Annotated in this window: 45 protein-coding genes and 4 pseudogenes (1 of these 49 running past the window's edge); 24 read left to right on the top strand and 25 right to left on the bottom strand. The window is 44.4% G+C overall.

All coding sequences use genetic code 11. The annotated features are described in order from the left end of the window. The 4 genes from BLO31_RS14070 to BLO31_RS14055 all read right to left on the bottom strand — a co-directional run. Positions 1-131, bottom strand: the 5' end (the start) of a protein-coding gene (locus BLO31_RS14070) for a cyclic di-GMP phosphodiesterase (protein WP_070967927.1). The gene continues 1084 nt to the left of window position 1, outside the view; the window shows 131 of its 1215 coding nt (coding positions 1-131); it begins with the start codon at positions 129-131; the stop codon falls past the left edge of the window. A gap of 240 nt (positions 132-371) precedes the next feature. Next, on the bottom strand, positions 372-848 hold the full coding sequence (locus tag BLO31_RS14065; protein WP_070967803.1) for a response regulator: 477 nt from the start codon (positions 846-848) through the stop codon (positions 372-374). Continuing rightward, positions 841-2172 carry an ATP-binding protein gene (locus tag BLO31_RS14060; protein WP_070967798.1) on the bottom strand — a complete coding sequence of 444 codons (1332 nt, stop codon included), beginning with the start codon at positions 2170-2172 and terminating at the stop codon, positions 841-843. The genes BLO31_RS14065 and BLO31_RS14060 overlap by 8 nt, the downstream gene beginning before the upstream one ends. 4 nt (positions 2173-2176) lie before the next feature. Beyond that, positions 2177-3538 (bottom strand): SLC13 family permease, encoded by a 1362-nt coding sequence (locus BLO31_RS14055; RefSeq protein WP_070967924.1) that lies wholly within the window; start codon positions 3536-3538, stop codon positions 2177-2179. Between the two features lie 351 nt (positions 3539-3889). Between BLO31_RS14055 and purT the strand changes: the two genes are divergently transcribed. Both purT and BLO31_RS14045 read left to right on the top strand, forming a co-directional pair. Beyond that, positions 3890-5065 (top strand): formate-dependent phosphoribosylglycinamide formyltransferase, encoded by a 1176-nt coding sequence (purT, locus tag BLO31_RS14050; protein ID WP_070967795.1) that lies wholly within the window; start codon positions 3890-3892, stop codon positions 5063-5065. A 413-nt stretch (positions 5066-5478) separates the two neighbouring features. Then, positions 5479-7119 (top strand): S1 family peptidase, encoded by a 1641-nt coding sequence (locus tag BLO31_RS14045; protein ID WP_070967792.1) that lies wholly within the window; start codon positions 5479-5481, stop codon positions 7117-7119. A 46-nt stretch (positions 7120-7165) separates the two neighbouring features. Here the strand turns inward: BLO31_RS14045 and BLO31_RS14040 are convergent, their stop codons facing one another. The 4 genes and pseudogenes from BLO31_RS14040 to ydiJ all read right to left on the bottom strand — a co-directional run bounded on the left by BLO31_RS14040 (position 7166) and on the right by ydiJ (position 14589). Next, positions 7166-8962, bottom strand: coding sequence for a S1 family peptidase (locus BLO31_RS14040; RefSeq protein WP_070967789.1), 1797 nt, complete (start codon positions 8960-8962; stop codon positions 7166-7168). A 213-nt stretch (positions 8963-9175) separates the two neighbouring features. Further along, entirely contained in the window at positions 9176-10882 is a 1707-nt protein-coding gene (locus BLO31_RS14035) for a serine protease (protein ID WP_070967786.1), read from the bottom strand. Between the two features lie 180 nt (positions 10883-11062). Continuing rightward, positions 11063-11524: a methyltransferase family protein gene (locus BLO31_RS14030; protein WP_070967782.1), complete on the bottom strand. Its 462-nt coding sequence runs from the start codon at positions 11522-11524 to the stop codon at positions 11063-11065. A gap of 37 nt (positions 11525-11561) precedes the next feature. Beyond that, positions 11562-14589 (bottom strand): annotated as a pseudogene (ydiJ, locus tag BLO31_RS14025) (D-2-hydroxyglutarate dehydrogenase YdiJ). 196 nt (positions 14590-14785) lie between these two features. Here ydiJ and BLO31_RS14020 point away from each other — a divergent pair. Then, positions 14786-15463: a DUF3334 family protein gene (locus tag BLO31_RS14020; RefSeq protein ID WP_070967778.1), complete on the top strand. Its 678-nt coding sequence runs from the start codon at positions 14786-14788 to the stop codon at positions 15461-15463. A gap of 68 nt (positions 15464-15531) precedes the next feature. On the opposite strand, the gene BLO31_RS14015 is transcribed toward BLO31_RS14020, so the two are convergent. The 4 genes from BLO31_RS14015 to BLO31_RS14000 all read right to left on the bottom strand — a co-directional run bounded on the left by BLO31_RS14015 (position 15532) and on the right by BLO31_RS14000 (position 18137). After that, complete coding sequence (locus BLO31_RS14015) at positions 15532-15909, bottom strand: hypothetical protein (protein WP_070967775.1); 378 nt, start codon at positions 15907-15909, stop codon at positions 15532-15534. 166 nt (positions 15910-16075) lie between these two features. Beyond that, positions 16076-16414 (bottom strand): zinc ribbon domain-containing protein YjdM, encoded by a 339-nt coding sequence (locus tag BLO31_RS14010; protein ID WP_070967772.1) that lies wholly within the window; start codon positions 16412-16414, stop codon positions 16076-16078. 226 nt (positions 16415-16640) lie between these two features. Continuing rightward, a complete protein-coding gene (locus BLO31_RS14005; RefSeq protein WP_084659823.1) occupies positions 16641-17297 on the bottom strand; it encodes a class I SAM-dependent methyltransferase in 657 nt (218 codons plus the stop codon). 162 nt (positions 17298-17459) lie between these two features. Continuing rightward, entirely contained in the window at positions 17460-18137 is a 678-nt protein-coding gene (locus tag BLO31_RS14000) for a DUF1826 domain-containing protein (protein ID WP_070967764.1), read from the bottom strand. 354 nt (positions 18138-18491) lie between these two features. Between BLO31_RS14000 and BLO31_RS13995 the strand changes: the two genes are divergently transcribed. The 10 genes from BLO31_RS13995 (at position 18492) to BLO31_RS13955 (ending at position 25560) form a co-directional block, all read left to right on the top strand. Continuing rightward, positions 18492-18875 carry a phosphoribosyltransferase gene (locus BLO31_RS13995; protein ID WP_342668986.1) on the top strand — a complete coding sequence of 128 codons (384 nt, stop codon included), beginning with the start codon at positions 18492-18494 and terminating at the stop codon, positions 18873-18875. Between the two features lie 210 nt (positions 18876-19085). Next, a complete protein-coding gene (locus BLO31_RS13990) occupies positions 19086-19445 on the top strand; it encodes a hypothetical protein (protein WP_070967761.1) in 360 nt (119 codons plus the stop codon). A gap of 117 nt (positions 19446-19562) precedes the next feature. Next, positions 19563-19787, top strand: coding sequence for a hypothetical protein (locus BLO31_RS24070; RefSeq protein WP_070967758.1), 225 nt, complete (start codon positions 19563-19565; stop codon positions 19785-19787). Further along, positions 19754-20341, top strand: coding sequence for a class I SAM-dependent methyltransferase (locus BLO31_RS23175; protein ID WP_217495128.1), 588 nt, complete (start codon positions 19754-19756; stop codon positions 20339-20341). The genes BLO31_RS24070 and BLO31_RS23175 overlap by 34 nt, the downstream gene beginning before the upstream one ends. Positions 20342-20463: 122 nt before the next feature. Next, positions 20464-21147, top strand: coding sequence for a DUF2786 domain-containing protein (locus BLO31_RS13975; protein ID WP_070967752.1), 684 nt, complete (start codon positions 20464-20466; stop codon positions 21145-21147). Positions 21148-21265: 118 nt separating this feature from the next. Continuing rightward, complete coding sequence (locus tag BLO31_RS13970) at positions 21266-21934, top strand: YiaD family glycine zipper/OmpA-like lipoprotein (RefSeq protein WP_070967750.1); 669 nt, start codon at positions 21266-21268, stop codon at positions 21932-21934. A gap of 161 nt (positions 21935-22095) precedes the next feature. Beyond that, a complete protein-coding gene (locus BLO31_RS13965) occupies positions 22096-23133 on the top strand; it encodes a tetratricopeptide repeat protein (protein ID WP_070967747.1) in 1038 nt (345 codons plus the stop codon). A 169-nt stretch (positions 23134-23302) separates the two neighbouring features. Further along, positions 23303-23488: a hypothetical protein gene (locus tag BLO31_RS23170; RefSeq protein ID WP_084659821.1), complete on the top strand. Its 186-nt coding sequence runs from the start codon at positions 23303-23305 to the stop codon at positions 23486-23488. Positions 23489-23848: 360 nt separating this feature from the next. After that, positions 23849-24244 (top strand): SulA-like leucine-rich domain-containing protein, encoded by a 396-nt coding sequence (locus BLO31_RS13960; RefSeq protein WP_070967744.1) that lies wholly within the window; start codon positions 23849-23851, stop codon positions 24242-24244. A gap of 212 nt (positions 24245-24456) precedes the next feature. Further along, the gene (locus BLO31_RS13955) at positions 24457-25560 is read left to right on the top strand and encodes a phosphoribosylaminoimidazolesuccinocarboxamide synthase (RefSeq protein ID WP_070967741.1); all 1104 of its coding nucleotides are present in this window, start codon (positions 24457-24459) and stop codon (positions 25558-25560) included. A gap of 61 nt (positions 25561-25621) precedes the next feature. On the opposite strand, the gene BLO31_RS13950 is transcribed toward BLO31_RS13955, so the two are convergent. Beyond that, a complete protein-coding gene (locus BLO31_RS13950) occupies positions 25622-27499 on the bottom strand; it encodes a methyl-accepting chemotaxis protein (protein WP_070967738.1) in 1878 nt (625 codons plus the stop codon). A gap of 211 nt (positions 27500-27710) precedes the next feature. Here BLO31_RS13950 and BLO31_RS13945 point away from each other — a divergent pair, with 211 nt between their 5' ends. Both BLO31_RS13945 and BLO31_RS13940 read left to right on the top strand, forming a co-directional pair. Continuing rightward, positions 27711-29597 (top strand): DUF294 nucleotidyltransferase-like domain-containing protein, encoded by a 1887-nt coding sequence (locus tag BLO31_RS13945; RefSeq protein ID WP_070967735.1) that lies wholly within the window; start codon positions 27711-27713, stop codon positions 29595-29597. A gap of 4 nt (positions 29598-29601) precedes the next feature. Continuing rightward, the gene (locus BLO31_RS13940) at positions 29602-30321 is read left to right on the top strand and encodes a 3'-5' exonuclease (RefSeq protein WP_070967732.1); all 720 of its coding nucleotides are present in this window, start codon (positions 29602-29604) and stop codon (positions 30319-30321) included. 44 nt (positions 30322-30365) lie between these two features. On the opposite strand, the pseudogene BLO31_RS13935 reads toward BLO31_RS13940, so the two are convergent. Then, positions 30366-31942, bottom strand: a pseudogene (locus BLO31_RS13935) (BCCT family transporter). Positions 31943-32319: 377 nt separating this feature from the next. Between BLO31_RS13935 and BLO31_RS13930 the strand changes: the two are divergent. After that, positions 32320-32796, top strand: a complete 477-nt coding sequence (locus BLO31_RS13930; RefSeq protein WP_070967730.1) for a MarR family winged helix-turn-helix transcriptional regulator — start codon at positions 32320-32322, stop codon at positions 32794-32796. A 46-nt stretch (positions 32797-32842) separates the two neighbouring features. On the opposite strand, the gene BLO31_RS13925 is transcribed toward BLO31_RS13930, so the two are convergent. The 3 genes and pseudogenes from BLO31_RS13925 to gyrA form a co-directional block, all read right to left on the bottom strand. Further along, positions 32843-33100: a hypothetical protein gene (locus tag BLO31_RS13925; protein WP_070967727.1), complete on the bottom strand. Its 258-nt coding sequence runs from the start codon at positions 33098-33100 to the stop codon at positions 32843-32845. A gap of 210 nt (positions 33101-33310) precedes the next feature. Then, a pseudogene (locus tag BLO31_RS13920) lies at positions 33311-33936 on the bottom strand (LysE family translocator). Between the two features lie 322 nt (positions 33937-34258). After that, the gene (gene gyrA, locus BLO31_RS13915) at positions 34259-36913 is read right to left on the bottom strand and encodes a DNA topoisomerase (ATP-hydrolyzing) subunit A (protein WP_070967723.1); all 2655 of its coding nucleotides are present in this window, start codon (positions 36911-36913) and stop codon (positions 34259-34261) included. Between the two features lie 275 nt (positions 36914-37188). On the opposite strand from gyrA, the gene ubiG reads away from it, so the two are divergent. The 6 genes and pseudogenes from ubiG (at position 37189) to BLO31_RS13885 (ending at position 43857) form a co-directional block, all read left to right on the top strand. Continuing rightward, positions 37189-37908: a bifunctional 2-polyprenyl-6-hydroxyphenol methylase/3-demethylubiquinol 3-O-methyltransferase UbiG gene (gene ubiG, locus BLO31_RS13910; protein ID WP_070967718.1), complete on the top strand. Its 720-nt coding sequence runs from the start codon at positions 37189-37191 to the stop codon at positions 37906-37908. A gap of 458 nt (positions 37909-38366) precedes the next feature. Beyond that, positions 38367-40649, top strand: coding sequence for a class 1a ribonucleoside-diphosphate reductase subunit alpha (gene nrdA, locus BLO31_RS13905; protein ID WP_070967715.1), 2283 nt, complete (start codon positions 38367-38369; stop codon positions 40647-40649). 65 nt (positions 40650-40714) lie between these two features. Further along, positions 40715-41846: pseudogene (gene nrdB / locus BLO31_RS13900) on the top strand (class Ia ribonucleoside-diphosphate reductase subunit beta). Then, a complete protein-coding gene (gene yfaE / locus BLO31_RS13895) occupies positions 41846-42124 on the top strand; it encodes a class I ribonucleotide reductase maintenance protein YfaE (protein WP_070967712.1) in 279 nt (92 codons plus the stop codon). Before nrdB ends, yfaE begins: the two are co-directional and overlap by 1 nt. A gap of 161 nt (positions 42125-42285) precedes the next feature. Next, the gene (locus BLO31_RS13890; RefSeq protein WP_342668985.1) at positions 42286-43173 is read left to right on the top strand and encodes a DMT family transporter; all 888 of its coding nucleotides are present in this window, start codon (positions 42286-42288) and stop codon (positions 43171-43173) included. 129 nt (positions 43174-43302) lie between these two features. Next, positions 43303-43857: a hypothetical protein gene (locus BLO31_RS13885; RefSeq protein ID WP_070967709.1), complete on the top strand. Its 555-nt coding sequence runs from the start codon at positions 43303-43305 to the stop codon at positions 43855-43857. A gap of 50 nt (positions 43858-43907) precedes the next feature. Here the strand turns inward: BLO31_RS13885 and BLO31_RS13880 are convergent, their stop codons facing one another. The 4 genes from BLO31_RS13880 to BLO31_RS13865 form a co-directional block, all read right to left on the bottom strand. Next, positions 43908-44858 carry an endonuclease/exonuclease/phosphatase family protein gene (locus tag BLO31_RS13880; protein WP_070967706.1) on the bottom strand — a complete coding sequence of 317 codons (951 nt, stop codon included), beginning with the start codon at positions 44856-44858 and terminating at the stop codon, positions 43908-43910. Between the two features lie 31 nt (positions 44859-44889). Continuing rightward, positions 44890-45924 carry a metal-dependent hydrolase gene (locus tag BLO31_RS13875; protein WP_070967703.1) on the bottom strand — a complete coding sequence of 345 codons (1035 nt, stop codon included), beginning with the start codon at positions 45922-45924 and terminating at the stop codon, positions 44890-44892. Positions 45925-46312: 388 nt separating this feature from the next. Then, on the bottom strand, positions 46313-46564 hold the full coding sequence (locus BLO31_RS13870) for a 30S ribosomal protein S6 modification protein (protein WP_070967699.1): 252 nt from the start codon (positions 46562-46564) through the stop codon (positions 46313-46315). Between the two features lie 282 nt (positions 46565-46846). Next, on the bottom strand, positions 46847-48091 hold the full coding sequence (locus tag BLO31_RS13865) for a CinA family nicotinamide mononucleotide deamidase-related protein (protein ID WP_070967696.1): 1245 nt from the start codon (positions 48089-48091) through the stop codon (positions 46847-46849). Positions 48092-48284: 193 nt separating this feature from the next. On the opposite strand from BLO31_RS13865, the gene BLO31_RS13860 reads away from it, so the two are divergent. Both BLO31_RS13860 and BLO31_RS13855 read left to right on the top strand, forming a co-directional pair. Then, positions 48285-49187 (top strand): DUF3943 domain-containing protein, encoded by a 903-nt coding sequence (locus BLO31_RS13860; RefSeq protein ID WP_070967693.1) that lies wholly within the window; start codon positions 48285-48287, stop codon positions 49185-49187. A gap of 235 nt (positions 49188-49422) precedes the next feature. Then, positions 49423-49935: a glycine cleavage system transcriptional repressor gene (locus BLO31_RS13855; protein WP_070967691.1), complete on the top strand. Its 513-nt coding sequence runs from the start codon at positions 49423-49425 to the stop codon at positions 49933-49935. Positions 49936-49987: 52 nt separating this feature from the next. Here the strand turns inward: BLO31_RS13855 and nspC are convergent, their stop codons facing one another. The 4 genes from nspC to BLO31_RS23855 all read right to left on the bottom strand — a co-directional run. Next, positions 49988-51121: a carboxynorspermidine decarboxylase gene (gene nspC, locus BLO31_RS13850; protein ID WP_070967687.1), complete on the bottom strand. Its 1134-nt coding sequence runs from the start codon at positions 51119-51121 to the stop codon at positions 49988-49990. Between the two features lie 86 nt (positions 51122-51207). Then, positions 51208-52452 (bottom strand): carboxynorspermidine synthase, encoded by a 1245-nt coding sequence (locus BLO31_RS13845; protein WP_070967683.1) that lies wholly within the window; start codon positions 52450-52452, stop codon positions 51208-51210. A 15-nt stretch (positions 52453-52467) separates the two neighbouring features. Then, positions 52468-55356, bottom strand: a complete 2889-nt coding sequence (locus BLO31_RS13840; protein ID WP_070967680.1) for a pyridoxal phosphate-dependent class III aminotransferase — start codon at positions 55354-55356, stop codon at positions 52468-52470. Positions 55357-55860: 504 nt separating this feature from the next. Then, the coding region (locus BLO31_RS23855) for a cadherin repeat domain-containing protein (protein WP_175443221.1) at positions 55861-57671 on the bottom strand (1811 nt) is incomplete at its 5' end.

Genomic DNA, 57671 nt, shown 5'->3' with positions numbered 1-57671 from the left:
GCTTTGTCAGAAGACACTCTTCCTGCATTTGCAAGATTGACTCGCTCGTTATGCTGAATAGCGGTAACGAACATCCCTATACTCAAGGTATCAATAGGAATTTTGATTGAGTCATTAGGATCGTACTGCATAGGCTTCACAGTGTTTCTCAGTTAAAAGAAGATTCTAACAAAAGTATACGAAGTAAACCTGCTATCTGCCCGTAAAACCATTCGTTCGACCAATATTTAATCGAATAGAAAACTGTATAGAAGTAAGGTGCCTACCAATATGTGAAAATAGCGGCTACTATCAATAAAATGAACAATGGAGACGCAATCCAGTTGCCATGTTAGCCCCTAGATTGCTAATTTCCGTTGCTTAAAGTCAGTCTATGCTTTTAGTCGATTAAGCATCACTTCGGGATCTAAATGCAGTTGATAACTTCGATAGTCTAAACCGTGGTCAAACACATATTCAGTCACTAAAGCCCTTACCACTGCGAGAATGTCATCTGATTTCCACGGCTTTTCGAAGTAGTGATCGATACCGGCAGTATTGATAGCCGTGATGGTATCAGCATGGGTCGCCTGTCCGGTTAGCAGAATTTTCCTTGTGTGGGTATAACGTCCGTCCTTCGAAATCTCGGTTAACAACTCAACACCCGTTTTCCCCGGCATAACATGATCAGAGACGACCACGGCAATGTGTTCACCTTCTGCATCTAGCTCATCCATTAGGTCGATGACTTCATCCGCCGACTCACAATCTTCAACACTTAAAAACGCGTATAGCGGTTCTAGATCTTGCATTACCGCGCTCAGTACTTCACGTTGATCGTCCACGCAAATCACATTCAATTTATCCATGATGTTCCTCAACTGGTAGCTTGATTCTGAAAACGGTTCGGGAGGCTTCACTCTTCACGACTACACTGCCTTCGTAGCCGGTAACAATCCGTCTTACGATGGAAAGCCCCAAACCTAACCCAAACGACAATCCACCTTTCTTAGTAGTAAAATTGGGTTGGAAAATTTTTCTTCTTGTTGCTTCATCTATCTCTGCACCATTGTTAGCAATAGTGACTAGAATCCTGTTTTTGCTCTGCCTTGTGACAATCTCTAACTCAGCATTATCTCGGTCTTCCATCGCGTCACAGGCATTTTTAATTATGTTGACCCAGACTTGAACAAGCTCAGTGTGAGAGCCCTTGAATTGAGGCAGTTCTCCGGGTCTCATGCGCACTTTTACGCGGCGCAAATCGCTTTGCAACAGGGACACGCTTTGATTCAAGGTCTCGTTAATGTCTAACCAAGTCTCGTCTAATGTATCCATTCTCCCAAGCTGCTTTACAGATTTTACTATGCCAACGGTGTGGTTCGCCGCCAAACGCAAATCGTGAAGATCACGTCCGGTTTGCCAAAACTGAACCGCTTCTTCAGGGGCAATTAGCCACTCTTTGGGCACCTCTCCTTCGGGCCAAACTCGTGCCATTGCTTTTGCCGTTTGGGGTGACAAACCGTAGCGGTTAGCAATCTCTTTTCCACCTCGTCTAGCCTCAGATGCCGTAACCTTCTGTCCGTGCATCAAACCAAAATCGAAAAACTGACTAGCGTCGGGGTGAGCTTCTTCCAATAAATTTAGGATAACGCTCTCCAACCTTTGTGACTGACTTTGTACTACTCCAATTGCATTGTTAAGCTCGTGAGCTAAACCAGCCGCCAGTTGACCCAAAGTGGTCATCTGTTCTGCCAGATTGAGTTTTTCAATCGCTTTTTCTTTGGCCACCGCTTCTCTAGTCGCCCGTTTTTGCCTTCTGGATAATTCATTAACAATGACCGGCGTAAACTGTGAGGTAATTGGTCCATAGTGTTCGGGCATGTAAGCGGGCGTTTCCCTGTCGATCCATGCGAGTTTTAAATCTGACCTTGCAATTACAGTCGAAGAGGCAATATCGGTACCCGAAAAAAAACTGTGTACACCAATAAATGCCCCACGACCCGCCGAAAAAACTTTTATTTTTCTGCCGTCTGTCTCTAGGTCGAACCCCTCTAACTCCCCTTCAATCACATAATAAAGTCGCTGATTGGTGTCCCCTTGCTCTAGTACTGTACTACCAGATTGCAAAGTTAGTTGCCTTTCGGCACAAGAGAAGTACCGTTCGATTAGGTTCTGGAATGCTTCCGAAGCCACTTGATTACCCTATATGGCCTAGAGCCAGAAGCGCCCAAACGAGTACAAAGCTAAGTAGAACCCCCACCAAGCCAAGTATCACGCCCACTTTGGCCATTTGACTACTTTGTACATTCCCTGTCGCGTGCGCTAAGGCATTTGGTGGCGTACTAATAGGTAACGACATGCCCAATGACGCGGCAAAGGTAACCACAAGAATAAGCGTAACTTCTCCTCCTAATGGAGTTAACGACGTCATCGAAGCGCCTAAAGCAGCCATGATTGGCATTAACAAGTTTGCCGTCGCAGTATGAGACATAAAGTTTGCCATCAGCAGACATAAAAATGCAGAACCCACTAACACCACATAAGGCGAAAACTCGCCAAAGGGGATACTGTGAACAACAAGCTGTGCCAACCCAGTCTGATCAAGTGCAAGTCCAAGGGCGATACCACCGGATACAAGCCACAACACATCCCATGAAATTTTCTTTAGATCTTCTTTATTGATAATGCCGGTAAGGGAAAAGAGCGCCACTGGGATCAGAGCAACGGTGTATGAGTTCATACCATGCAGAGACCCCATAAGCCAAAGCACAATGGTCAAAGTAAAGGTCACGTATACCATGATCGCTTTAGGTGTTTTTAAAAATCGTCCTTTGATATCCAGATCAATAGCTTCTTGGTCCGAACGGTATAAAAAGTGAATCAATGCCCATGCTAATGCCATCATAACTACCACAAACGGTACACCAAATGCCATCCAAGAGCCAAATGAGATGGTGTGCTCGCCCACCAAGTACTTAAGTGCTATCGCATTGGGTGGCGTACCAATTGGAGTACCAATCCCTCCAATATTGGCAGCAACTGGAATACACAGGGCAAAGGCGATTCTGCCGGGGTCTTTAGGACCTAAGACTGCAATCACCGGAGTTAAAATAGACAGCATCATCGCGGTGGTTGCCGTGTTCGACATAAACATAGAAAACACTGCGGTGATCATCATCAGTCCTAACATTACGAACTTAGGATCTCGGCCAAAAGGTTTGAGTAACACTCGCGCTAAGTTTACGTCTAAACGATACTTGGTCGCCGCCATAGCCAAAAAGAAACCACCGAGGAAAAGCATAATAATCGGGCTAGCAAACGTCGCCATTATGTCTTTGTAATTGAGTAGTTCGCCAAAATGGGCCTCTCCGGCTCCACTTCTAAACCAAAGAATGCCTTTGTCCGAGAGCAAAAGCAGCTCTAAGACAATAATGACAACAGACGTCGCGTAGATGGGTATAGGTTCAAAGACCCAGCACAGTGCGGCAAGTAAAAAAATGGCAATCACTCTTTGCTGCACAATGGTTAACCCATCAAACGGAAAAGCCGAAAGTGGCATCAAAAGAACGATAATTGGAATAATTAATGGAATAATATATTTTGCTTTTGGACGTAAATTCACGACGACTCTTCCTGAGATTTAACAATGCTCACATTGGAAAACTTCCTCTGCGACAAACGATCATGACTTTGCTTGTCATTAGTCGTATAGCGTCAGATCAATGAAATGGATGACGGCATAATGTTACCAAAAATAACGTGACACAAGTCACACTTATGGTCGGAGTATCGGGTTTTATTTACCTTTGCAGAATCAAAAATTCCGACAAACGCAAACGATTGCTTTTCCGGTCAAACTCAGTATCATGCCAAGCAATTTCTCAATATCCACTTTATTGAAAGGTCTACTATGTTTGGTACAGCAAATCGCCCGCACGCAACACGTGTTCTGTTACTTGGCTCAGGTGAACTTGGCAAAGAAGTTGCCATTGAATGTCAGCGCTTAGGTTTAGAAGTCATCGCTTGTGATCGCTATGAAGGCGCTCCAGCAATGCAGGTCGCCCATCGTAGCCGCGTATTCAATATGCTAGACGGAGAGGCTCTCGCTCAAGTCATCAGTGAAGAAAAACCAGACTACGTCGTTCCAGAGATTGAAGCCATCGCAACCGACACCTTAGTTGAGCTGGAAGCCAAAGGACTCAACGTCGTTCCTTCAGCTAAGGCGACTAAACTTACCATGAACCGTGAAGGCATTCGCCGCTTGGCTGCAGAAGAGCTTGAATTAACAACCTCACCTTACCAGTTTGCTGACAACTATGAGAGTTTCGTCGCCGCTGTCGAGAAAGTGGGGCTGCCTTGTGTATGTAAGCCAGTTATGTCCTCTTCAGGCAAAGGGCAGAGTGTTCTGAAGACGCCCGAAGATATTGATAAAGCGTGGCAGTATGCACAAGAAGGCGGCCGCACCGGCGCTGGACGCGTTATTGTTGAAGGCTTTATTGATTTTGACTACGAAATCACTTTGCTGACTGTTAGAGCCTCTGATGGAGTACATTTCTGCGCGCCAATCGGCCATCGCCAAGAAGATGGAGATTACCGCGAGTCATGGCAGCCACAAGCTATGAGTGAAACGGCACTTGCCACCGCGCAAGATGCTGCGGGCAAGGTGGTGAATGCACTAGGTGGATTTGGTATTTTCGGTGTCGAGCTGTTTGTAAAAGGTGACACTGTGATCTTTAATGAAGTGTCCCCTCGCCCTCACGACACTGGTCTTGTTACCCTTATGTCGCAAGATATGTCTGAGTTTGCTCTCCACGTTCGAGCATTCACCGGTTCACCTATTGCGGGTATTACGCAATTTGGTCCCGCGGCTTCGGCTGTGATTCTAGGGCAAGGTACTTCTACTGACATTCGTTTTGAAGGCATGAACGAAGCGCTAACGGTTCCTCAAACCCAGTTAAAGCTCTTTGGCAAACCAGATATAGATGGACGTCGACGTCTAGGGGTGACCATCACTCGCCGTGACACTATTGAAAAAGCAATAGAAGACGCGGTTACAGCCGCCAAAAAAGTGAAAGTGATTTACTAATTACACGCAGAAACTAAGCCGCATTGCGCGGCTTAGTTTAAATCCGCCTTTTAATTCTACCCTACCCATTCATTTTGTCGACTGACAGCCTTTTCTACATTTAGATCTAGCAAGAAATAGATCAACAATACATCCACCAAAATAAAAATATACAGCATCATTTAGGTCAACAAATTAAATGTTAATACTGTGTAATGCCGTTGCTTGCACTTTGTTATCGCTCGTAATGCATATACGGCATGATCCTCCGAAAATATGAAAAAATCTTCTATAAAATCGGGACTTACACCACATTAATGCAATTAAACGTCGTAAATAGCGCTTTGTTTTAAAACATGAAATAGGTTGGCATTCACTCCTGATTAAAATAGCACTAGTATTCGTGAAACCAATTTTATAATCATGGACAACACATGCGAAAAAACGTAGTAAATTTAGTTTTGTTTTCTGCACTTAGCACACTTCCGCTGATTAGTAATGCCCAAGATATATCCGCAAAGATTGTTGATGGTAGTACCGCTTCAAAGACGGATTGGGAATTTATGGCAGCCTTAGTTTTTAAAGGATTTCCAGCAGATAAAGGCCAATTTTGTGCCGGTAGCATTATCAGCTCAAAACACGTTCTTACCGCAGCTCACTGTGTGGACGATCTTTCTCCGGCCGACATCGAAGTCGTTGTCGGTGCATCCGACTTAGGTGCGGCTTCTTCTACAGGTCAACGTCTTGGTGTCAAAAATATTATGATCAACAGAGGACACAAAAATACGCCCTCTACTGATGCTGCAATTATTGAATTGAGCCGTGATCTTGATAACAACTATTCTTCACCAGTAACCTTAGCTGGTGAATCTACCCGCCGAAACACGCCGGATGGAACGACTCTTACTGTCGCAGGCTGGGGTTCGACCGTGGTAGATTCAAACAACCGGAAACGCTCTCCTTTACTATTGGAAGTTGATGTTCCCCTAGTCGACCAGAACACCTGTGCAGACCGATTTGAAGACGAGTCGAGAAATATTGATTCTCCTAACTTTTGTGCTGGTGATGGCGTCACGAATAAGGACTCCTGTTTCGGTGATAGTGGTGGGCCAATTATTCGTAAAGATTCTCGTCAACAAATCGGTATTGTTAGCTACGGTAAAGAGCAATGCGGGAAGATGGGCGTCTATACCAATGTAAGCTACATAGATTCGTGGACCAACTTTCACACTAATGGATTAGCCTATACATCTAAAAGAAACCTAGGTTATGTAACCGTAAACAATGTATATCCGAAATTTACTCTGACCAACAATTCAAATAACGCTATTACCTTGGGAGCAATTAGACAAAATAGCATCCAAGGCGCTACGGTTAAAAGCGTATCTGGCTGTAGTAATCAAACTTTGTTAACAGGGGAAAGCTGTGAGATAAGCGTACATTTAGGCGTCTATGCTTTAGGTACAGGTGAAGTAAGTCTTTTGGTTCCCGTCGTTGGAGTCAGTGAAGACCTTGAACTCTCTGCAACATTGAAGAGCGTTTTAAATGCTTCTATCGATGTGAAGAACAGCATACCATTTTCAAACGCAAACATTTACAGTAACTACTACCCATGGCATGTTGTTGATGGCATTTTGCAATCCTCGCCCAATCTATCAACAGGAAATGTGTCCACACTAACTATTAGTGGATTGCCTCAAGGGTATGTTTCATTTGATGTGGACAAGACTGTCGAAGACAGCGATATGTTAAGAGTAGCTGTCAATGGCAATATTTATCATCTAACCAATGAAAGTGCTTCAAAAACATTAGCATTTGTTCTACAAGAACAGTCCAATGATATTGAATTGTCTTTCAAGAAGATGGCAACGGCTAACACCGCCAGTGCCACTGTAAAAAACTTCCGAACCATCTCAGAACAAGAGTACAACAACCTCAACGGGATCGTCTCCACAACACCGACAAACCCAAATGGTTCTACTACGCCAAAAGCAGGTAGTAGCGGTGGTGGCGGTGGTTCACTCGGCCTACTCTCGTTTTTACTAGTCGGATTAATAACTAGAATTAGAAAATAACCGAAATAAAGCCGCCATATTTATACGAAAATACGGCGGCTTTCTTTCAACGACACACTAATGGAAAGTCCACCAAGCTAGGAGAAAAAGTTCTTCGAAAAAGTAAACACCCCATGACGAACAGTAATATTGAGGAACTCGTCCCACCACCGCCACCTGAGTCTGAATGTTGCAACGCAGAATTTTGATTATCTACTATCACCTCTGGTTCATTGTCTTGAGAGCCGTTGTTTTCTTCGCTGGGCTTGCCACTACCTATCGTCTCCCCCTCAGTCAAGACATCGCTTAACATTGGTTGTTTCTTAACTTGTAGGTGTTGCTCAGGTATCGCCTCGTATTCTGCTTTGCTGAGGCTCCTGAAATTGCTCAAAGTCACTTTTCCCAATGAAGTTGCACTCTGCTTGTTAAACTGAAAAGTTAAGTAGTTTGAAGTATTTTCTAACGCCAAGGCCACGTTACCAACTTTGTCGAAAGTGGTGTTGTTAGCAGTATAGTTAATAGTATCCCCAGCCTCTAAACCTTCTGTTTCGACACTAAATGCAATATACCCTTTTGATAGTTCACCGATAATAAACTGAGAGTTTCCAACAAGCACAGAAGATACGAGTTTTTCCCCCTCTAACTGCCACTCATTTCCATTCGTGTATGCACCAAAGCTTGAAAATGGGATCACTGTTGTCAAGTCAAGGGCGGAAGGTTGGTATTTGTGGTAATAACGCTCGGTAAAGAGTGAAGCTTGGACACCATTAACTTCATATTCCGTTTCAATATAAAACCCAGTTAAACCATTTCGTATTTGACTCAACCTAACGGATATATCACACGCATCTCCTGGGGCTAATGTAGGGTTAGCGCAACCCGAGATACTATCAACCGTCGTGTTTTCCATATTGTACTTATACGGAGCGCCCGCAATGCCCTTTATCGTAATGGGAAAACTTGTTTTGTTTACGTAAGTCAAAGTATGAGTAGGGTTACTTTCTGACGTGACGCCCAAATATTTAATTGAGGTTTGCGAAAGTCCGTTTTGAACTGACCTTATCCAAGCATTAAAATAGCTCACATCACTGTATACACTGAGGCTCTTGCAGTCAGCTAGAGTCCAACTTAATACACCTATCTGTTCCCCAGTGTCTTTCCTGACTAATGGGCCCCCACTATCCCCTTGGCAAGCATTTTGCGAATCTACTGCTTTAGCGCATAGGTTACTGTCGCGAATCAATGCACCAATCAGAGGATTACTAGAAACGAAACTACGGCACTCAGATTGGCTCATTAAGTTCAACTCTGCTTGATGCAGTTTGAAAGGCGAACTTTGAAGTGCATTTTCTGCGTCAGTCGCCCCCCATCCCGCAATAAGCAGAGGTGCACCATCTTCAGTGCCTCCTCGGGGTAAGTTCCTTGCCAAGCTTACTGGTTGAAAATCTGAACCAATGAGTTTGCGCGATAGTTCAACGATAGCCATATCGTAATCTTTTGCGCTATAGTCGAAAAAATCTTCATTGATAATATTATCTACGCCGTAACGGGTCCCTTGCGTCGTCTCTTTAGAAAGATCATTCACACCAACGACAACTTCAAGATCTTCCGGGTTTATTCCGTGAACACAATGAGCGGCAGTAAGTATTCGCCATTCATCAATAATGGTTCCACCACAAAATTGACCTTCAAAAGCAGGCTGACCTTTTTTCACCAAAGCGACCAAAAATGGCCATTCATTCTTTTCAACTGGCTTGCCGCTGATAATTCTAGGTGAAGCATTTGAAGAAGAAATAGAAATTGGCGACAACAACAATAAAAAGAGTAGTAATTGAAAAAGATAACTAACTCGAGTTTTAATCATTTTTACATCACATTTTGAACCACAAAAATGTAAGGTAACAGACTAAAAACAGCGATTGTATATCACTTTGGTTAGCAAACGGTAAGCACTTGGTTACATAACAATTCACTCAATAGTTAGCGATGAAATCTCGTGTTGAAGTCCGTATTTAGCCAGAAACAATCATCTTTTTATACTATGACTGGCCTCTTGTTTAAGACGCCAGTCAATAGATTATCTAATTAACTTTCGCATTCTTGTCACTATTATCAGTAGTAGGCTACCAAAACATAATGTGCCGCCTCCTCCAGAGTCACCAGAGATGGCTTTTGGCGTCTCCGTTGGAGTTGTATCTGTTACTGGTTCTCCAAGTGAAGGGGCTTCACTTGTTTCTGTTTGCTCTTTCGTTATTGATTCGTACTCTGCCTGGTCGATCACTCTTAAGTTATTCATCGTAACTTTTCCAGAGTCACTCCTTGCCTTGTTAAATGAAAAGACAAGTGTATTAAAGTCTTTATCAAGCGCGATGGCTTGTCGGGCATTTTTTACACTGGTGCGCATAACACTCTTAGAATATGGGTAATCTTTGTTGTTTAACTCGATTGAAAAACTGTCACCGGCTTCCAATTCTATATCTAAATCGAAACCTATGTACCCTTTAGGCAGATTGTCCAATATAAGTTCTGTTCCACCAGCTAGGCTTGAAGACTCCAAGGAGCTATTGACTGGCTGCCACGGATTGCCGTTTTGATAGACGGTCAATTCGAATGGATATAGCATTGAGGTGACAGCAAGATCTAATACATTCGTTGCCGCTTGAACCGGACGTTGACGCCTGGATACAACAACTTCTTCTGTATTTCCGTTTTGAGAGACTTCTAACGTTGCTTTAAAAAAGCCTACTATCCCAATTTGACGTACAAACTCAATATCCAATTGACAACTTTGCCCTGAGATTAAGACCTTTCCCTCGCAGTTTGATGATGGCAATAAACTATATTCAGTTGTCACTTTGTCTATCGCAAACGGTTCTGTGCCCGTATTTCTGATGGGAATAGAATGTCGAGTTACTGGTCCTGTAGACATGGTATAGCTTTTGTAACCATTATAAGATAGCGACTGATGTAGCTTTACCCAAGAAAGAAAATAACTAACGTTGCTGTACACTCCCAGCTTACCGCAGGGGTTTTCGCCATAACTCACAATCCCCAACTGTTCGCCAGTATCAGACCTAATCAATGGTCCACCACTATCTCCATTACAAGAATCTTTGTTACTCACTCCATCACCAGCACAAAACTGATCGCTATTAATGTTTTCAGTGGCACTAAATCTATAGTTGATGTTGCTATTGTACTTAGCTGCACAAGATGCTTGGGTCGCTAGTGGCAATTGCACTTCCATCAATTTGGTCGTTCGCGGTGTGTTTTCCCCGCGACTACCCCAACCTGCGACTTCAAGCAATGTACCATCTGGAGTATCGGCTCTACTTCGATTCGACATCGGTAACAATACGGGTCTGGAAGAAATGAACTGAATGTCTGCATTTAACTCCAAAACAGCAATATCATTAACAAGGTTACTCTCTTTGAATCCTTTGTGAATCATAATATTGGAGACACCAATCCTCTCGCTTGATGCCGATTCTATTGTCAAATCGTTAATGCCAACAATCACCTCTAGATCCTCGGCCGCATTGCTATAAACACAATGGGCTGCTGTTAAGATCCTCCTACTATCTAATATGCTGCCTCCGCAAAATTGCCCAAGTTCGGCAGACTGGCCTTTATCAACTATCGCTGCGATAAACTCCCAATCGGTTTGTACCGCTTCCGTTCCGTCGATTATTTTTCCTGAAATTTCCGACGTATGTGATTGAAAAGGAACCAGTGCCCCAGCCGCCATTAACAGCCATATTGGCCTACTAAATTTTTGATTCATATACAACACCAACTTTAAACAAAAACCTAACCTTAACAGTTAGTTACGAGCTTCTAAAGCTCTAATTTGTTAACAGTCGGTAAGCAACCGATTACATAATAAATCACTCAATAGTATCCAACAAAAAACCACCTAATACCGGTAAGGGCTAGGTGGTTTCTTTGAGAGATAACAAACTGGTTAAATCCAGCGCCTCACTCGGTTTTGATAGTCTAAATAGTCATCGCCAAAAAGTTGGGTCAATGCTCTTTCTTCTGGCTCGATTTGAAAGCGATTCATGTAGAAGACAAAAAGGATCGGAACCGTTAAGGCGATGATGTTCTGTTGCCAATAGGCAAAACCCAATAAAAGAAGTGCCAGGCCCAAGTACATAGGATTTCTGGTCCTAGCAAAGATTCCACTGTCCACCACTTTGGCCGCAGTTTCGACTTTTATTGGATTAACCGTCGTTTGCTGCTTTCTAAACTCGTAAACACCCGCCAACCCAACAAAACCAGAAATCACAAAGCAGGCAAAAAAAACCGCGCCAGCAAAAGGTAGAGAAACGTGCATACCTAACCATTCATCGCTTATTTGATGAATAAGTACCACACAAACAATAAAAACGACGACTGGCGGAATTTTTAGCTCTAGTGCTTTCATCGTTTTATCTCCAACTTATTCGCTTTAAGCAAATAGCTTAAAGGATCTGAGCCAGTGCTTGAACTGGGTGCTTAATCTTGCTTCCTTCAAAACGCTTAACTTGACTTCGGCAAGAGTAACCAGTGATTAAGCAGCGCTCATGAGGCAGGTTGTCGAGATTTGGCTTCCAGCTTAACGCGTAGATGTCTTTCGACATTTGAAGCTTATCGACTTCGTGACCAAACGTACCAGCCATACCACAGCAACCCACTGGCACTGTTTCAAGTCTAGCGCCAAAATGTTCGAATATCGCTCCCCACTCCTTTTCGGCATTCGGCAGTTTGGTTTTTTCGGTACAGTGAGCTAAAAGGTACCAGCTTTGCTCCTCTTTGCTTTCTGCTTTTGCAAACTGCTCTAATCGGGGGGTTAGCCATTCATGAGCTGTAAGAACTTCAAAGTCACCTCGCTTGTCACCAAGGATCTCGGTGTACTCATCTCGATAGCAAAGCACTAGTGCAGGGTCGACACCGACCATAGATATCCCCAAATCAGACACTTGCTCAAGGAACATAGCCGTATTACTGGCATTTCTAGCAAAGCGTTTTAAGAAGCCCTTAATATGTTGAGCCTTGCCGTTTGGCTTAAATGGCAACAGTATAGGTTGCAGTCCAAGTTTGTGCGCAAGTTCCGCAAAGTCTTCGACGACTTGAGCATCGTAGTAGCTCGTGAAAGGATCTTGCACAATAAGTACATGACGCTTTTTCTCCTCTTCAGAAAGAAGAGCCAACTTTTGCATATTAAACATCGGAAGATGTGATAAACGCGATTTAAGCTAGGTACAGACATCAAAGGAGCGTCTACATACCCTACCGTCGACGCGGTTAACTTTTGAATCCAGTCCTGATTAAGGGCCGCATTGACCACTTTTGGCGCCGTAGCCATTAGCGGCAGCATCACCTCGATGTTGGCAACCAAATAATCTTTAACTGGACGCTGATAACGCGAGTAATACAAGTTGAGAAAACGCGCTCTAAAACTTGGCACATCGACCTTAATAGGACACTGACTAGCACAAGCTTTACAGGCCAAACAGCCGTTCATCGCTTCGTAAACTTCATGAGAAAAATCGTATTCTTTGCTTTTGTTAATCGAGTTTCGCACTCGGTTTAACAAGGTTTGAACCGTAGCACCCTGCTGATAGGTATTTGATTCCAAATCTAATATATCGATACCCTGCTCTGTAAGCTGTCGCAACCACTCGCGAACTAAACCCGCTCTACCCTTTGGAGAGAGTCTTCTATCCGCCGTCACTTTCATGGAAGGACACATTGGCGAGCTGGTATCGTAATTAAAGCATAACCCGTTACCGTTACACTCCATCGCCTGCTTAAAGCTATCTCTAACCTTTACGTCAATTTGGCGATCGTAAAAACCGCGTTTAGTATCACTGACCTTCACAAGCTCAGCTTGACTGTCCAAAGGAGTACAGATCTTACCCGGATTCATCTTGTTCAGAGGGTCGAATGCCGCTTTAACTCGCCTTAACTCATTAAACAGCTCGTCACCAAAAAATTCTGGTCCATATTCAGAACGGAAGCCCTTACCGTGCTCTCCCCACATCAGGCCACCATATTTGGCCACCAGCTTAACCACTTCGTCGGAGACTTGGTGCATCAACGCTTCTTGTTTGGGATCACAAAGGTCAAGCGCGGGACGAACGTGTAAAACGCCAGCATCTACGTGACCAAACATCCCGTAATTTAATGCTTTACCATCGAGCAGGGTGCGAAACTCAGCAATAAAGTCCGCCAGATTTTCTGGAGGAACGCAGGTGTCTTCTGCAAAAGCGACCGGTTTCGCTCTTCCTTTTGCCGCGCCTAACAAGCCAACGGCTTTTTTGCGCATATTGTAGATTCGACCAATGCTGGCAAGATCTGAGCAGACTTGATAACCGATAAGCCACCCTCTTCATTGGCAATCATCTTATCCAGCTGTTTGCACAAAGCGTCCACTTGGTCAGCAACTTCGATCTCGTTCTGTCCAGCGTACTCAACCATATTGATGCCGAGCATTTCTTTACCCGGTACATCGGTTAGCAAATCACTCACCGTGTGCCACACAATATCTTGTTTGGCCAAGTTCAGTACCTTGGAATCAATGGTTTCTACAGAGAGCGCATTGGCCTCTACCATAAAAGGAGCATTACGCAGCGCTGAGTCAAAGCTGTTGTATTTTACATTAACCAAAGTCCGCGCCTTAGGGATCGGCGTTAAGTTCAGCTTAGCTTCAGTAATAAATGCTAATGACCCCTCAGCACCACACAACACTCTGGTCAGATCGAACTCACCCGAATCGCTGAGCGCATTTTTTAGATCATAGCCGGTTAAAAAGCGGTTAAGTGGGGGGAATTTCGCTTCAATTTGCTCTCGTTTATCCCTACAAACCGCTTCCGTCACTTTCAAGGCTTGATAGGCGTAACTGCCGTCTTGAGGTTCACCTCTCGACATATCAGATTCGATCAACGAACCATCAGCGAAAACCGCTTGTAAAGATAGAACATGATCAGAAGTCTTGCCGTACTTCAACGAACCTTGACCAGAAGCGTCGGTGTTAATCATGCCACCTAAGGTCGCTCGGTTACTCGTCGAAAGGTCGGGGGAAAAGAAAAAGCCATACGGGCGAACCGCGTCATTGAGCTGATCTTTAACCACACCCGTTTGAACTCGGACCCAGCCCTCTTTTTCGTTGATCTCCAGCACCTTGTTCATATGGCGAGACAAATCCACAACCACACCTTTAGTCAAAGCCTGACCATTGGTTCCCGTGCCGCCGCCGCGGGGTGAAAAAGTGACACTTTCATACACGGGCTTAGCACTTAGTTGACCGATTAAAACAACATCCTCTGTCGTTTTTGGTAAAAGCACTGCTTGGGGTAATTGCTGATATACACTGTTGTCGGTCGCAACGGCAAGGCGACTTGAGTATTGTGTTTCGATGTCACCTTCAAATCCTGAGTGTTGCAAATCAGCAACAAACTTTAGAACAATTGGGTCGACATCAGATTGAGAAGATAATCTTGGTAACATTTGCTTCCTGCCCCTACTTCGCTGATTCCTTCAGCCGTGGGTTATTATAAAACTTTTGAGTTTCGTCACTTTACAACATTTAAAAGAGTGATCAAAACAGATTCTCAATGCCAGAATGGAACAAACTGCATTTCTTATCCACACTTAATGCGTATTATCTAAAAATACCTTAAGTGCTTTTATGAGTGAATTAACAATGAAGAAAAACAAAACCGTCACCACCGAAGACATTCTACTGAAGCTATGTCAGTCCGTTTCGACCGTGTTGTCATCTGCAACCAACTCGAACATCTCCTATTCGGCTATGGTGCAAAAAATCACCAAAACCAGTTTAAAGCCAGACTTTGGTTGCTTTGTATTATTTGATGGAGGCTTTTCCGGACTGGTAGTGATCAACTTCACTTCAAAAGCAGCGCTAGAAGTCTATACCAATTATATGCGCAATATGGGAATGCCAGAAGAAGAGCTCGCGGTATTGCACACTTCCGATGAAGTTGGAGACGTTTTAGGTGAGCTAATGAACCAGTTGGTGGGTGACTTTACCAATAAGGTCCGCAAAGAACTGCAAACCAACATTACTCAAAACCAACCTAAGATGTTATCGCTTAACAAGCAAGTAAACCTGTCAGTCGATACCAATCTGGATCGCCCTCAAGCTCGTCGAGTGACGTTTTCAACAGATAACAACAACATATTCTATCTTGAGCTTGCAATGGATAAAACAGAATTTATTCAGCTTGAGGAGTTTGAAATTCACGAAGATGAAAATCCAGATGACATCCTAGAGCAAGCGCAACAAGGAATGCAAAGTAGCCAACCCCAGCAATCTACTGGCGGTGCTGCTGACGATCTCTTGGATGAACTAGGCATTTAATCTCACCACAAAAAAACGCATCCCCGATACCTATTGGTTCGGGGTTTTCTTTTTTACAGGTTCATAAACTACATTGCCATATCGTTTTTGTACTGATCGAACTTTTTAATGATAACGTCGAACTCCGTTCGGTCATTAGAAGAGCAGAGACCAGACTCCACACTGCCAACCTCTTGGTTGTTAAAGACCGACACTCTCAGTTCATACCTTTTGGTAAAGAAAAAACTCAACCCCATTAAGGTAACAAATACCGCCAGTCCGACAAGCGGGTGAACCAACGCAAACACAAAGCTAAAAGCGAGAGCGATCAGGCTAGCGCGCTTGAGTTTACTCTTCTGGTCATACTCCTTGACGTAAATGCCTTCAATTTTGCTTAAGCTTAAAGGCGTTGGGCTCTTTTTTGAATGGATAGCACCCGATTCGATCCATACTTGCTTATTGTTCATTTTTACTCCTTAAAAGATTCAAGAAACTAGAGGAGCAGAGCAAACACTATAACGAAGTTACTCGCTATTCGCCTGAATTTTAAAACTAAATTGTGTGTAATTTTGTTAATAAACAATACAAAAAAACCGCCACTGGGGCGGTTTTGCTCAATACTTCATTTGATGACTACGCTTTTTTGACAAACTTAGCAGTAACCATCATTTCACCGGCACCATCAAGCTTGCAGTCTAGCTGATGGTCTTTGCCCTCAACAATGCGTCTAATTAGAGCTTTGGTTCCAATTTTTAAAACCTGAGAACTTCCTTTGACTTTTAAGTCTTTGACCAAGGTAACTTTATCGCCTTCCGACAGTGGAGTGCCGTTTACGTCTTTAATAGCCGCTGCTTCAGCTTGTTGCTTCGCTTCAACCGGGTCCCATTCAAAGGAGCACTCCGGGCAGATCAACAAATTTTGATCTTGGTAAACATATTCAGACTGGCATTGGGGGCAAGGTGCAAGGGACATAACGCATCGCTTCTTAAATCAAAATTTTTGCCTATGGTAAACACTCCATCGACCGATGGCGAGTAAATCCTTAAACCAAGTATACAATTTTGTTGCTTACCTAACCGATTCAATCTATACGGTTATATTCCTGCCCTTAGCAGTAATGGTTATGGTGCCAACACATAAGTCGAATAATAAGATTTTACCGACATGGTTAAGCCTTCTCCCTTAGTTTTAAGAAGCGCTAAAACCTTATCAAAGGCCTCATTGCCATATTTATTCTGTAGGCTTGATAACGCCTTTGTGAAGAGAACAAAACGTGGGCCATCTGTTTAGGGGTCACCGACAAATGTATCGAACCCTCATGGCACTCTCTTTCCAAAAACTGAGGGTATCCTGAAAAATTACACGCGTGGTCGTAGTTTGAAGAGCTCGACGCCATCTCAATGCCCAACAACTTCATCCACTCAGCAAGCTGAACTTCAAAATCGTAAACCACTATCAGAGTTTGCTGATGACAGGTTCTTACGATTTCAGTAACCAAAGATAAAGACTTGGCGTAAAAAAGAGAGCCAGCAAAAGTGACAATATCAACAGTGTTATCTTCAAATGGCAAATTTTCACCCGCCCCTTGCACAAACTGAGTTTTTGCCGTTTCCCTAGTCTGAGCTAACATATCATCACTGGGTTCAAGACCCACAACTCGCATGCAATGAGCTTCCAATGCATAGGAAGATACCCCAGTACCGCAGCCAATATCCACACCTAGCTTGAAGTTAGGCCGACCAGACAAAATTTGTCCTAACAACCTCTGATGAATAGGTGGTCGATACGCCGCATAATGTTTGGAAATCTGAGTGTTGTATCCAGAGTTCATGGTTTCACCTTTAGAACAGATCATCAAAAGTCCACTTGGAAAGAAGTAAGCAATGTTAGATGAAAAAAGAAAAATTAAACCACATTCTGTCTAGTAATTAATTGATACTGATATAAAAAACAAGACTTCCAATAGATATCGGAAGCCTTTTTGGTAAACCCGAGTTTTTCAGCCGTCAAATCGCCATCAATTGTCAATCAAATCAAGAGTTAAAAGTAAACGAGCAGGTGAGTCTTTTGGATTTGGCGAACGGTGAACAAGCCCCGTCCCCTCATTGCCTTCCCAGAGCTCTCCCTTTAATAAGGCGACATCACCTACAGAAAGCTTGTGAATGTCATCAACACTTTGCATTAAGCCTGACTCTTCATCTGATTTTCCTATGCCTCCCGCGCCAAGTTTGCTGCGGTCTAAGCCAGCATTAGCCAGCCACTCCGTCGCCGCTCCACAATACGTTGTGACCAGACGCACCGGCACTCGATCCACGTGAAACTTCGGGCACATCGCTTTCTCCAAAACAGTAAGACGTAACCCCGCTCGCTTGGCGTCAAACAAACAGCAAAACATGTCCACTAATACCGCAATATCACGACTAACGGGTTTTGCTTTTTCGTCTTGACCAAATTTGTCGTTAAGAACCGACTCCGCATCCGAGGGCGTAACGGCTTCAGACAATTGAAGAGAAGGAAATTCATTAGCAATATACTTCGCAGAGATTTCAAGCTCTGCCATCAGTGGCCTTTGCCACAAGGCGATATTGCAATTTGGATGATAAATATCGGTCAACGACTCTGGTTGGGAATGATCCATCGGAAGCAGAGAACTCTCTGCACTAAGGCTCTCACTTACCTCTGTAATTGCATTCATATTTATTCTTCTCCAATAAAGTACGGTGGGAGCGATTCGCTAGCATCTTAAAAACTCGTAGCAGCTTGTTCTGCAATCATTCGATTACATATTATCAACCCAAAAAATTACGCAACGTTATAACATAACAGTTATTCCAACTCTAGCTTGCTTAACCCTTGTCTACTGATTTCTCACCAAACAGCGCACACCAAAGTCGTTTTACCACGGGGATAAATGAGATCAGATTATTCAGTTCCCTCGCTTGTCGAAGTCATGAAAAATCGCAAGAAAAGAGGAACAGCTCTGGTCATTTCTTACTCTTTTATTTGTTACAGGGGTACTTACTATAAAGACAATTAATAGGAGGCGAACATGACAGATATGATTGGTGAAATCGTTTTAACACAAGATCAGATTGAAGAGGGCGTCAACTTAGTTGCCGAAAGAATTACCCACAAATACCTAGGCGAAGAGGTTGTTTTTATTGTCGTGGTACCCGGCGGAATTTTCTTTGCCGCCGACTTACTGCGCAAGCTCCCTTTCCATTTTAGTATCGACCACGTTGCATGCCATCACACCCCAGGTTCATCTCAAAACCACTCTCCGATCATTTACCAAAATGATATTGAACTGACTGGTAAACATTTAGTTCTAGTCGACGATGCCATAGAAACGGGTGGAACCATGAAGCGCGTAGCTCAGTACTTTGCCAATACCAAGATGTACTGTCTGTCTCAATTGCCACCTTATTTGTAAAACCATCACGAGTAGAGATCCCATTCGATCAGATCTTTGCTTATGAAATGGCGAACGACGACATGTTGATTGGCTATGGACTCAGTTGGGATAACCAGTACCAAAACCTTCCTAGTGTCAGCAAACTAGCAAAAAGGTGATATTCCCAAACTCTGTATTAGTCTTAAAGAAGTTACTGATCAAATAGACGAGTACAAAAAGGAGTATGGAATGCGCATCACTTTACTAGTTTTTATATTAACGATGGCTTTTGGGGCAAATGCGGCCCCTCAAGCATCAGAGAAGGGCATGGAAAAAGGCCTGATGCTAGGCGTTAACTGTGAGCAAAACGACAAAGAGTGCAAAGATGCTCTCAAAGAGCAAAAAAAACAGAATAAACAACAATGGAAGGACAAAAAACAGGACAAAAAAGACGCCGCCAAGCAGCAAAGAGAACTGATGAAAGACAAAAAAATGAAAGGAGATAAGCAACGCTCTGAAATGATGGAAAGCGAAGAAGCTGAAAAAATGCAGGAAGATATGGAAGAGACAAAAGCTGAGATGATCGAAAAAGCCCAAAGTGACTCTTAACCGTCGTTTAATACCAATGGAGAGTGTATCCTTAATCTCATGCCCAAAGATGCACTCTCTACTACTGGCGGATCTTTTTGAAAACAAGCGCCAAGACAGCAATGGTTAACGAACGATATGAATGAGCAGCAAAGCTACATGAATGACTTTATGCGAGTCTTCGAAACCTTGGAACGCTGGGGACCCGGCAGTGAAGAGCAAACAAAAGATGCACTAAGCAAACTACCTTACAGTCCCAAAAACATTTTAGAAATAGGCTGTGGTAAAGGACTGTCAACCGCAGTACTGCTCCAAAATACCACGCTTCCATCACCGCAGTCGATACGGAACCTACCGCATTAGACAAGCTTCGAGAAAACATAAGTGCCCTTGGGTTTTCTCATCGATTGAAGCCCATATGTGCCAGCATGACAGAGCTGCCCTTTAATAAACAAAGCTTTGACCTTATCTGGGCAGAAGGTTGTGCCTATATCATGGGCGTCACTAACGCATTGAAAGAATGGAAACCACTATTACAAGACAACGGCATATTAATGATAAGTGATGCGGTTTGGCTAACCCAATCACCCAACCGAGAAGTGAAATCATTTTGGACAGCTGAGTACCCAGACATTCAAACCGTCGGACGACGTTTAGATCAAATTAAACAAGCGGGCTATGAGGTGCTAACACACTTTACCATTAGCGACAAAAGCTGGCACAACTACTACCAACCGCTGGAAATACGACTAAAAGAGTTAGAGCTATCTATGCAAGACTCTCAAGCACTGCGTGATATTGAAAAAGAGATATCCATATACCGTCAATATCTAGGAGAGTTTAGCTATCAGATGTTTATCTTAAAAAAGCCGGTTAACGCTGAAAATCGCTTTGAAACCAACGTCAGGAACTCTTGAGCGGGATTTTTGTGCTACTAAATATGGATAGTTAGCGCCCTATCGCTTCCCACATATTCAAAAATGGTTTCAAAAACGTTAAACTAGTCGACTTTCTAAAAATAGTCGGTTTAACCCTTTCGATGGATAAGCAAAAAGCCTTAAAGAAAATTGCTAAGTGTTTAGAGCTAGGCAACTCAGCAAACGTTAACGAAGCTGCCAATGCGATTAAGATGGCGCATAGGTTGATGCTGAAGTACGGCTTAGACAAAGACGACATCGAATTTATCAAAATGGGTAAAACCCAGTCTACGCATTTACTACCAACCAACGTCAGCTCTACCCTGCTGCGTATCATTCGCGGCATCAATACAAAATTTGGTGTCGAAGCAGTGCTGTTAAATCACAAAGGTTTAAAGCGAGTCGAATTTATCGGTGAAGCGGATCGCGCCATATTTGCCGCCTTCGCGTTTGACATCATTTACCGAGAAATGAACGAACAGACTGGCCGATTCCGCAACGGCTTTGCAGGCAGCGGCACTTCTACCACGGAAGTCAATCGCCGAGTAAACTCCTTTGTATCAGGTTGGGTCGAAGGCGCACTAGAAAAACTACCCATCATTTCACCAGACGAAGAATCAGCGAAAAAAATCGACAGTTACATCGACAAAGAGTTTAAAAACATCGACAGAGAAACCTTTAAGCAACAGCTAAAAGAAGCGATGAAGAACTTAACCGAAGATTACGAAGTAGGACTTAAAAAAGGTCGTAAGGTATCAGTGAGCCGCCCCATTGACGGAGCGCAAGCCCCTAAAATGCTTAGATAGTTGGCTAGCTTTTATTCACTCAGTCAATATTTGGTAAAATTTCAACGATAACTTTGACACATGGTACTGCAGACGGTTTAGACTTGTTATGTCTACATGAACATACGGAGCCATTGTCATGAAAAAACTTACCCTTGCTGTAGCCATTGCTGTTGTCCTAACAGGCTGTCAGGCAACACAAAGACAAAACGCAACCACTGGTGAGAGCGAAACTAACTCAGCAACCACTGGTGCAATTATTGGTGCTATAGCAGGAGCCGCAGTCGGGCTAGCCACGGGTGACGATGCAACTGAACGTCGCCAACACGCAACAATTGGTGCACTTGGTGGCGCTGTCGCTGGCGGCAGTGTTGGTTACTACTTCGACCAGCAAGAAGCTGCCCTTCGCAAAGAATTACTGAACTCAGGTGTACAAGTAGAACGCGTTGGCGAAAATCAACTGCTACTGCGCATGGAAAACGGCATTGGTTTCCAAACTAACCAATACAACCTAGATTCTAGTATTCACAACACACTTCGCGGCGTCGCACGTATCCTAGTTGAGTATCCAGATACCAGCCTAGTCATTGACGGGCACACCGACAGCACTGGTAGTGATTCTACCAACCAAGTTCTGTCTGAGCGTCGTGCAGAGTCGGTAAGAAGCTATCTACTATCTCAGGGAGTCGCAGCAGGCCGAGCAGTTGCGCGCGGCAATGGTGAGCGTTTCCCACTATGCAGCAACGACACCACGTCAGGTCGTGCTTGTAACCGCCGCGTAGAGATTCAGATCTTGCCGCTGAAATAGCCTCTGTCCTGTTCCTTGAACAAGCCAAGTAGTTTTCCAGAGTTGAAAACTACTTGGTTATCAGATTATTGCTTTCGCATTTGAAAATAATCTTGCACATATCTGGGGTTGGATGCCATGATCAAGCCAGCGTCAAAATTTTGCAAATTAATAGAGAATCAATGCGAACAAGCTTACTGTTACTGTTTTACCTCTTATCCCATATCGCGTTTGCGTCTACGGTTGATGAACTGCTGCCCAAAGCAGAAAATCAGGATGCACAAGCTCAATATGAGTTGGCTCGCTTGTACCAAGAGCAAAACTCAGAGCAAGCGAAACAAGACGCAATTTATTGGTTTATTCAAGCAGCAGAACAAGCCCATCCTGAAGCAACGCTCGCGTTGGCCAACATATACATTAAAGGCAGTCATACCCCGCAAGATATTCCAGAAGCCATCTATTGGCTCACGGAGCAATCCATATTAGGTAACATAAAAGCGCAAATTGCCTTGGGGACACTGTACGAAAATCTGCCAAGGACGCCATCAGGCATCGATATGGCAGAAGTTTGGTATCGCTTAGCCGCTGATAAATCAGATAGTGCGGAAAACGACTACTCGCGGATATTAGAGAGGCAGTTCAATCAACAACGAGCAAAGCAAGTGGCCTCTATCGACCTGCTCGACGATACTTTACTTGATGACAACATCAATATAGATCCGAACCAGTCCCCTGCCACCAAAACTCAATCAAAGCAAAACACAACTCCGCTCTATGCCATATCGGGTTTTGGTATTTTTTGCCTTGTGATTGCCTTGTATTACGCTTTTAGCAATCGACGTTGGCGGAAAAAGTATCAAGTAGCTCTATCGGGCAACGCAGCACTAGAGCGTAAAGAAGAGAAAATCGAACAGCAAGCCACTACCATAAAGCAGCAAAAACGACAGTTAGAAACTTTGTTCAAGCAATTTAAGAAAATGCAAAGCGCGCTAGCAGAAAAAACACAATCATCTCAGCAAACCAAACAATCCGATAATAGACTGGCTTTGGCTTGCGCCGTATTTGGTTTTTCATCTTCAAAAATACCTGAAGAAAAGGTCATTAAAGCTCGCTTTAAACAACTTTCCAAAATCTACCATCCAGATATGAAAGGCAGCGAAGATGAAATGAAGCGTCTAAACCACGCCTTAAAAATCATCCTATCCCATGTTAATAAATAGTTACACTTAATCTGATTTATAATAACCATTGCGTTATCTCGCCCGAAAATAAAGGTGACGCAATCGATCCCTCTCCCAGTTTACGTAACAAATGATTAACCAGCCTTTGGCTAATATGTCATAATCTGCCACCAAAATAACACCTGTTGTTAAAGGTGGGGAGATAACCATGTTCACAATTGAAGGGGTCTGCGACTGGTGCAAAAAGCCAAGTCTACTGACCAAACACGAATACGTTGATGGAAAATGCCACCACTCATGTAGAGAGTGTCATGATTTGGCCACTTTGGATGTCCGTCAGTTCAACATCGCTGAATTACAACAGCGGCAGCGTCAAGCACAAAGCTTGCGCTAGTCTATCTCCAAGGAAGAGAAAAAGCGCCTAATGGCGCTTTTTGCTTATTTAAATCGGAACTTCCCGAATTACAAACAAAACCCTCATCGAGCAACTCACCACTTTGACTAAGTCGCACATTCAATCGTCTTCCAGTAAAACTACTGTATACACCTGTATAACACTGTGTGATCTAGGTCACATTTAAAAACAAACGCACAAAAGCCAACACATCAAAACAACCCTTATTTTTCAACACCTTAAAATCAATCATTGGCTTTATAGCGACATTAAACGTACAAAATTCACACAAAAACACTTGCCATACTGATCATTTAAACATACTGTATAGACATACAGCTTGGATATAGGAACAGTATGATGATTCAAACAAACTCTGCAATTCAAAACTACTCTCGTTTCAACGTATTAGCTCAGCCAACTTTTCCTATGGCGATGAGCAACCAAGAACTTGACCGTCTTGCCCAGTTATCGAATCAAAGCCAATGGATACTGTTCACTTCTGAATGTCCACGTCCTGATTACGAGCAATTTGCTAGCCATCAAGTGCGCTGCCAGCAGATTATTCAGATGAAACCGTCGCAGAAAAAATCTGAAATGGAAATTGTTATTCAGGCCATCAAATGTGGTAATGCCAGCGCTGTAGTGGCATCCAGCCAGATTGAACCTATTAATCAACAGCTCTTGAAAGAGCTTGCGGCAAAGCATCAGTGTGAAGTCTTTTTCGTCGAGGGCAGAGCATCTAAGTATCACTAATAAGCTCTTCGAAAATCTATGCTGTTTGGCCTCTCCTTGAGAGGCTTTTTTATGTCTGCTTGTCGCTCCTTTTAGAAGCGCTGGTAAAAAAATGCGCAAACGTTTGCTTTTTGTCTGGCGGGATAATCAAGATCTGGTATCATGCCTCTCAGTTCGGTTATCGATATAGATTGATAACCCTGTTTTTAGGTTGTTAACAGAGGAAAGTTTCAATGACCCTCGCGCAGCAAGTACTTGCCGTCAACGATGATCTCCCAATCCGCACCGATAAACCCGTTCACAGTGGGAAAGTGCGTTCTGTCTATTGGCTAACAGAAGAAGACAGCGCCCGTCTTATTAAAGAAAAAGGTTACGATGTCGCGGCCGATGCACCACTGGCTATTATGGTGATCAGTGACAGAATCTCTGCATTCGACTGTATTTGGCACGGTGAAGGTGGCATTAAAGGTGTACCCGGAAAAGGTGCAGCGCTTAATGCCATTTCAAACCACTGGTTTTCTTTGTTTAAAGAGCACGGTCTTGCGGACAGCCATATTCTTGATATTCCCCACCCATTGGTTTGGATTGTTCAAAAAGCAAAACCGATCATGATCGAGGCGATCTGCCGCAAATACATCACCGGATCTATGTGGCGTGCTTATGCCAATGGCGAACGCGAGTTCTGTGGTATCAACCTGCCAGAAGGTTTAGAAAAAGACAAAGCCCTTTCAGATCTTCTTATTACTCCTTCGACAAAAGGCATTTTGAAGGGGATTAAAGGCGTTCCTGAAGTTGATGATGTAAACATTACACGTACTAACATCGAAGATAATTTTGCTGCGTTTAACTTCACAGCCAAAGAAGATATAGCAGTATACGAAAAGCTTCTAAAAGAAGGTTTCGGTGTTATCAGTGACGCACTTGCTAACATTGGCCAAATCTTTGTCGACACTAAGTTCGAATTTGGTTATGTCACCGATGCATCTGGCAAAGAAAAGATCATTTACATGGATGAAGTGGGTACGCCAGATTCTTCACGTCTTTGGGATGAAAAAGCCTATAACGAAGGGAAAATCATCGAAAACTCGAAAGAGGGTTTCCGTCACTTCCTACTTAATCACTTCCCAGACCCAGATATCTTGCTAAACAAAGACCGCATGGATGAACGTTCGCAACTAGCGGTAGATAACGCACTGCCTATCGAAGCCATCATGTCTGTTTCTGAGACTTATACCAAGATCGCAGAAAAGGTAACGGGCAAGCCAGTTGTCGTTAGTGAAAATCCTAAGCAAGAAATTATCGACGTTCTAAAACGCGACTACGGCTTAGTCGACTAACTCGCGCAGTGGATAAAAGAAAGGCTTCCCATTGGAAGCCTTTTTTGTCTGATGTTACTTGTTAGAGCTTAAAACGGTTAATTTCATTTTCTAACTGATGGGAGAGCTCAGAAAGCTCAGTGGCCTGCTCGGCAGCTTGGTGCGTTTCTTGGGCTAACTCATTAGATACATCGCGAATACCGACTGTATTTCGAGTGATTTCCGAAGTTACCGAAGCCTGCTCTTCGGCCGCTGAAGCGATCTGAGTGGCCATATCACTGATCTTCTCTACTGCATGCTGAATTTGATTCAGGCTCACTGCTGCAGAATCTGCATCAACCACACTAGTATCCGCTAGGTTGCGACTATCACCCATAATAGATACCGCTTTTCCGGTGGTTCCTTGGAGGGTTTCAATCATTTGTTGAATTTCTTGCGTTGAGGCGTGAGTACGTTGACTTAGCACGCGCACTTCATCGGCAACCACGGCAAAACCCCTTCCCTGTTCTCCGGCCCTTGCAGCTTCGATAGCAGCGTTAAGTGCCAGTAAATTAGTCTGTTCAGCGATATCTTGAATGGTCCCCAAAATAGTGCTAATACTTCGCCCATGAGTTTCCAATTCAGCGATAACAGTGGTCGCGACTTGTACTTCATGAGCAAGATTTTGAATTGAAGACTGGGTTTGACTTACCTGACCACTTCCGTGCTCACACGCGGTTACTGCTTCTGCTGAACTTTGAGCCGTGTTATCAGCGTTATTCGCGATCTCTTGGGTGGCAGCGGCCATTTCATTGATCGCGGTAGCGACCATATTGATTTCGTCTTGTTGAGTTCGTATACGGGCACTTCGCTCGCTGGCGTGCTCTGCGGTAAAGCGGGCTTGCTCAGACAGAGCCGTAGATACCTGTTGTAATTTGACAATCATAGCGTGCATATTGCCAATAAAAATATTGAAGTTTGATGCCAGCTTACCCACTTCATCGTTACTGAGCGGTTCAAGACGCTGGGTGAGATCTCCTTCTCCTGACGCGATCTGTTCTAACGCCTTGGAAACACGGGTTAGATCTCTAAACAAGAAGTTCACTAGCCACCACAATATCGCGATGACAAACACCGTGATAATAGCAACAGTAATTAGCAGCTCTTTAACGAGTTCGGTTTGCCCTGCCTCTTCCGTCGCTCTATCCATTTCAATAGCAAAGATCCAGCTTGTTTCAGGAACCTGACTAAAGAAATAAATCACTTCCCTGCCGTTTTGGTTCACAAGCTGAACTTGTCCCGTACGAGCGGCTTCTTTTATGCGTCCAATTGTCAGGCTGGGTACAATCTGTGTAACAGGTTTAAGAGACAACGAGCGGTCTGGGTGTGCTAAGACAGTGCCATCTTGAGTATCGATTAACATAGTATAAGCATTTTTGCCTGCGTCCAGCTTAATCACATCGTCGACCAATTGATCAATAAGAACGTCAGCGCCTACAACGCCAACAAACTTTCCATTGCGGTGGACAGGTTCGGCAATGGTGACCAATAGAGCTTGAGTAATCGCGTCAGCATAAGCAGTAGTTATAATTTGCTGCCTCGCTTTCTCGGCCTCTTTGTACCACGGTCTAACTCGCGGATCGTACCCTGCTCGGTTTCTTTCCGGATGAGAACGCAACATGTCACCTTCTGGTGTGCCTAAAAAGATGTCGTCGAAGCCACCTGCAGTTCTGGCTAACTGCAAATATGGAACAACGTCCTCCTGTTGAGAAAAATCATTAAATGCGCGTGCAATATCTTTTCGAATTTTAATCCAATCAGATATCCCAGCGGTGGCTACTTTGCTTAAGCTCTCTGCTCTAGTGAAAACACTTTGTCTGGTTTGAATGTTAAGTTGTTCAGTCGCGAGCCAAGTTAAAACGCTCGCCATCAGCATACCAGCGAGAACGCTAGCACCGATGAGTTTTTGTTTTAAAGTCATATTGTTATTTTAAGGTGGGGAGATACGTAACGAAGTGGCGAATAATAATGGCAAAATAATCCTCTTGCACGCAGTTTCTACTAATTAATTTTTTATGTTAACTCGCTGTAATTTCGCCGATTTTATGGCGTCATTCCATTGGCTAATCTGTGCAGCAAATTCAGTTTCCTGTACCATAATGTAAGATGTAGTCACGACCGAAAATAGCCACATGGATGCAGAATTAATTGAAATTCAAAACTTTCTCTCTCTTCACCCTCCTTTTAAAGACCTCGATGAAGAGATACTAAAAGAAGTCAGTCAGAACATAGAAATCAGCTATGTTCGCCAAGGACTACAAGTCATTGAATTTGGTGATGAAATACATGACCTCTACATGGTGAGAAGCGGCGCCGTTGAGGTATACCGACGCAAGGGAGAACTTTACAATCGCTTGGATCAAGGTGATCTATTTGGCCAGATGGGACTGCTCACCAACAATAAAGTGCGTTTCCCAGCGAAAGCGATTGAAGATACTCTTCTCTACTGTATTCCTGAAAGCGTTTTTCAAAACCTTTACGACAACTATGATAACTTTGCCGATTTTGTCGAGGTTGATGACAACGCACGCCTGCGACAAGCAGTATCTAGTTCCAGTGAGCAAAACGACCTGACCACATCAAAAGTAAGAACCTTGCTCACTCGCGATGCACTGTTTGTGGATAAATCTGAAACGATTCAAAATGCCGCGATTAAAATGGCTGAAGAACAGGTCTCTTCGCTGCTGATTATCGATTCAGAACGAGGCCAAGACGACGAAGACAGCAACACGGTAATGGGCATCATCACCGACAGAGACTTGTGTACTCGCGTGCTCGCTCAAGGCTTAGATCCTAGTGATGAAGTCAGTAGTGTCATGACCAATGAAGTCATTTCATTGGATCACAACGCCTATGTATATGAAGCCATGTTGACCATGCTGAGATACAACGTCCATCACCTTCCTGTACTTAAGGACAAAAAACCAATTGGGATTATCGAAACGACAGATATCGTACGTTACGAATCTCAAAACTCGCTTTTATTAGTAAGTAGTATCTATCAGCAACAGTCAATTGACGACCTAGTTGAGCTTTCAGAACAAGTCAAAGATAGTTTTGTACGACTGGTCAACGAAGATGCCAATTCACACATGGTCGGAACGGCGATGTCAGTGATCGGACGCAGTTTTAAGCAGCGCATAATCGAACTGGCAGAGATGGCATTGGGTGAGCCCCCCATCCCTTATTGCTTTGTCGCGTTGGGTTCGATGGGACGAGATGAGCAGTTATTAGTAACGGATCAAGATAACGCCATCATCTTGGATGACACCTACGTATCAGAAGAGCACGACCAGTACTTTGCGGATCTCGCTAAATTAGTTAGCGACGGCTTACATCGCTGTGGCTATACCTACTGCACTGGTGACATAATGGCCACCAATCCAATGTGGCGCATGACGCGAAAAGAGTGGGAAGAGTGTTTTGCAGATTGGATTGATAACCCCAACCCCAAAGCCCTGCTCAACGCGTCTATTTTCTTCGACCTCGATGGCGTCTATGGCAAGTTGAAATGGGCAGAACACCTCAATGGGTTTATCGTTCGACGCGCGCGCAAAAACAATCGCTTTTTGGCATGTTTGGCGAGAAACGCACTCAATCGCACACCGCCTCTTGGCTTTTTTAAAGATTTTGTTATGGAAAAAGACGGACGCCATAACAATTCCATCAACCTCAAACGACGGGGTACGGCACCATTAGCAGATCTGATACGCGTTCACGCTTTAGCGGTTGGTTCCTCTTCTAAAAACTCATTTGAACGACTAGACGATGTTATCGATGCCGGCATTTTGCCAAAGGGTCGTGGCGAAGACCTGCGCGACGCCATGGAGTTTATCTCTATGGTTCGCATCCGCCACCAAGCATTAGATGTAGAACAATCCATAGACCCAGACAACAACATAGAGCCAGAAAACTTATCCGACTTCGAGCGCCGAAACTTAAAGGATGCGTTCCAGATCCTTAGCAAAGCACAGAATTTCCTCAAGTTTCGTTATCAGGCCAGCAATCAGTTGAGTTAAACCCATGTTTAAAAGAGACAAAAATACTCTACACCCAGATTGGCAGTCCAGATATGCATCCAAGGCGCTTGAGGTGTCTGACCCAGCCCTTAAACACTACTTCTCGCAGCCTTTACCCGCGCCTGAGACAGCAATAGAAAACATCACTTTTCTAGCGATGGATTTCGAAACTACAGGTTTAGACCCGTTCAAGAACGAGATCATTACCATTGGAACAGTGCCCTTTACCCTTAATCGCATCTTGCTTAATCAAGCTAAACATTGGACCGTCAGGCCGCGAAAAGCACTTAACGAGCAATCAGTGGTGATTCACGGGATAACGCATAATGACCTGATGGGAGCACCAGATTTCTCCGCCGTGTTTCCAAAAGTACTTGAACAGATGGCTGGCCATGTTTGCGTTGTACACTACCACCCTATAGAAAGAGGCTTTTTAGACCATGCACTGCGCTTGCGAATTGGTGAAGGGATAGAGTTTCCTGTTGTTGATACCATGGACATCGAATCTCGCCTTTATGAGAAGTCCTATTCGGGTTTAGTCAACTGGATCAAAGGAAAGAAAAAACCATCTATGCGTTTAGGCCAGACTCGTACTCGCTATGGGCTACCGCCTTACACTCCTCATCAAGCGTTGACCGATGCCATAGCAACTGCAGAGCTTCTACAAGCACAACTCGCATACCATTACCCCAAAGGTACCCGTCTCAAAGAAATTTGGATCTAAAAAGGGAGTCATTTGACTCCCTTTTCTATTCTTGTGAACGAGATTTAGCGTTTTCTCGGTTCAGTCCCCATGCCCATTAGCAAGCTAACGCACATAAGTAGCAGTACGAAGGTAAATGGCAAGGCCGTGGAAATTGCTCCAGCCTGTAAGGCTTGAATAGCTTCAGTTCCACCAATCCATAGAAGTGCAACCGCGATAGCGCCTTCCATAAATGCCCAGAACACTCGCTGAAGCACAGGAGCATCCACTTTACCACCCGCCGTAATACTGTCGATAACCAGCGAACCAGAATCAGACGAAGTGATAAAGAACACCAATACCAGCACAACCGCAATCACGGATAGCAAGGTACCCATTGGCAGAACGTCAAACATCTGGAACATAGCCAAAGAAACGTCTGTCAATCCTTGAGTACCTAACTCACCCACTTTGTTGATCACTTGATCGATAGCCATGCCGCCAAATACCGACATCCAAACCAGAGTTACCGCTGTAGGCACAAGCAGCACCGCTGTCATAAATTCGCGGACTGTACGCCCTTTAGATACACGAGCGATAAACATGCCTACAAATGGTGACCAAGAGATCCACCAAGCCCAATAGAATACAGTCCACCCTTGGAACCAAGCTTCATCTTCACGCCCGTGCGGGTTGCTCAAAGGAATAATGTTTTCCGCATAAGCCAGTAGTGTGTTACCAAGAGAACTAAAGGTAACGGAATAACCGATAATGGCAACAAGAATAAGCAGTAAGAAAGCGACGACCATGTTGATATTACTGATCACTTTAACACCGCCATCGATACCGCGAACAACAGACACAACAGCAAGTAAAGTCACAACCGCGATAACAATAATTTGAAGCCCAATACCAGCGTCAATGCCAAACACGTGATGGATACCACTAGCGGCTTGTTGAGCGCCAAGACCAAGGGATGTCGCCAAACCAAACAAGGTGGCTAGTACTGCTAAAATATCGACAATATGCCCAGCCCAACCCCACGCACGGTCACCTAGTATTGGGTAAAACACCGAACGCATTGATAGTGGTAGACCTTTGTTATAGGCAAAGAAAGCGAGAGACAAAGCGACAATGCCATACATGGCCCAAGGGTGAAGTCCCCAGTGTACATGGTTGCGCCCATCGCGAGACGAGCTGCCTCTTCGGTGTTAGCTTCTACACCCAGTGGCGTTTCATACCAGCCGGTAAAATAGGCGACAGGTTCAGCAACGCTCCAAAACATTAGGCCGATACCCATTCCCGCAGCAAACAGCATGGATATCCATGAAAGGTAGCTATAATCCGCTTCAGCGTTTTCGCCACCTAAGCGGATTTTTCCAAATGGCGTTACGATTAACACCAAACACAAAATAACAAACAGGTTACCCGACCACATAAACAGCCAGTCAAACGAGCCTATAATTTGCCACTTCACGCCATCAAGGGTGGCTTTTGCGGTTTCTGCATCGGCAATAAGAGTACCGATTAAAAATAAAGCAATAAATCCCGCACTTATACCAAATACAGGGTTATGGACATCGAAGCCCCACCTCTGCACATTATCTTGACCGACTGTATAGTCAGTACTATCGATACTGTACTTATCTATCCCTTTAGTCATTGATCCTCTCTTTTCATTTCTAAGCAGGCTGTCTAGTAACTCTAGAACACGAATGTTTTGATCTGTAATCTAAATCCAACAGCCTACTGACAAAAACATCACTCTATGATGGCGCGTATTTTGGCAAATTCACAACATAAGATCCAATATTTCACTAATTTAGTGGTTATTTAGGCCAATTTGTGATTAATAAACCATCGATTCGTAATATAAGGGTTACTGGTTATTTATTTTGTACACGAAACATTGCACTGACATAATTAACATAAATCAACTGCCCACTAAGAATCCATTCACAATCCCGTGCTTAAAGGCTTTGCAACCGTCAAAAATTGCGGTATTTTCCTCGCTATAACCTGCCATTTCAGGACGATAAATTGGAAAAACACGAAGAAGTTTTGGTCTCTTTGCGGCAAATTATCCGCGCTATTGACCTTCACTCAAAAAAGCTAAGTAGAGAATCTGGTCTCACTGGCCCACAGCTCATACTAATGCGTTCTATTAGAGATCTTGGTGAAGTCACTATTAGACAGTTGTCCAACCACACCAATATGAGTCAAGCGACGGCAACTACCATTCTTGATCGCTTAGAAAAAAACGAGTTGGTAATAAGAGTAAGAAGTTCGAAAGACAAACGTAAAGTGCACGCTCATTTGACGGAAAAAGGCAAAACGCTATTAGAAAATGCTCCACTCCCGCTGCAGCACAGTTTTATCTCTAAGTTTCAGCAGTTGGAAGAGTGGGAGCAAAGCTTATTGCTCTCTTCAGTACAAAGGATCTCTTCGATGATGAACGCTGAAGACATTGAAGTAGCACCAGTATTGGAGCTGGGCAGTATTACTAAAGCCGAGTAACCACTGCGTTTAACAAAACGTCTGGCCAAAGCCAGACGTTTTCGCGTTATAAGTTGTCAGGGTTATTGCGGTAATACTCTTCTAGAATCTCCTTGCCAAAAAAGACCTCGGTCTGCATGTGAAGCACAAACACGACCGCCGCAATACCTAAGCAAATTAAATTAAACCGCTTAGTCACTCTGGCGCGTTTTCTTTCAGCGAAAATGGCAATGTTTATTCCCACCAGTGCAAAGGGATAAAAAATGATGAGAGCAATCAAGACCCCCAGATAACCAGAGATGGCCATCGGTGTTACATCATTCATATTAGACTTACCTCATAATTTCATTTGAAGTCATCCTATCAACCATCACTGTTAAAAAACTGACAAAAAGTGTGGTATCCAACCCTTGCCGATTATTTTTTCGATTCAGTTCTGACTAAAGCATCTAGATATTGACTAAAAGAACAATACAAAAAGGCCCTGTCTTGTCATCACCAAAACAGGGCCAAGCCGTTATTAGTATTTAATGCATCAACGCGTTGTGCTTGATAACAGAGCCCCTGCTCCGATAAACACTCCACCCGTGAGACGATTAAACAAGCGGGCTCGTCCTTTGGCAAAGATCCAACTGGAAGAACGATTTCCTAAGACCGCGTAAATCATCAACCACGCAAACTCCATCACCATAAACGTCGAAGCGAAGAGATGTATTGTGTCAACATACTCGCTTCAGGGTTAATAAATTGTGGGAAAAGAGCAGTAAAAAAGAGAATGGCTTTCGGGTTACTCGCACCAACGATAAACCCACTGACAAAATGTTGCACGACACTCTGTTTGTCTTTGCCCACCGACGACTGACGCTGATAACTTTCTTGCTTCGAACGCAGTGATTGAATACCAAGATAAATTAGATAGGCAGCGCCCGTATATTTAATGATGTTAAACGCCAGCTCAGAAGAAGCAATAATGATTCCCAACCCCGTAAAAGATAACGTCAGTATGGTAGTAATGGCGGTTAAGCTGCCTAAGGCGGTATACAGCCCACCGCGAATGCCACTTGTCACTCCTTTGGTCATACAAAGTAGCGAACTCGGCCCAGGTGACGCTGTAAGAATAAGAATTGCAATAAAGTAGAGTGTCCAAATCTCGAAACTCATCAATGTTACTCCTTTAACATTTTGCTCCTGCGTGCGCCCACGCTTAGCAAAGAATAATCGTTTTAGATGGTTGGTACCCGTTCCGTGGTCTACCAGCCCTCCTCCAAACTAACCGTACAAAGGTTTATTTGTAAACCAATTTTTATCAATTTATTACATTAGATGAGAAGCGCGGCGGAAATATTAAGAAAAAAGTAATGCATTTAATGTCGGTTATTACTTTTTGGTCTGGGGTGATAAGCCCATCCCCTACACGGACAGGCAAATACTAGGCATAAAAAAACCGGACTGTAAAAGTCCGGTCTTTATTCAACTCTTTTGATTACTCTTCAGAATCAGAAGGAGCGTCATCTTGCGGTGTTTCGTCTTGAGCTGGCTGCTCTGCATTTTCAGCTGTTGCTGCATTTTCTGTCGCTTCGTCGCCTTCCTCACCTTCTGGCAAGTCAACTTCTTCTACTTCATCAATGCGTTGTAGACCAACAACCGATTCGTCTTCAGCAGTGCGGATTAGCGTAACACCTTGAGTATTACGGCCTACCTTGCTTACCTCAGCACAGCGTGTACGTACTAGAGTACCAGCATCAGTGATCATCATGATCTCATCACCTTCCTCTACCTGTACTGCTCCAACTACGTTTCCGTTGCGATCAGACACTTTAATCGAAACAACACCCTGAGTTGCACGGCTCTTCGCTGGGTATTCCTCTAGGGAAGTACGTTTACCGTAACCATTCTGCGTTGCAGTAAGGACATCACCGTCTGTCTTAGGAACAATCAGTGACACCACTTGGTCGCCTTCGGCAAGTTTGATACCGCGTACACCAGCAGCAGTACGGCCCATTGCTCGTACTTGATCTTCTTTAAAGCGAACAACCTTACCAAATTTCGAGAACAACATAATGTCGTTTTCACCATCAGTAATGTCTACACCAATCAGAGAATCTTCATCGCGCAGGTTAACCGCAATCAGACCGTTAGAACGCACGTTTGCAAACTGCGTCAGTGGCGTCTTCTTAACAGTGCCGTCACCGGTTGCCATAAAGATGTATTTATCTTCAGAGAACTCTTTAACCGGTAGAATTGCCGTAATGCGCTCACCTTCTTCCAGAGGAAGAATGTTAACAATAGGCTTACCACGGGCTGTACGAGTTGCTTGAGGTAATTGATACACTTTCAGGCGGTATGTTTTACCACGAGTTGAGAAACACAAAATATTGTCGTGAGTGTTCGCCACTAGAAGACGCTCAATATAGTCTTCTTCTTTCATCTTAGTGGCACTCTTACCTTTACCACCTCGACGTTGTGCTTCGTATTCACTTAGCAATTGATACTTGACGTAGCCTTCGTGTGACAGAGTCACAACCACATCTTCGCGAGCAATCAGCTCTTCCATATCAATGTCGTGAATTGCGGCGGTGATTTCTGTACGACGCGGGTCACCAAACCCTTCGCGAACCGCTTCTAGCTCTTCGCGGATCACTTCCATCAAGCGCTCAGTGCTTGCAAGGATGTGCATCAGCTCTGCAATTTCATCAAGCAGTGCTTTGTACTCGTCTAAGATCTTCTCGTGCTCTAGGCCCGTTAATTTCTGTAGACGTAAATCTAGGATAGCTTGCGCTTGTTGCTCTGTCAGATAGTACTGACCATCGCGAATACCAAACTCAGCCTCTAGCCATTCTGGACGAGCTGCATCAGTACCGGCACGCTCAAGCATGGCAGCAACATTGCCCAGATCCCATCCACGAGCAGTAAGGCCTGCTTTCGCTTCCGCTGGTGTTGGCGCGCGACGAATGAGTTCGATGATCTCGTCAATGTTAGCCAGTGCTAATGCCAGACCTTCAAGGATATGAGCGCGGTCACGCGCTTTGCGCAATTCAAAGATAGTACGACGGGTCACAACCTCACGGCGGTGATCAACGAAGCACTTAAGCATCTCTTTAAGGTTAAACAACTTAGGCTGACCATTGTCTAGCGCAACCATGTTGATACCAAAAGTCGTTTGCAATTGAGTGTTTGCATAAAGGTTGTTAAGAACAACTTCACCCACTGCATCGCGCTTACATTCAATAACAATGCGCATACCGTCTTTATCGGACTCGTCGCGCAGTGCACTGATGCCTTCAACTTTTTTGTCTTTTACTAGCTCAGCGATTTTTTCAATCAAGCGAGCTTTGTTGACCTGATAAGGGATCTCAGTAACAACAATGGTCTCTTTACCATTTTTGTCCGCTTCGATTTCCGCTTTAGAACGCATGTAAACTTTACCGCGTCCAGTTTTGTATGCATCGATAATGCCTTTGCGGCCACTGATAAGTGCTGCCGTTGGGAAATCTGGGCCTGGGATGTAATCCATCAGTTCATCAATGGTGATTGCTTCATTGTCAATGTAAGCAAGGCAGCCATCGATCACTTCAGTTAGGTTGTGTGGCGGAATGTTCGTCGCCATACCTACCGCGATACCAGAAGCACCGTTTACCAGTAGGTTAGGAATTTTTGTTGGTAAAACCGCTGGGATTTGCTCGGTACCGTCATAGTTAGGTACGTAGTCCACGGTTTCTTTGTCTAGGTCAGCTAGCAGTTCATGGGCAATTTTTGCCATGCGAACTTCGGTATAACGCATCGCAGCAGCAGAGTCGCCGTCGATTGAACCAAAGTTACCCTGACCATCAACCAGCATGTATCGCAGTGAGAACGGCTGAGCCATACGTACAATGGTATCGTATACAGCGCTATCACCGTGCGGGTGATATTTACCAATCACGTCGCCGACAACACGGGCAGATTTTTTGTATGGTTTATTCCAGTCATTGCCTAGTACATTCATCGCGAATAACACGCGGCGGTGTACTGGCTTAAGGCCATCACGCACATCAGGAAGAGCACGACCCACGATAACTGACATCGCGTAGTCGAGGTAAGAACCTCTCAGCTCATCTTCGATATTAACGGGCGTGATCTCTTTAGCTAGATCGCTCATAGAGCCATTATCCCTCTATAGTTTCGTATCTGTAATACGCTTAAGGTGCAAAAATATAACACACAAATCCAGTCGGAGGCATTACTTTCCCTCTCCTTTTATCAGGTTGTGAGCTTGGTTGTGAATCAAACGCCGAGAATTTGCACATTATGGGTTTATCTTGCTGATTATTGGCTGTATTTTGTTCAATTTGTCAGAATTCTCTGCTCTATAGTGGTGCAATAAATTCGTCGCGCTATAATGAGGCCACTTTTCACGGACGCTACAAGTTAAAAATGACCAAAGTACATAACGTCGATCCGGACGAAATCAAGAAATTTGAAGATATGGCATCACGCTGGTGGGATTTAGAAGGGGAATTTAAGCCACTTCACCAAATAAACCCACTTCGCTTAAACTACGTTATGGACAGTGCCGAAGGCATTTTTGGCAAAAAAGTACTCGATGTAGGATGCGGTGGCGGTATTCTCGCAGAAAGCATGGCCAAACAAGGTGCTGAAGTGACTGGCTTAGACATGGGCAAAGAGCCATTAGAAGTCGCTAGGCTTCACGCGTTAGAAACCGGGACTGAACTGACTTATATCCAAAGTACCATCGAAGATCACGCTGAAACGAATCCACAAGCCTACGATGTGGTGACTTGTATGGAGATGTTAGAGCACGTCCCCGACCCTTTATCCGTAATTCGCTCTTGTGCGGCTTTGGTTAAACCCGGTGGTCACGTATTCTTCTCAACATTAAATCGCAATTTCAAGTCTTACCTCTTTGCTATCCTTGGTGCAGAGAAACTGTTGAAAATCGTTCCTGAAGGCACTCACGACCACGATAAGTTCATCCGCCCATCTGAGCTTCTTGCTATGGTTGATAAGACCCCTCTACAAGAAAAAGGTATCACTGGGCTACATTACAACCCACTGACCGATTCATACCGATTGGGCAAAAATGTCGACGTCAACTACATCGTTCATACTCAATTGGTAAATTCCAAATATTGAGACAAACTTTGTCTCAATGATCACTAGGCGGTAGCACAGGCTTACCGCCTTTTTTAGTAATAAAATGAACAATTTTCGTGCACTAGATTCCATTTTAAATATATTGATTTTCGACCCTATTTAATGACAAAGATCAAGAAGTTTTTTTTTGTTTGCGGTTAAGAAAGAACCGATCTTAAAGTGGATTTTTTTAGTAACCAAAGTAGGCCTTTTCTGCTCGGTTAGTAGCTACTTACTGTTTTTTTTATTTTTGTCAGTTATCCACAAGTCATCCAAAAACTGTACCTTGAAAACCTCTCCCTATAGCTCTATCTTGTAACTCGCAAATAAATACACCCCTATATCTTGTGTTTGCACTACAATTAACAAATAGATTTTGATCACAAAGCCGCTGCATGATTTACAAGAATTACACAAAAATGCGGCTTTCATCGGTTTTGTTAGGGAAATGAAGCAGAATGAACCAACAACTTACCGTTACCAAACGTAACGGACGCAAAGAAAGTATTGATCTAGAAAAGATCCACCGCGTAATTACCTGGGCTGCTGAAGGCTTGGATAATGTTTCTGTGTCTCAAGTAGAACTAAAAGCTCACATTCAGTTCTACGACGGCATCACGACATCTGATATTCACGAGACGATTATCAAGTCTGCTGCCGATCTTATCTCTGAAGAGACGCCGGATTACCAATACCTCGCCGCTCGTCTGGCGGTATTCCACCTTCGCAAAAAAGCATATGGCCAATATGAGCCACCAGCACTGTACGATCACGTTTCGCGACTTGTCGATATGGGCAAGTACGACAAACACTTATTGGAAGACTATTCCAAAGCAGAGCTTGTTGAACTGGGTGAATACATTGATCACCAACGCGATATGGATTTTTCTTACGCAGCGGTTAAACAGTTAGAAGGTAAATACTTCGTTCAAAACCGCGTTAGCGGTGAGATTTACGAAAGCGCGCAGTTCCTCTATATTTTGGTCGCTGCCTGCCTGTTTGCTAAGTATCCAAAAGAGACTCGCTTAGACTACGTTAAGCGCTTCTATGACGCGGCTTCTACCTTTAAGATTTCTCTGCCTACCCCTATCATGGCAGGAGTGCGTACTCCTACTCGTCAATTTAGCTCGTGTGTTCTTATTGAGTGTGGCGACAGCCTTGACTCAATCAATGCGACATCAAGCTCAATTGTTCGTTACGTTTCTCAACGTGCTGGTATTGGTATCAATGCCGGACGTATCCGTGCACTGGGTTCTGAAATCCGTGGCGGTGAGGCTTTCCACACTGGCTGTATTCCTTTTTATAAATACTTCCAGACCGCAGTTAAATGCTGTTCTCAAGGCGGTGTTCGCGGCGGTGCTGCTACCGTTTTCTACCCATTGTGGCACGGCGAAGCTCGTTCTTTGATCGTTCTTAAAAACAACCGTGGTGTTGAAGAAAACCGAGTTCGCCATATGGACTACGGCGTTCAACTTAACCGCCTTATGTACCAGCGATTAGTTGAAGGTGGTGACATTACACTGTTCTCACCATCAGATGTACCGGGCCTATACGATGCTTTCTTCCAAGATCAAGATGAGTTCGAGCGTCTATATGTCAAATACGAAAATGACCCTTCGATCAAGCAAGAAAAAGTAAAAGCGGTAGAGATGTTCTCGCTACTGATGCAAGAACGCGCGTCAACCGGTCGAATCTACATCCAAAACGTTGACCACTGTAATACTCACAGTCCGTTTGATGCATCGGTTGCACCTGTTCGTCAGTCAAACTTGTGTTTGGAAATTGCACTGCCAACCAAACCGCTAAACAACGTAGAAGATGACTCTGGCGAGATCGCTCTATGTACACTGTCTGCGTTTAACCTTGGTGCTATCCAGTCACTGGATGATTTCGAAGAACTTTCTGATCTCGTGGTACGCGCTCTCGATGCACTGCTCGATTATCAAGACTACCCTCTTCCAGCGGCGTACAAATCGACAATGAACCGCCGAACTCTCGGTGTGGGCGTGATTAACTACGCTTATTATCTAGCAAAAAATGGTGTGAAATATTCAGATGGCAGTGCAAATGCTCTGACCCACCGCACTTTCGAAGCTATGCAGTACTACTTGCTTAAAGCGTCTGTAGCGCTCGCTAAAGAGCAAGGCAAGTGTCCTCTATTTAACGAGACTAACTACGCGAAAGGTCTGATGCCAACAGACACTTATAAAAACGCGGTAGATAAAGTGTGTGATGAACCTCTTCACTACGATTGGGACGGTCTGCGCGAAGAGATCATGACCCACGGTCTGCGCAACTCAACACTAACGGCTCTTATGCCTTCAGAAACCTCATCGCAGATTTCGAACGCAACCAACGGTATTGAACCACCGCGTGGTTACGTATCGGTCAAGGCGTCTAAAGACGGTATCTTGAAGCAAGTTGTGCCTGAGTTTACTAAGTACAAAGAAAACTACGAGCTGCTATGGGACATAGGTTCTAACGATGGCTATCTGCACCTAGTGGGTATTATGCAGAAGTTTGTAGACCAAGCGATCTCCGCCAACACCAACTACGATCCAACGCGCTTCGACAGTGGTAAGGTTCCAATGAAGAAACTGCTTCAAGACCTGCTCACTGCGTATAAGTTTGGTGTGAAGACACTTTACTATCACAACACGCGTGATGGCGCGAGTGACGACCAAAAAGACGCAGTGCAAAAAGAAGATGACGATTGCGCAGGCGGCGGTTGTAAGATTTAACCCCAATACGGTTTAACACTATTTTGCCTGCTGGAGACAGCAGGCTTTAAAGGAATTGAGGCATCATGGCTTACAGTACTTTTAACAAGCAAAAAAACGACCAACTAAAAGAACCAATGTTCCTTGGTCAATCGGTAAACGTAGCGCGCTACGACCAACAAAAATTTGAAATTTTCGAAAAGCTAATCGAAAAGCAACTTTCATTTTTCTGGCGTCCAGAAGAAGTTGACGTATCTAGCGACCGCATTGATTACAACAAGTTGCCAGATCACGAGAAACACATCTTTATCTCAAACCTAAAGTACCAAACACTGCTTGATTCTATTCAAGCCGCAGTCCAAACGTGGCACTACTGCCTTTGGTTTCTTTGCCAGAACTGGAAACTTGGATTGAGACATGGTCATTCTCCGAGACAATCCACTCTCGCTCATACACTCACATTATCCGTAACATCGTTAACGATCCGGGTATCGTGTTTGATGACATCGTAGAAAATGAACACATTCTTAAACGTGCGGAAGATATTTCACACTACTACGATGACTTAATCCAGATGACTAACGACTACCACGCTACGGCGAAGGTGAGTTCGAGATTGCCGGAGAAACGGTAAAAATTTCTAAGTACGAGCTTAAGAAGAAACTTTACGTCTGCTTGATGTCAGTGAACGCGTTAGAAGCTATTCGCTTTTACGTCAGCTTTGCTTGTTCATTTGCATTCGCAGAACGCGAACTGATGGAAGGCAACGCAAAAATCATCAAACTGATTGCTCGTGATGAAGCGCTGCACCTAACGGGTACTCAGCACATGATTAACTTGCTGCGCAACGGTCAGGATGACTTCTCATTTATGCAAGTGGCAGAAGAGTGTAAGCAAGAGTGTTTCGACCTGTTTAAAGAAGCCGCTGAGCAAGAAAAAGAGTGGGCAGAATACCTGTTCAAAGACGGCTCAATGATCGGTCTGAACAAAGACATACTAAGTCAGTATGTCGAATACATTACCAACGTGCGCATGCAAGCCGTAGGTCTGCCAATGGCATATCCTGAAGCGACGTCAAACCCTATTCCGTGGATCAACGCTTGGTTGTCATCCGACAACGTGCAAGTTGCACCACAAGAAGCAGAGATTTCATCTTACCTAGTCGGTCAGATTGAAAGTGATGTCGCGGAAGATGACTTCAAGGATTTTGAACTCTAATGCCCCGCATTCAAATCAACGGAGTTTCAACCATCCAGTCTAACCCATCCAATACCATATTGGAGACACTGGAACAGACCGGAATCGAACCAGAATACAATTGCCGCGACGGGCACTGTGGAGCTTGCCGATGCAAACTAAAATCTGGTGAAGTTGAATACGTTGGTTTTGCAATGGCTTATACCCAAGGCGATGAAATACTTCCCTGTATTTCAAAAGCAAAAACTGATATCGAGCTAGACGAAGTCGTTTACAAGCTCAAAGAAAAACGAGCTTAATCAGTTCAAGAGGCCAGTTCTACTGGCCTTTTCTTTTACGATAAGATAAACCTCTCACCGCGATATAACTAAACTATCTACCTTCTTATCAATTGAGCTAGCGCAGGTCTCGATTAACTATCATTATAATTCGTTAAACACCTCTACCATTTGGAGCAAACGTGCAAGTTGCCGATATAAAAACGCTCAGTTTAGTCATACTGGCAATGCTTGCGTTTGCAGGTAATTCCATCTTGTGCCGCCTCGCGTTAGCTGAGGGGGTAATAGACGCGGGAAGTTTCACCCAGATACGATTACTCTCAGGAGCACTAACATTGCTCCTTTTGACTAGCGTAACGCGCACCAAACAAACAGAAACATCAACGAGGACTGCTCTACGACGTACCTGGAGCACACGCAGTGTATTAACAGCACTTATGCTGTTTGGCTACGCTGTCACCTTTTCATTTTCCTACGTCAATATCGCTACCGGAACAGGCGCATTGATTTTGTTCGCTTGCGTGCAGTTCTCTATGGTGACATTTCACTTGGCCAGTGGAAATCGCATGACGCCAATAGAATGGTTGGGGCTTGGGATATCTCTCATAGGCTTTGCTTATCTATTATTACCCGATGCGACAAGGCCGGACTTACTGTCGGCCCTACTAATGGCCGCTGCAGGTATCTTTTGGGCCGTATTTACCGTATTGGGTAAACAGGAGCAACATCAGCCACCGGTTGTCACTATGACTCACAGCTTTTGCTTGGCAGCACTATTTGGCCTAATGACTCTCTCTTTTACCCAACAAAATATGGAGATAGAAACAAAAGGCGCTCTGTTGGCTTCAGCCTCTGGTGCAATCACCTCAGGACTTGGTTACGCCATCTGGTACGCGGCACTGCCCAAACTGAGCTTAGTTAAAGCGTCCGTCGTGCAACTGTCCGTTCCCGCTCTGGCCAGCATTGGCGGATGGGTGATCTTAACAGAGCCGATTACCTACTCCACGAGTATCGCGACCCTTTTGATCTTAGGTGGTATCGCCATCGTTTTTGTGGTTCGAGATACTTAAAGCGCTGAACTCGTATCTTTTGCACCTTTTAAAATCTCTCTAGCGCATAATTTGACACTTTTTATTTGATAATGATTACCATTCGTATAAATTATATCCCTAAATCAAAAATAAGATACGGAGAACAAAATGGAAGTGTCTGACATTACCAATCTACTTATCCCTCAAAGTGAGTGGGCTCAACCTGATTTGTACCTTTACGAGAACGACGATAGGCTGAAACTCAACATTGCTGGCGCCATTCAATACAGCGGCATATCGAGTATTGGTGGTGTTGTATTGGGCTTTCGTTTAATTCAACACGCAATAAAACTAACAGCTGGCAGCGCCCCCACCCAAAGAGATGCCATCAGTATCTATACCGCATTTCCGGGCCGTGGCACTCAAGATGCGTTTGAATATACCTGCCGAGCGATTCGCGACAATCGATACTGTTGTGACACCAGCTTACACCATCCAGCGGCACAATTGGGTCAGCGAGGACAATTCCTGTTTACCGTGAGAGCTAACGAGCAAACCATGGTTCTCACGCCTGCGGATGGGCTGCCACAAAGAAGTTACTTCGATGCCGATAGACACTCCAAAGATGGCAATGAAGCGGCATTGAGATGGCGAGATGAGAAAATCAACTTTGCTAATACTCTGCTCAGCCTTCCACCAGAGCAGTGCTTAAAAGTGCTTTGATACCCAATCCCCAGATGAGTCGTTGTTCATCTGGGGACTCTTACGACGCTTTAGAGAACAAATTGCGCGCTAACTGCAATAAATGCATGGTCACTGGCGCACTTGTCGAGTTCATATTTTGGGTTAATTAGATGCTCATCCAGCGTTTTATACTCGACAAGATCAGCGAGAGAATACTGTGAATCGAGATGAAACTCTTGCGACACCAAAATGTAGTCCAGCACATTTCCAATCGCAAAGTGGTAGTGCGTTGCGCGGCGAACACAACCACTGTCTTGATCACTGAGTTGCCACCAACTGTCTTTCAATCCTAGACCCATTCCCTGTGAATCTGCATCTTCAATCAACAGCCCAGTAATATCACTTTCAAGGGTTTGATTAACATCCCCCATTAACACCGTTGGAATGGGGTGATCTCGATATTCCCGCTCCATATATAGGCGCAACATCACCGCTTCCCATGCTCTCTGTTGGGCGGACAACCACCGACCAACGAGCATCGACGACTGTTCGGGATCTTGGCTTTCACTGGCTCGTTGTGATTTGAGATGGCAAACATACACCGCGACTTCACCAACCTCTGGTACCGTGACAATGGCGTGAAGCGGTTTGCGGCTAAACTCTGGCAATGAGGCCTGGTAAAGAGATTCAATTTCGATGGGTTTGGCTACGCATTTTACGAAAGTGAGAGGATACTTAGAAGCCAGCGCTACAACAGGTTTTGAATAGATGTAATCTTGCTCGATATTTGGTGTATCAACGCAAGCAAAGTACTCGTACCCCAATTGCTGAAAGAGTGACTTGCACTCTTCAATGCTAAAGACTTCCTGCACACCAATAATATCGGCACCTAATTTGATTAAGGCTTTTTTCGTCCACTCACACTTTTCCTGCCATACGTCCTGCTCGTAAATGTTTTCAAAGTCATAAAACGCGTTGGGAGGCGCGACAAAATTAAACAGATTGGCGCTAGCAAATGTAAGCTTGAATTTCGTTTCCAATACTTCGCCCTAGAACAGTAAATCAACTCACCTATTGATTATAAGAAAGTTTAACTCGTTGCAGATTGGCATCGATACTTTGGTCCCCTTTCAGCCGTTGCCAAATTGCTTCAAACGTCCCTCCACCAATACCTTGATCTCGAGCATGTCGCTCGGTCGCTTCAAGCAGCTCCCATTCACCCTTTTCATTTCTTTGCGCAAACACAAACTCAAAGGACAAATAGTTTGCCATCCCCATGCGCAAGTCCGAAACAATTAAGCTATCTGCTTCTTCTCTTACTGTAAGAAAGTCATGAGAGAAGAGGCGTAAACCCTGCAAGGTCGCTGGGGTTTCGTTCAGTGGCCACGCTCCCAAAGGGCGTGACACAAAGTCGATTCTCTTATCGCCATCAAGTACGGAAGCCAATCCTTCCCAATACTGACCGTCACCCACCACGACTACTCGCCATAGCAGAGTATTAAACGGAGTTGGCGTAATGAGTACTTGCCTATTTGGTATGTTTTGAGCCGTCAAGTTTTCCTCAACTCGATGAGAGATAACCTGCTGAGCTGCAAAACCCCAAACGAGATACAAGGTCGAAATCAGCACAACTGACTGACACCAGCGCCCTCCTCGCTTTTTCGAAAATATTGCTACGCCAATTGCGATAAGTAGCGGCAAAGTATATAGAGGGTCGATGATAAATATGTTTCTAAACTCGAAGTAACCTACAAAAGGCCACAACAATTGGGTTCCATAGGTTGTCATCGCATCGAGAAGCGTATGAGTAATCAACACGCTGACCGTCAGGAAAAACACGCGAGCAAGTGTCCAAAAATGGTCGGGCTTAACACGACAGTAGAGCCAAGAAATTAAAAAAGCGAAAGGAGGAAGTACCAACAGAGAGTGAGAAAATCCCCTGTGCTTGATGGTATTACTTACCGCGTCTCCGTAGTCAAGCACAACATCGAGATCGGGCAGTGTCCCTAAAGCCGCACCCGCCAACAATACTTTTCCGTTACACTGCTTACCAGCGATTGCCCCAGCAACCGTTGCACCCAATGCCGCTTGAGTAATTGAATCCATCTCTTTTCCTAACCTAAAACACAACAAATCTAGCAAGAGTCTCAGTAAAACTAAGGCGTACCTTACGGCTCGATACCCAGTCTATTTTATTGATTTCAAAGATACTAGTAGTATTCACACCGCTCATTCACTCAGTTGCTTTTGCTAAATACTGGTACCGCTCGGTGAGCGGTTTGGATCATCGACAAAATCTATTTTGTCACTCGAGTAAGTTAAGGTAGCTTAAAGCTCAGAAAGGAGAGTCGGCATAGCATATTATGCCGATAGAACACGGGAGCAAAAGACTGCGCACCCAAGCTGTAATAAAGGTAAACTCAACATTTATGGGTATTAACCCACCAAAAAAGTGAATATATATTCACCACACATTCACATAAGAGTGGGGCCTTTAGCTGGCATTTCGAAGGCCACCAAGGAAGGCGTCTGCGGTAAGCATTGAGACAGCCTTACCTGCAATCTCTCTGCCATCGGCATCGAAAAGGGATAAACGAAACCCAGGAATATTTAAAGGACCGCGTTCTTCTGGAGCCGCTCTCCACATAGACAGTGCATCTGCCCTTCCCGCACTAAGCACTTCACCTAAAACTACTTTTTGGCTAGACACCTCATATAGAACCAAAATCTTCGACTGATTTAACATACAAGCCTCCCTACTAAATCACTGCTAACGAGATTTCAGTTTAAGCGCAAAAGTAGAGTTTGCACGTCGCATTTTTGAGACATTTTGCCCAAGCGAGTAAAATCATCGCTTTAATGGTTAGAACAAATTAATCTAAAAAAAAAATATGAACCAGATTGGGTAATATCAAGAATAATCATTCACTTATTACTGAGCGGCGCACTGTGGTCGTTTGACAGAGGAGTCGGAGTAAGGTAGAGCGTGGCTGTTTTTCACAGCCACTCTTAGTTTTTTATTAAGAATCTATTTGCTTATCATACTTTGCGGAACGTATATCTCTTTTTCGGTTTTTAACGCGCTGTATTTAACAAAAATGGGTTTCTTATCGAGGTAACGACGCAGCATGTCACCTGCCACCGTACCGATAATTTTCTTTTCAGCTTCGCGACTGCTGTATTTTCTATTAAATGTGAGCGTTTGTCCCCATTCCCCTTCTTGAGTCGCTAGCACTACGGTAAAAGTCTGTTCCGTCTGTTTACCCGTTACCAAGGCAACATCAGTAGCGCATTTTTCTAGCGTGGCTCCGCCTAAGGCCAACGTTGCTGCTAGCATGTCTTTTTCTCCACTGCCAACATCGACGCGTTTACCTAGCACCCATCCGTGACCACACGCTTCTTCCACTTGCTCATTAGATTGCAACCAATTAGCCAACCAGCCTTGAGTTGACTGTTCTGCCGTCGCTATGGTTATCGATCGCGAGCTCACTAAATGCCCCAAATTGTCCAACATTGGTTCATCAACACTAACCACGTGTTGACCAATTAAATCGTGGATTATCTTTAGCAAACGCATGCGCGTGTCCAAGTCTTCTTGTGGACCAAACAGCTTTACTTCGATAAACGGCAAGTAAGAGCGATAACCCAGCACATATCCATCAGGCAGTTCAATAGGGTCTAAAAGATCTGACAATGATGACTCAGACGAACCAAAAGTATAGAGTTTACTGCATGCTTGCCCTGCCATATCAGGGTGTTGCTTCTTCAAATCAGGTAGAATTTGTTCGTCAACCATGCGCTTAAACTCTCTGGGTACGCCCGGGGTAAAATAAAACCAAGAGTCGTGAATTTGCATTTTAAAACCACAAGCCGTCCCTATAGGGTTGGGAATGATCGTCGACTCGTCTGGCAACATGGCTTGTTTAAGGTTGCTTTCCGGCATCTTCACACCACGGGATTCAAAAAAGCTTTCCAACTCTTTTAACCACTCGGGAAACAGTACCAATTCTTTGCCCGCAACTTCCGCAGCCACTGAGGCACTCAGATCGTCTGTAGTCGGTCCCAGACCGCCATTAACAATTACAACGTCATTGTTTAAAGCTAGCATGGTCAACTCTTCTCTAAGGCTAATTAGGCTGTCCCCTACCGTTGAGCGCTTAACAAGAGAAAAACCCTCGGCAAAGAAGCGTTCCGATAACCAAGCAGCGTTGGTATCAAGAATATCGCCGTGTAGCACTTCCTCACCAGTACTTAGCATTGCAATTTTTATCATAATAATTTGTTCCTGTAGGCGATGTAATTTTAATCATCACACACTTTTATGAATCACGTGACATAATTCCATTGTATATTGGGATTTCTAAGACTAAGTTTGTTTATTAAGACCATTAACCGTTTGCATTCACCTGACTTTACTAGATAATTGTGACTCTGATCATCAAAATTATAAGATTTTGGGGTTTTAAGTGTATAAAAAATACATAGCAGCATGGATTCTATCTTTTTCCGCTTGCACCAGTGCTGTAGCAACTCCGTCGTTCGGCGATCAACACATAGAGCTTTCATACTCGTTTAACGCCGAGAGCTTCTATGATCTTTACGGTTCCCAATATCATTATACTCCTAGCAATAGTTATGCCTTAGGTCTGACTGAGCCACAATTAAAACTTGAAGAACCGGATCTACCTAAATATCTGATCGCTCAGGACCAAAAAGACTGGGATTATCTTAAAGAGCAGACATACACCGTTTTAGGTTTAAGTGTCGTCACAGTCGGCTTAATGACCATGTTACCTGAATCGATTACCAAATGGGATGAAGAGTCCCGTGATTTAAGTCAGCTTGGTAGAAAGTGGAGAGACAATGTAAGAGAGGGGCCCGTTTGGGACCGAGACGAGCACTTCTTAAACTACATCATGCACCCCTACTTCGGAGGGGTTTACTATACCGCTGCACGTCACGCAGGATTTAACGAGTTTGAATCATTTTTGTACTCAGCAACACTCTCGACCTTCTTCTGGGAATACGGTGTTGAAGCTTTTGCGGAAGTTCCCTCATGGCAAGACCTCTTTATCACCCCATTCTTTGGTTCAGTGGTTGGTGAGATGATGTTCGAGGCAGAGCAAAATATCGTGCGCTCTGGTGGCGAAATTTGGGGATCGGAGTCGTTAGGAGGCGTAACGCTCTTTTTCCTTAACCCCGTGGGTCATATTCACGGTTGGGTCACCAACACTTGGGGTGGAAGCGCAGATATGCAGTTTAACTATCAACCATGGTTTGGCAATGCTGACGCAGCGCGATTTGCGTTAGATGCCGGAGCGAGCTACGACAGCCACTTCTATGCAGTGGAGTTAAACGTTCGTTTTTAAAAAAGCCAACGAACAAAAACCGAAGCGGCACTCAGTTGCCGCTTTTTTTGTGCATTACGTATAGTTTTCGGCAACTTAGATCAATCTAACTCTCAATTATTGAACCATATCAAACATTAAGTCCCCTCAGCTTCTACACTAAAAATATAAGCTTGAAAAAGCGCACAACTACGTAGTGTAAGGCCGAGAAAGTCATTTTCGACGGTTACTACAAGTTCCACTGAGGAGGCTCGATATGAACACCACATTCATCGTCAACTTTGTCGGTAAAGCATCACCCACCACGATTAAACAGCTTGCGGCTGTCACCCATGAAAATGGCGGTAAGTGGCTAATCAGTAAAGTTAACTTTATTGAAAATCAGGTCGCTGCTGTGATTAAAATCGAACTCCCCGAGTCTCATGCTCAAACCGTAAAAGACGCTTTTAACGCTCATCCCGACCTCACCGTGCAAATTGTTGACTCTGACATCCAATCCACAGACGCATCAGCCGTTTATCAACTGCGCTTAGACTCCAATGATCGCGCGGGTATTGTCAACGAAATCACTCATGTGCTCGACGGACAAGGAATAAGCATACTGGATATGGATTGTCAGCGCGTGTTTGTCGCTGGTGGCGGAGGAGTAAGTTCGAGTTTGTTCACGGCCAATATGGCCCTCAGATTACCTGGTGAATTGAGAATCGACGATGTCGCAAAAGAATTAGAGTCTTTAAGCGAAGATACGCGCGTACTAGTAGAGAGCTAACCTCATCCCTTTCTCTGAAAAGCAGAAGAGCAGCCAAGGCTGCTCTTTTTTGTTAACTAACTGACCACTGAGAGAGCGAGCGCTTAAAGTCTTCATAAGCAAACTCGTTTAACAGCTCAATATTGCCAGTAGCTCGCTGGCAATAGATTGACGGCATTTTTAGACCGTTGAACCAATTGAGTTTCACCATGGTGTAGCCTGCACTGTCCATGATGTTGAGTCTCTGACCTATCTTTAAAGGCTGTTCAAAGTTTGCTACACAAAACTGATCACCCGCGAGACAAGAACATGAACCAATCACATACTCGTGTTCACCACTATCACTTGCTTGCTCAATGGAAGCTGGCTCATTGTAGATTAGCGTGTCTAACCTATGAGCTTCTGTCGCTGAGTCAACAATCGCCGTTTTCTTTTCGTTCTCAACGATATCGACAACGGTAACCACTAAATCTGTCGTTTTCGTAATGATCGCTTCACCCGGTTCGAGATAAAGTTGTACTTTGTGCTTTTGCGAAAATGCCTTTAAAGCAGCACCTAACTTTTCTATGTCGTATCCGGGCCAAGTAAAGAAGACACCCCCACCAAGACTGACCCAATCTAGTTTGTCTAGGTACTCACCGAACTGGTTCGAAATTGCCTCTAACAATCGAATAAACGCATCAACATCTTTGTTCTCACAGTTCATGTGGAACATCACACCATCGAGAGATTCAAACACTTCTGGTTTGATGTGATCGTATTGCACTCCCAAACGAGAATATTGTCGCGCTGGGTTTGCCAGATCTTGGCCGGCGTAACTTACTCCGGGATTTAGGCGAAGACCGATTGAGGCTTTTTCTTCCACAAGGTGGCGATAAGCAGCCAGCTGGCTTTGGGAGTTAAAGATCATCTTGTCGCAGATATCGGCGACTTCTTTAACATCATCTTCACTGTAACCGACGCTGTAAGCATGGGTTTCACCACCAAACGTTTCATGGCCTAGTTTCACTTCGTACGGACCACTACTTGTCGTACCATCCAGATAAGGCTTGATGAGGTCAAATACACCCCACGTAGAAAAGCACTTAAGCGCCAACACCAGTTTTACGCCTGAAATTTCTTTCAGCTGTTTTGCCTTCTCCAAGTTTGCAATCAACTTCTCTTCGTTGATCATAAAGTAAGGCGTTTTTAAATCTTTTGCTTGCATAACATTTGTGTCTATTGAAAAAAGCCGACGCTGTAGCGCGTCGGCTCGATATTGATAACACCTAAACTATATTAGATATTCACTGACTACTTAAGGATCTGGATGTCTGGTTGACCAACTTCCAGTTCCTGAACGTGCCAATCTAGACCAATTTCTGGCATGGTGTTGAGGAACGGGTCTGGATCCAGTTGTTCCATGTTGAACACACCTTTATCTGCCCACTCACCACGGAAGAACTGAAGTGCAGCAGTGATAGCAGGAACACCTGTAGTGTATGAAATCGCCTGATGCTCAACATCTTCGTAGGCCACTTCATGGTCAGCGTTATTGTAAATAAACACGCTGCGCGCTTTGCCATCCTTTTTACCCTGAACCCAAGTACCAATACAGGTTTTACCCGTGTATCCCGGAGCCAGTGACGTTGGGTCTGGTAGCATAGCTTTCAGGACGTGAAGTGGCTGAACAACAGTACCATCGTGCAGTGTCAGCGGGTCTGGGCTAAGTAAGCCAATATCGCGCATGCAATTAAAGTAGTTTAGGTAACGGTCGCCAAAACCCATCCAGAATTCGATACGCTTAGCAGGAATGAACTCTTTTAGAGAACGAACTTCATCGTGAGCCATTGAGTAGACTTTGTGCTTACCAACTAATGGGAAGTCAAACTCGAACATACGCGAATGACAAGGCACTTGCTTCCACTCACCCGAGTCCCAATAGAAAGAATCGCCTTGAATTTCTAGCATGTTGGTCTCTGGGTCAAAGTTAGTTGCAAACTTTTTACCATGATCACCAGCGTTAACATCCATTACATCTATCGTATCGATTTCGTCGAATAGATGCTTCACGGCATACGCCGCAAAGACACTGACCACACCCGGATCAAAACCTGCCCCCAAAATACCAGTAATTCCCGCCTGTTCAAACTTCTCGCGGTAGCCCCACTGCCAATCATAAGCTTGAGGTACTTGCTGACCTTCCGAACATAAATCAACCGCTACCGACGTATCTAGGTAAGAGACTTTCGCTTGATAACACGCTTCCATAATTGTCATATTGACCCACGGAGGACCAGCATTGATCACTAGATCTGGCTGAACTTCTTTGATTAAGGCAACCAACGCATCTACGTCATCGGCATCTACTGCACGAGCTTCTAGCTTTTTGCTCGGGTCTTTAAGGTTATTTTTTCCTTTAATAGACTCAATGATTTTTTCACATTTGGAAATCGTACGAGACGCCAGTGTAATATCACCTAATACGTCGTTGTTTTGAGCAGCTTTATGGGCAACAACCCAACCAACACCGCCAGCACCAATCTGTAAAATTGCCATAGTTTTCCGTTACCTTTATTTCGCCAGCTCAGCAGCTAGCTTGTTAATGTTAGAGAGCAATGTTTCAAAGTCTGAGAGGGTCAGACAAGGATTCAAAATTGTAAATTTAAGCGCCGTATTTCCATCGACAACGGTTTCACCAAGTACCGCTACTCCGCGGGTCAAAGCTTCGATGCGCACTCGCTTGTTGAGTTCATCTACGTTCGACACTTTTGCATCCACCGCGCGGAAAAGTACGGTAGATAGACAAGGCTGAGCTAACAACTCAAAACCGCTATGTCCATCGACCATTTGAGCGACGGCTTGGGTTTGCTCAATAAGGTGATCATACATTTGACCTAAAGCTTGTGGGCCAACGCTCTGCATCGTCATAAAAACTTTAAGTGCATCAAATCGCTTCGTTGTCGCTATAGACTTATCGACCAAGTTTGGCAGTTCATCGTGCTCGCGATTTAAGTAATCGGCATGGTGTAGCAAGAAGCCAAACCTTTGTTTTTCTTTGAGAAGCAAAGCACCACAACTGATAGTTTGATAGAACATCTTATGGAAATCGACGCTTACTGAGTCGGCGCGCTCTATGCCTTTTAAACGATGATTATGGCTGCTAAGAACAAGTGCGCCACCATATGCGCCATCGACGTGCATCCACATTTCGTGTTGTGCCGCGATATCGGCAATCACATCGAGATTGTCAATCGCTCCGTGGTCTGTTGTGCCCGCGGTTCCCACGATGGCAAATGGAATTAAGCCTTGTGATTTCGCTTGTTGGATAACCTGTTGCAACGACTCCACTTTCATAGTGCCGTCCGTATTGGCTTCAACGGTTAATACCGCTTTCTCGCCTAATCCCATCCAAGATGCTGATTTTTGAACCGTAAAGTGAGACTTGCTAGAGCAAACTATGCGCAGTTTGTCAGCGTAGTCTGGCAAACCCATTTTTTGAATAGAATGCTGACTGAGTTTATCTGCAATCCAATCGCGCGCTAGCATTAAGCCCATTTGATTGCTTTGAGTACCACCACTAGTGAAAATGCCATCAGCAGATTCACCGAGTTGGTACTTACCACAGAGCCAGTCCACAACCTTTTGTTCCACATAGGTCGCTGAAGACGCTTGATCCCAAGAGTCCATTGACTGATTGAGTGCAGCAATGATCCCCTCAGCAGCCACGGCTGGCATCAGTGGTGGGGTATGCAAGTGAGCAATACAATCTGGGTGCTGAGTAAAGATAGCATTTTTTGCTACCAACTCAGCCGTATCGTCGATCACAGTTTTTAGTGCTGCGTTTTTCCCATCGAGGTCGACGTCGTTAATCAAAGTTTCAAGCTGTTTAGGTTCTAGACCAGAATACGGGCGTTCTACACCTTCAAACACACTTTTTAGGGCTGCTGTTGTGTGATTCATTATCGAGGCAAACTCTTTGCTACCCATCTCACCGGTGTGAATAAAGTGCTTTCGCCACTCTTCGTTTGCACCAGTTACCTCAATCTGTTCTGCACCTGCAGCAAGCATTGCTTCTTCGATCACGCGCAGAGCAAAATCGATTTGCTCAAACGAGATAATTAATGGCGGAAGGAAACGTATTACTGAGCCATCTCTCCCGCCTTTTTCAACCATCAATCCGCGCTCAAGAGCAGCACGTTGAATCGCTAGAGTGAGTTGTCCATCAGGCATAGGCTCGCCGAACTTGTTTAGTTCAGTGCCTGGCTTTTTGATTTCCACGCCTAACATAAGTCCCTTACCACGAACTTCAGCGACGCAGTTTACGCGTTTTTGAATCGCTTCTAGGCCTAGCCTCAAGTACTGACCAGCAATGTTGGCATGTTCCACGAGGTTATCGCGTTCAATAATTTCTAGCGCTTTGGCTCCTGACACCATCGCCAGTTGATTTCCTCGGAATGTTCCGGTGTGTTCACCTGCTTGCCACGTGTCGTTCGACTTATCAAATACCAGTAGGGACATTGGCATGCCACCACCAATCGCTTTAGACAAACATAGAATATCTGGATTGATACCCGACTCTTCGTAGGCAAAGTGGTAACCGGTTTTGCCTACGCCACATTGAATTTCATCAAAAATGAGTAGGATACCGTGTTCATCACATAGACGGCGAAGCTCTCGCAGCCAGAACGCAGGAGCAGGAACAACCCCGCCCTCACCTTGTACTGGTTCAACGATCATTGCTGCTGGCTTCATAATTCCCGCCTCATCGTCGTTCAGTAAACGTTCAATATAGCGGATGCTGGCTTTTGCTCCTTCGTCACCACCGAGACCAAACGGACAACGAAGGTTATAAGGGAAAGGCATAAAGTGTACGTCGGACATTAAACCCGTTCTACGCGCTTTAGTACCTAAGTTGCCCATCATGCCCATGGTTCCATTTGTCATGCCGTGGTAGGCACCGCGAAACGCAAACATGGTGTTTCGGCCAGTGGTTTGTTTAGCAAGTTTAATCGCGGCTTCAACTGCGTCGGCGCCAGATGGGCCGCAAAATTGAATAACGGAGTTTTTCGCAAATGACTCTGGAAGAAAAGCTTTGACCTGTTTGATAAATTTGTCTTTAGCTTGAGTCGTAATGTCTAGAGTTTGATACGGTAGCCCAGAATCAAGCTGCTCTTTTAGCGCCTGATTAATTTCTGGATGGTTATAACCCAGAGCCAGCGTACCTGCACCAGCAAGGCAGTCGAGGAACAATTGTCCTCGGGTATCTTCTACCAAAGCACCATATGCCTGCTTGATCGCAATCGGCAAACGGCGCGGATAAGAACGGACATCGGATTCGTGTTGTTCTTGATCTAACAGCATTTGATCTGGCGTGAGATCGTAAGTTCCTTCAACCACTGGAACCTGAACTGAAAATGGATTCGCGATAGCATTAGTATCGACTTCAAAGGCGGCGCTCATACTGTAATTTCCCTTGAAATAGCAACATTCACGTGTACTGCTTTTCAATACACGAATTCAACGGACTTCAACTGCGCTTTTACCAATAACAAGCACAGGGAGTCGCCATCCATATGGATGGTATTAGCGATAGCTTAGTTTCAAGGTTCAGTAATGCTGCTGTTTTGTAAAACAGGGCATTTTGGAAGAATGAAGCTGATTAGTGTGTGTTTATTAAATGAGTTCAATGTTGGGTTTCCCATTCATATGCTGCAGCGCAACACTAGTATCCCGTCTATCGATGAAAGGACTCATCGATACCTACCCTACGTTACCTATACTCAGCCGGAATATGAGTAACGCGTATCCCCCAGTGGCCTTCTTTTTAGCACTCTCCGAGATTGCGCGCGAAATTATCACAAAACGTATTTGTCAGGCAATACTTTTTATACCTAAAAATGTAATTTAATGATTACCCTAACAAGAAAAAAAGCCGGCCCTTAGGCCGGCAAAATATCGCAAGGCTTACGCTGCGTCCGTTTTGAGGATTTGTGCGTAAAGTGCTAGTTCATCAATACTGTTATCCGGTGCTATAAATTCACTAAGCGTTTCGGCACCGTTCTCTATCACTATGGTTTGATCCGCGTCGCTGCCTTCCACTGTTAGCACTACATCGCCATCGACAACAGCCGCATCGACAATGGCGTCTAGATCTGCGACATCAACATCGTCATCATCCGCGAGAACGTCTCGAACGTCGATCAAATCACCCTCTGCAAAGTCCATAACCACATCAGTACCTGTATCTAAGTTGCTGTCCAACCACACAAATACGTTGTCGTTATCATCTCCTACCATAAGGTCATTACCCAATTGACCTTCTAGAGCATCTCCATCCGCCGCTGTCTGAACCGCATATTCCGGCGATTCATCAACGTCAATAGTGACAGTCGCTTCTTCGCTTGTTAGGCCGCCACTATCAACGGCAACATAGTCAAAGGTGACATCATCTGTAATATCCTCATTGCCTTGCAAGTACCTTAACTCCCAGTTACCACCATTTGAAGATAGGTCGATCCCAACAATTGGGTTATCCGGCGATGAATAAGTAAATTCATATAGTATTTGCTGATTGCCCGTATCACCCTCATCTTTGCGATATTGCTCAACATGAGTTGTACCATCGGCAAGATGATAGGTAACCTCAACATATATATTACCAGTACTAACGAATGACCCACCCATACCATCCAAACCTAAGGTAACAATAGTAAGAGGATTGTTAATGAGGTTAATTTTCAACGTCTCTTCTTTATTCATACCGCTACCGTCAATATCGCCTATACCATAGCCAATATGGGGTTGACCATTTGTGTACTGCATCAACGGTTTATCGTTATTATCGGTAATGCTAATTCCTATGGTATTACCGTTATCTAACGTAAACACCCTTTCGGTATCTGAAACATAATCACCCCAGTTAAAGAAGCCGTCTTCCAGTACGATGTCATCCGAGTCACCGGACCAACCCATTTCAAACGGGTCACCTTCTCCAGGAACATAAACAATGTTATTGGGATTAAAAATCTTACTTACATCGTCTACAGGGTCTCCTATGGTATAGAGGTCATCTTCAGTGATTTCTCTGGTCACGCCATCTTCGTCGGTGTAGAGCAAGGTGCCATACTCAGGAAGCGAAGTAATCATGACGTTGACTTGTGTTCCGGCAAAGTCATCGTCTTCATCGGAAATATGGTCAAGTTCTGCAACATCGGAATCGAATACTATGGGTACAATGACTGCGTCACCAGCATCCACATCAAAATCTTCCGCTACTGGCGCCTCATTCACATCCTGCTCGTTCAGAGTGACCGAAATCTCAGTCTCATTCACCCCATCCGATGCCACAACAGTAATCACATGACTATTTCCTAACAACTCATAATTATTAGTAAAGGCATCCACACCCGCTGGCGTCAGGCTAATATTGCCTTCGCTATCGATGTCAAACAGGCTATCTAGCGGATCGTCGTCGCCATAACTGATGCTATAGGTAATTTCTCCCCCTTCAGGGTCACTGGCGGTGACTTGGCCGATAACATCGCCATCTGCCGAGTTTTCCAAGTAATTAAAGACGTACTCATCGCCTTCTTCCGGTGGATCAAAGACCGGAGGTTCGTTGACGTCTTCCTCGTTCAACGTCACCGTGATTTCGGTGTCGTTTACTCCATCGGAAGCAACAACTGTAATGGTGTGATTATTACCCAGCGTTTCATAATCATTGGTAAACGCATCCACACCCGCTGGCGTCAGGCTAATATTGCCTTCGCTATCGA

The organism is Vibrio sonorensis, from assembly GCF_001854765.1.
GTDB lineage: Bacteria > Pseudomonadota > Gammaproteobacteria > Enterobacterales > Vibrionaceae > Vibrio > Vibrio sonorensis.
This window is presented reverse-complemented; position numbering and strand designations above follow the sequence as displayed.

What these genes read in the sequence shown, in the direction of transcription:
- BLO31_RS14065 (WP_070967803.1), bottom strand. Translation starts at nt 848, where the DNA reads ATGGATAAATTGAATGTGATTTGCGTGGACGATCAACGTGAAGTACTG.
- BLO31_RS14055 (WP_070967924.1), bottom strand. Translation starts at nt 3,538, where the DNA reads ATGCCACTTTCGGCTTTTCCGTTTGATGGGTTAACCATTGTGCAGCAA.
- purT (WP_070967795.1), top strand. Translation starts at nt 3,890, where the DNA reads ATGTTTGGTACAGCAAATCGCCCGCACGCAACACGTGTTCTGTTACTT.
- BLO31_RS14045 (WP_070967792.1), top strand. Translation starts at nt 5,479, where the DNA reads ATGCGAAAAAACGTAGTAAATTTAGTTTTGTTTTCTGCACTTAGCACA.
- BLO31_RS14040 (WP_070967789.1), bottom strand. Translation starts at nt 8,962, where the DNA reads ATGATTAAAACTCGAGTTAGTTATCTTTTTCAATTACTACTCTTTTTA.
- BLO31_RS14035 (WP_070967786.1), bottom strand. Translation starts at nt 10,882, where the DNA reads ATGAATCAAAAATTTAGTAGGCCAATATGGCTGTTAATGGCGGCTGGG.
- BLO31_RS14030 (WP_070967782.1), bottom strand. Translation starts at nt 11,524, where the DNA reads ATGAAAGCACTAGAGCTAAAAATTCCGCCAGTCGTCGTTTTTATTGTT.
- BLO31_RS14020 (WP_070967778.1), top strand. Translation starts at nt 14,786, where the DNA reads ATGAAGAAAAACAAAACCGTCACCACCGAAGACATTCTACTGAAGCTA.
- BLO31_RS14015 (WP_070967775.1), bottom strand. Translation starts at nt 15,909, where the DNA reads ATGAACAATAAGCAAGTATGGATCGAATCGGGTGCTATCCATTCAAAA.
- BLO31_RS14010 (WP_070967772.1), bottom strand. Translation starts at nt 16,414, where the DNA reads ATGTCCCTTGCACCTTGCCCCCAATGCCAGTCTGAATATGTTTACCAA.
- BLO31_RS14005 (WP_084659823.1), bottom strand. Translation starts at nt 17,297, where the DNA reads ATGATCTGTTCTAAAGGTGAAACCATGAACTCTGGATACAACACTCAG.
- BLO31_RS14000 (WP_070967764.1), bottom strand. Translation starts at nt 18,137, where the DNA reads ATGAATGCAATTACAGAGGTAAGTGAGAGCCTTAGTGCAGAGAGTTCT.
- BLO31_RS13995 (WP_342668986.1), top strand. Translation starts at nt 18,492, where the DNA reads ATGACAGATATGATTGGTGAAATCGTTTTAACACAAGATCAGATTGAA.
- BLO31_RS13990 (WP_070967761.1), top strand. Translation starts at nt 19,086, where the DNA reads ATGCGCATCACTTTACTAGTTTTTATATTAACGATGGCTTTTGGGGCA.
- BLO31_RS24070 (WP_070967758.1), top strand. Translation starts at nt 19,563, where the DNA reads ATGAATGAGCAGCAAAGCTACATGAATGACTTTATGCGAGTCTTCGAA.
- BLO31_RS13975 (WP_070967752.1), top strand. Translation starts at nt 20,464, where the DNA reads ATGGATAAGCAAAAAGCCTTAAAGAAAATTGCTAAGTGTTTAGAGCTA.
- BLO31_RS13970 (WP_070967750.1), top strand. Translation starts at nt 21,266, where the DNA reads ATGAAAAAACTTACCCTTGCTGTAGCCATTGCTGTTGTCCTAACAGGC.
- BLO31_RS13965 (WP_070967747.1), top strand. Translation starts at nt 22,096, where the DNA reads ATGCGAACAAGCTTACTGTTACTGTTTTACCTCTTATCCCATATCGCG.
- BLO31_RS23170 (WP_084659821.1), top strand. Translation starts at nt 23,303, where the DNA reads ATGTTCACAATTGAAGGGGTCTGCGACTGGTGCAAAAAGCCAAGTCTA.
- BLO31_RS13960 (WP_070967744.1), top strand. Translation starts at nt 23,849, where the DNA reads ATGATTCAAACAAACTCTGCAATTCAAAACTACTCTCGTTTCAACGTA.
- BLO31_RS13955 (WP_070967741.1), top strand. Translation starts at nt 24,457, where the DNA reads ATGACCCTCGCGCAGCAAGTACTTGCCGTCAACGATGATCTCCCAATC.
- BLO31_RS13950 (WP_070967738.1), bottom strand. Translation starts at nt 27,499, where the DNA reads ATGACTTTAAAACAAAAACTCATCGGTGCTAGCGTTCTCGCTGGTATG.
- BLO31_RS13945 (WP_070967735.1), top strand. Translation starts at nt 27,711, where the DNA reads ATGGATGCAGAATTAATTGAAATTCAAAACTTTCTCTCTCTTCACCCT.
- BLO31_RS13940 (WP_070967732.1), top strand. Translation starts at nt 29,602, where the DNA reads ATGTTTAAAAGAGACAAAAATACTCTACACCCAGATTGGCAGTCCAGA.
- BLO31_RS13925 (WP_070967727.1), bottom strand. Translation starts at nt 33,100, where the DNA reads ATGAATGATGTAACACCGATGGCCATCTCTGGTTATCTGGGGGTCTTG.
- gyrA (WP_070967723.1), bottom strand. Translation starts at nt 36,913, where the DNA reads ATGAGCGATCTAGCTAAAGAGATCACGCCCGTTAATATCGAAGATGAG.
- ubiG (WP_070967718.1), top strand. Translation starts at nt 37,189, where the DNA reads ATGACCAAAGTACATAACGTCGATCCGGACGAAATCAAGAAATTTGAA.
- nrdA (WP_070967715.1), top strand. Translation starts at nt 38,367, where the DNA reads ATGAACCAACAACTTACCGTTACCAAACGTAACGGACGCAAAGAAAGT.
- yfaE (WP_070967712.1), top strand. Translation starts at nt 41,846, where the DNA reads ATGCCCCGCATTCAAATCAACGGAGTTTCAACCATCCAGTCTAACCCA.
- BLO31_RS13885 (WP_070967709.1), top strand. Translation starts at nt 43,303, where the DNA reads ATGGAAGTGTCTGACATTACCAATCTACTTATCCCTCAAAGTGAGTGG.
- BLO31_RS13875 (WP_070967703.1), bottom strand. Translation starts at nt 45,924, where the DNA reads ATGGATTCAATTACTCAAGCGGCATTGGGTGCAACGGTTGCTGGGGCA.
- BLO31_RS13870 (WP_070967699.1), bottom strand. Translation starts at nt 46,564, where the DNA reads ATGTTAAATCAGTCGAAGATTTTGGTTCTATATGAGGTGTCTAGCCAA.
- BLO31_RS13865 (WP_070967696.1), bottom strand. Translation starts at nt 48,091, where the DNA reads ATGATAAAAATTGCAATGCTAAGTACTGGTGAGGAAGTGCTACACGGC.
- BLO31_RS13855 (WP_070967691.1), top strand. Translation starts at nt 49,423, where the DNA reads ATGAACACCACATTCATCGTCAACTTTGTCGGTAAAGCATCACCCACC.
- nspC (WP_070967687.1), bottom strand. Translation starts at nt 51,121, where the DNA reads ATGCAAGCAAAAGATTTAAAAACGCCTTACTTTATGATCAACGAAGAG.
- BLO31_RS13845 (WP_070967683.1), bottom strand. Translation starts at nt 52,452, where the DNA reads ATGGCAATTTTACAGATTGGTGCTGGCGGTGTTGGTTGGGTTGTTGCC.
- BLO31_RS13840 (WP_070967680.1), bottom strand. Translation starts at nt 55,356, where the DNA reads ATGAGCGCCGCCTTTGAAGTCGATACTAATGCTATCGCGAATCCATTT.